Origin of the sequence: Terrisporobacter glycolicus ATCC 14880 = DSM 1288 (assembly GCF_036812735.1) — a bacterium.
Lineage (GTDB): Bacteria > Bacillota > Clostridia > Peptostreptococcales > Peptostreptococcaceae > Terrisporobacter > Terrisporobacter glycolicus.
The window spans coordinates 519,043-576,713 of record NZ_CP117523.1 but is presented as its reverse complement, the minus strand read 5'-3'; the positions used below and the strand labels follow the sequence as shown (position 1 = coordinate 576,713).

General features: G+C 27.7%; 59 protein-coding genes (2 of these 59 only partly in view). 17 read left to right on the top strand and 42 right to left on the bottom strand.

Translation table 11 applies throughout. From position 1 onward, the window contains the following. The 4 genes in view from TEGL_RS02995 to TEGL_RS02980 are tightly spaced (at most 11 nt apart) and all read left to right on the top strand, a layout consistent with a single transcriptional unit that may run on beyond the window. A protein-coding gene (locus tag TEGL_RS02995) for a DUF2334 domain-containing protein (RefSeq protein WP_018592380.1) crosses the window boundary here: on the top strand, positions 1 to 1,496 show its 3' portion. The gene continues 31 nt to the left of window position 1, outside the view; 1,496 of the gene's 1,527 nt are visible here — the last part of the coding sequence; its start codon lies off the left edge, out of view; its stop codon occupies positions 1,494 to 1,496. Positions 1,497 to 1,498: 2 nt separating this feature from the next. After that, on the top strand, positions 1,499 to 2,755 hold the full coding sequence (locus tag TEGL_RS02990; RefSeq protein WP_018592381.1) for a glycosyltransferase: 1,257 nt from the start codon (positions 1,499 to 1,501) through the stop codon (positions 2,753 to 2,755). Between the two features lie 11 nt (positions 2,756 to 2,766). After that, positions 2,767 to 4,827, top strand: coding sequence for a cellulose biosynthesis cyclic di-GMP-binding regulatory protein BcsB (locus TEGL_RS02985; protein WP_018592382.1), 2,061 nt, complete (start codon positions 2,767 to 2,769; stop codon positions 4,825 to 4,827). An 8-nt stretch (positions 4,828 to 4,835) separates the two neighbouring features. Continuing rightward, positions 4,836 to 5,873 (top strand): glycoside hydrolase family 113, encoded by a 1,038-nt coding sequence (locus TEGL_RS02980; protein WP_018592383.1) that lies wholly within the window; start codon positions 4,836 to 4,838, stop codon positions 5,871 to 5,873. A gap of 35 nt (positions 5,874 to 5,908) precedes the next feature. Here TEGL_RS02980 and TEGL_RS02975 read toward each other — a convergent pair whose 3' ends face one another. Beyond that, positions 5,909 to 6,061 carry a hypothetical protein gene (locus TEGL_RS02975; RefSeq protein WP_018592384.1) on the bottom strand — a complete coding sequence of 51 codons (153 nt, stop codon included), beginning with the start codon at positions 6,059 to 6,061 and terminating at the stop codon, positions 5,909 to 5,911. Between the two features lie 170 nt (positions 6,062 to 6,231). On the opposite strand from TEGL_RS02975, the gene TEGL_RS02970 reads away from it, so the two are divergent. Together TEGL_RS02970 and TEGL_RS02965 are read left to right on the top strand one after the other, a co-directional pair. Beyond that, the gene (locus TEGL_RS02970) at positions 6,232 to 7,020 is read left to right on the top strand and encodes a threonine/serine ThrE exporter family protein (protein ID WP_018592385.1); all 789 of its coding nucleotides are present in this window, start codon (positions 6,232 to 6,234) and stop codon (positions 7,018 to 7,020) included. Further along, entirely contained in the window at positions 7,020 to 7,475 is a 456-nt protein-coding gene (locus TEGL_RS02965; protein WP_018592386.1) for a threonine/serine exporter family protein, read from the top strand. Before TEGL_RS02970 ends, TEGL_RS02965 begins: the two co-directional genes overlap by 1 nt. A gap of 9 nt (positions 7,476 to 7,484) precedes the next feature. On the opposite strand, the gene TEGL_RS02960 is transcribed toward TEGL_RS02965, so the two are convergent. From TEGL_RS02960 to TEGL_RS02925, 8 genes are all read right to left on the bottom strand, one after another. Next, entirely contained in the window at positions 7,485 to 10,667 is a 3,183-nt protein-coding gene (locus TEGL_RS02960; RefSeq protein WP_018592387.1) for a ligand-binding sensor domain-containing protein, read from the bottom strand. A gap of 247 nt (positions 10,668 to 10,914) precedes the next feature. Further along, positions 10,915 to 12,270: a PFL family protein gene (locus TEGL_RS02955; protein WP_018592388.1), complete on the bottom strand. Its 1,356-nt coding sequence runs from the start codon at positions 12,268 to 12,270 to the stop codon at positions 10,915 to 10,917. Positions 12,271 to 12,279: 9 nt separating this feature from the next. After that, positions 12,280 to 12,549, bottom strand: coding sequence for an ACT domain-containing protein (locus TEGL_RS02950; protein WP_018592389.1), 270 nt, complete (start codon positions 12,547 to 12,549; stop codon positions 12,280 to 12,282). 139 nt (positions 12,550 to 12,688) lie between these two features. Further along, positions 12,689 to 13,771, bottom strand: coding sequence for a hypothetical protein (locus TEGL_RS02945; protein ID WP_018592390.1), 1,083 nt, complete (start codon positions 13,769 to 13,771; stop codon positions 12,689 to 12,691). A gap of 126 nt (positions 13,772 to 13,897) precedes the next feature. Further along, positions 13,898 to 14,794 carry an FUSC family protein gene (locus TEGL_RS02940; protein WP_018592391.1) on the bottom strand — a complete coding sequence of 299 codons (897 nt, stop codon included), beginning with the start codon at positions 14,792 to 14,794 and terminating at the stop codon, positions 13,898 to 13,900. Positions 14,795 to 14,864: 70 nt separating this feature from the next. Then, positions 14,865 to 15,320, bottom strand: coding sequence for a thioredoxin-dependent thiol peroxidase (gene bcp / locus TEGL_RS02935; RefSeq protein ID WP_018592392.1), 456 nt, complete (start codon positions 15,318 to 15,320; stop codon positions 14,865 to 14,867). A 12-nt stretch (positions 15,321 to 15,332) separates the two neighbouring features. Continuing rightward, complete coding sequence (gene wecB, locus TEGL_RS02930) at positions 15,333 to 16,436, bottom strand: non-hydrolyzing UDP-N-acetylglucosamine 2-epimerase (protein ID WP_018592393.1); 1,104 nt, start codon at positions 16,434 to 16,436, stop codon at positions 15,333 to 15,335. 102 nt (positions 16,437 to 16,538) lie between these two features. Next, complete coding sequence (locus TEGL_RS02925) at positions 16,539 to 17,363, bottom strand: Mrp/NBP35 family ATP-binding protein (RefSeq protein WP_018592394.1); 825 nt, start codon at positions 17,361 to 17,363, stop codon at positions 16,539 to 16,541. Positions 17,364 to 17,562: 199 nt separating this feature from the next. On the opposite strand from TEGL_RS02925, the gene TEGL_RS02920 reads away from it, so the two are divergent. Then, positions 17,563 to 18,084 (top strand): cob(I)yrinic acid a,c-diamide adenosyltransferase, encoded by a 522-nt coding sequence (locus TEGL_RS02920; protein ID WP_018592395.1) that lies wholly within the window; start codon positions 17,563 to 17,565, stop codon positions 18,082 to 18,084. Between the two features lie 40 nt (positions 18,085 to 18,124). Here TEGL_RS02920 and TEGL_RS02915 read toward each other — a convergent pair whose 3' ends face one another. Further along, the gene (locus TEGL_RS02915; protein WP_018592396.1) at positions 18,125 to 18,856 is read right to left on the bottom strand and encodes a MerR family transcriptional regulator; all 732 of its coding nucleotides are present in this window, start codon (positions 18,854 to 18,856) and stop codon (positions 18,125 to 18,127) included. A 218-nt stretch (positions 18,857 to 19,074) separates the two neighbouring features. Between TEGL_RS02915 and TEGL_RS02910 the strand changes: the two genes are divergently transcribed. Beyond that, entirely contained in the window at positions 19,075 to 20,850 is a 1,776-nt protein-coding gene (locus TEGL_RS02910; protein ID WP_018592397.1) for a MutS-related protein, read from the top strand. 72 nt (positions 20,851 to 20,922) lie between these two features. Here the strand turns inward: TEGL_RS02910 and TEGL_RS02905 are convergent, their stop codons facing one another. The 3 genes from TEGL_RS02905 to TEGL_RS02895 all read right to left on the bottom strand — a co-directional run bounded on the left by TEGL_RS02905 (position 20,923) and on the right by TEGL_RS02895 (position 22,585). Beyond that, on the bottom strand, positions 20,923 to 21,477 hold the full coding sequence (locus TEGL_RS02905; protein WP_018592398.1) for a permease: 555 nt from the start codon (positions 21,475 to 21,477) through the stop codon (positions 20,923 to 20,925). After that, positions 21,474 to 21,953 (bottom strand): hypothetical protein, encoded by a 480-nt coding sequence (locus TEGL_RS02900; protein ID WP_018592399.1) that lies wholly within the window; start codon positions 21,951 to 21,953, stop codon positions 21,474 to 21,476. Before TEGL_RS02900 ends, TEGL_RS02905 begins: the two co-directional genes overlap by 4 nt. A gap of 71 nt (positions 21,954 to 22,024) precedes the next feature. After that, positions 22,025 to 22,585, bottom strand: a complete 561-nt coding sequence (locus TEGL_RS02895; protein ID WP_018592400.1) for a CDP-alcohol phosphatidyltransferase family protein — start codon at positions 22,583 to 22,585, stop codon at positions 22,025 to 22,027. A 204-nt stretch (positions 22,586 to 22,789) separates the two neighbouring features. On the opposite strand from TEGL_RS02895, the gene TEGL_RS02890 reads away from it, so the two are divergent. The 3 genes from TEGL_RS02890 (at position 22,790) to TEGL_RS02880 (ending at position 25,084) form a co-directional block, all read left to right on the top strand. Beyond that, on the top strand, positions 22,790 to 23,272 hold the full coding sequence (locus TEGL_RS02890; protein WP_018592401.1) for a complex I 24 kDa subunit family protein: 483 nt from the start codon (positions 22,790 to 22,792) through the stop codon (positions 23,270 to 23,272). A gap of 77 nt (positions 23,273 to 23,349) precedes the next feature. After that, positions 23,350 to 24,582 carry an aminotransferase class I/II-fold pyridoxal phosphate-dependent enzyme gene (locus TEGL_RS02885; protein ID WP_018592402.1) on the top strand — a complete coding sequence of 411 codons (1,233 nt, stop codon included), beginning with the start codon at positions 23,350 to 23,352 and terminating at the stop codon, positions 24,580 to 24,582. A gap of 85 nt (positions 24,583 to 24,667) precedes the next feature. Further along, the gene (locus TEGL_RS02880) at positions 24,668 to 25,084 is read left to right on the top strand and encodes a DUF2871 domain-containing protein (protein WP_018592403.1); all 417 of its coding nucleotides are present in this window, start codon (positions 24,668 to 24,670) and stop codon (positions 25,082 to 25,084) included. A gap of 58 nt (positions 25,085 to 25,142) precedes the next feature. Here TEGL_RS02880 and TEGL_RS02875 read toward each other — a convergent pair whose 3' ends face one another. The 6 genes from TEGL_RS02875 to TEGL_RS02850 form a co-directional block, all read right to left on the bottom strand. After that, a complete protein-coding gene (locus tag TEGL_RS02875; protein WP_018592404.1) occupies positions 25,143 to 26,075 on the bottom strand; it encodes a hypothetical protein in 933 nt (310 codons plus the stop codon). Between the two features lie 148 nt (positions 26,076 to 26,223). Beyond that, positions 26,224 to 26,871, bottom strand: a complete 648-nt coding sequence (gene trhA, locus TEGL_RS02870; RefSeq protein ID WP_018592405.1) for a PAQR family membrane homeostasis protein TrhA — start codon at positions 26,869 to 26,871, stop codon at positions 26,224 to 26,226. 111 nt (positions 26,872 to 26,982) lie between these two features. Beyond that, on the bottom strand, positions 26,983 to 28,356 hold the full coding sequence (locus TEGL_RS02865; protein ID WP_018592406.1) for an MATE family efflux transporter: 1,374 nt from the start codon (positions 28,354 to 28,356) through the stop codon (positions 26,983 to 26,985). 177 nt (positions 28,357 to 28,533) lie between these two features. After that, positions 28,534 to 29,238: a LiaF transmembrane domain-containing protein gene (locus TEGL_RS02860; protein WP_018592407.1), complete on the bottom strand. Its 705-nt coding sequence runs from the start codon at positions 29,236 to 29,238 to the stop codon at positions 28,534 to 28,536. 1 nt (position 29,239) lies between these two features. Next, positions 29,240 to 29,695, bottom strand: a complete 456-nt coding sequence (locus TEGL_RS02855; RefSeq protein ID WP_018592408.1) for a LytTR family DNA-binding domain-containing protein — start codon at positions 29,693 to 29,695, stop codon at positions 29,240 to 29,242. 230 nt (positions 29,696 to 29,925) lie between these two features. Next, positions 29,926 to 30,477 (bottom strand): NADH peroxidase, encoded by a 552-nt coding sequence (locus TEGL_RS02850; RefSeq protein WP_018592409.1) that lies wholly within the window; start codon positions 30,475 to 30,477, stop codon positions 29,926 to 29,928. Positions 30,478 to 30,853: 376 nt separating this feature from the next. Between TEGL_RS02850 and TEGL_RS02845 the strand changes: the two genes are divergently transcribed. Then, positions 30,854 to 31,249 (top strand): RrF2 family transcriptional regulator, encoded by a 396-nt coding sequence (locus TEGL_RS02845; protein ID WP_018592410.1) that lies wholly within the window; start codon positions 30,854 to 30,856, stop codon positions 31,247 to 31,249. A gap of 194 nt (positions 31,250 to 31,443) precedes the next feature. Here TEGL_RS02845 and TEGL_RS02840 read toward each other — a convergent pair whose 3' ends face one another. From TEGL_RS02840 to TEGL_RS02805, 8 genes are all read right to left on the bottom strand, one after another. Further along, positions 31,444 to 31,875 (bottom strand): hypothetical protein, encoded by a 432-nt coding sequence (locus TEGL_RS02840; protein ID WP_018592411.1) that lies wholly within the window; start codon positions 31,873 to 31,875, stop codon positions 31,444 to 31,446. A gap of 29 nt (positions 31,876 to 31,904) precedes the next feature. Beyond that, positions 31,905 to 32,105 carry a helix-turn-helix transcriptional regulator gene (locus TEGL_RS02835; RefSeq protein WP_018592412.1) on the bottom strand — a complete coding sequence of 67 codons (201 nt, stop codon included), beginning with the start codon at positions 32,103 to 32,105 and terminating at the stop codon, positions 31,905 to 31,907. Positions 32,106 to 32,288: 183 nt separating this feature from the next. Next, on the bottom strand, positions 32,289 to 33,401 hold the full coding sequence (locus tag TEGL_RS02830) for a DHHW family protein (protein ID WP_018592413.1): 1,113 nt from the start codon (positions 33,399 to 33,401) through the stop codon (positions 32,289 to 32,291). A gap of 12 nt (positions 33,402 to 33,413) precedes the next feature. Then, positions 33,414 to 34,817: an MBOAT family O-acyltransferase gene (locus TEGL_RS02825; protein ID WP_018592414.1), complete on the bottom strand. Its 1,404-nt coding sequence runs from the start codon at positions 34,815 to 34,817 to the stop codon at positions 33,414 to 33,416. 75 nt (positions 34,818 to 34,892) lie between these two features. Then, positions 34,893 to 35,390 (bottom strand): hypothetical protein, encoded by a 498-nt coding sequence (locus TEGL_RS02820; protein WP_018592415.1) that lies wholly within the window; start codon positions 35,388 to 35,390, stop codon positions 34,893 to 34,895. A 96-nt stretch (positions 35,391 to 35,486) separates the two neighbouring features. Then, positions 35,487 to 36,164: an ATP-binding cassette domain-containing protein gene (locus TEGL_RS02815; protein ID WP_422397142.1), complete on the bottom strand. Its 678-nt coding sequence runs from the start codon at positions 36,162 to 36,164 to the stop codon at positions 35,487 to 35,489. Positions 36,165 to 36,231: 67 nt separating this feature from the next. Beyond that, entirely contained in the window at positions 36,232 to 37,149 is a 918-nt protein-coding gene (locus TEGL_RS02810) for a glycine betaine ABC transporter substrate-binding protein (RefSeq protein ID WP_018592417.1), read from the bottom strand. Positions 37,150 to 37,179: 30 nt separating this feature from the next. Continuing rightward, positions 37,180 to 37,830 carry an ABC transporter permease gene (locus TEGL_RS02805; protein WP_018592418.1) on the bottom strand — a complete coding sequence of 217 codons (651 nt, stop codon included), beginning with the start codon at positions 37,828 to 37,830 and terminating at the stop codon, positions 37,180 to 37,182. Between the two features lie 140 nt (positions 37,831 to 37,970). On the opposite strand from TEGL_RS02805, the gene TEGL_RS02800 reads away from it, so the two are divergent. Beyond that, positions 37,971 to 39,185, top strand: coding sequence for an MFS transporter (locus tag TEGL_RS02800; protein WP_018592419.1), 1,215 nt, complete (start codon positions 37,971 to 37,973; stop codon positions 39,183 to 39,185). A 60-nt stretch (positions 39,186 to 39,245) separates the two neighbouring features. Here the strand turns inward: TEGL_RS02800 and TEGL_RS02795 are convergent, their stop codons facing one another. The 3 genes from TEGL_RS02795 to TEGL_RS02785 are packed head-to-tail and all read right to left on the bottom strand — an operon-like array spanning position 39,246 to position 42,607. Beyond that, entirely contained in the window at positions 39,246 to 40,649 is a 1,404-nt protein-coding gene (locus TEGL_RS02795) for a VWA-like domain-containing protein (protein ID WP_018592420.1), read from the bottom strand. Between the two features lie 2 nt (positions 40,650 to 40,651). Then, positions 40,652 to 41,779 (bottom strand): ATP-binding protein, encoded by a 1,128-nt coding sequence (locus TEGL_RS02790; protein WP_018592421.1) that lies wholly within the window; start codon positions 41,777 to 41,779, stop codon positions 40,652 to 40,654. Between the two features lie 12 nt (positions 41,780 to 41,791). Next, a complete protein-coding gene (locus tag TEGL_RS02785; protein WP_018592422.1) occupies positions 41,792 to 42,607 on the bottom strand; it encodes a hypothetical protein in 816 nt (271 codons plus the stop codon). Positions 42,608 to 42,836: 229 nt separating this feature from the next. Here TEGL_RS02785 and TEGL_RS02780 point away from each other — a divergent pair, with 229 nt between their 5' ends. Together TEGL_RS02780 and TEGL_RS02775 are read left to right on the top strand one after the other, a co-directional pair. Further along, on the top strand, positions 42,837 to 43,454 hold the full coding sequence (locus tag TEGL_RS02780) for a GNAT family N-acetyltransferase (RefSeq protein ID WP_018592423.1): 618 nt from the start codon (positions 42,837 to 42,839) through the stop codon (positions 43,452 to 43,454). Between the two features lie 66 nt (positions 43,455 to 43,520). Continuing rightward, positions 43,521 to 44,207 carry a lysoplasmalogenase gene (locus TEGL_RS02775; RefSeq protein ID WP_018592424.1) on the top strand — a complete coding sequence of 229 codons (687 nt, stop codon included), beginning with the start codon at positions 43,521 to 43,523 and terminating at the stop codon, positions 44,205 to 44,207. Between the two features lie 78 nt (positions 44,208 to 44,285). On the opposite strand, the gene glyA is transcribed toward TEGL_RS02775, so the two are convergent. Beyond that, positions 44,286 to 45,527 carry a serine hydroxymethyltransferase gene (gene glyA, locus TEGL_RS02770; RefSeq protein WP_018592425.1) on the bottom strand — a complete coding sequence of 414 codons (1,242 nt, stop codon included), beginning with the start codon at positions 45,525 to 45,527 and terminating at the stop codon, positions 44,286 to 44,288. 283 nt (positions 45,528 to 45,810) lie between these two features. On the opposite strand from glyA, the gene TEGL_RS02765 reads away from it, so the two are divergent. Continuing rightward, the gene (locus TEGL_RS02765) at positions 45,811 to 47,385 is read left to right on the top strand and encodes a BCCT family transporter (protein WP_018592426.1); all 1,575 of its coding nucleotides are present in this window, start codon (positions 45,811 to 45,813) and stop codon (positions 47,383 to 47,385) included. A 117-nt stretch (positions 47,386 to 47,502) separates the two neighbouring features. On the opposite strand, the gene TEGL_RS02760 is transcribed toward TEGL_RS02765, so the two are convergent. The 4 genes from TEGL_RS02760 to TEGL_RS02745 form a co-directional block, all read right to left on the bottom strand. Then, positions 47,503 to 48,630, bottom strand: coding sequence for a DUF1648 domain-containing protein (locus tag TEGL_RS02760; RefSeq protein WP_018592427.1), 1,128 nt, complete (start codon positions 48,628 to 48,630; stop codon positions 47,503 to 47,505). Positions 48,631 to 48,810: 180 nt separating this feature from the next. Next, entirely contained in the window at positions 48,811 to 49,950 is a 1,140-nt protein-coding gene (locus TEGL_RS02755; protein WP_018592428.1) for a DUF362 domain-containing protein, read from the bottom strand. Positions 49,951 to 50,097: 147 nt separating this feature from the next. Continuing rightward, a complete protein-coding gene (locus TEGL_RS02750; protein ID WP_146053503.1) occupies positions 50,098 to 50,397 on the bottom strand; it encodes a hypothetical protein in 300 nt (99 codons plus the stop codon). 224 nt (positions 50,398 to 50,621) lie between these two features. Then, entirely contained in the window at positions 50,622 to 51,011 is a 390-nt protein-coding gene (locus TEGL_RS02745) for a DUF1284 domain-containing protein (RefSeq protein ID WP_338460394.1), read from the bottom strand. 205 nt (positions 51,012 to 51,216) lie between these two features. Here TEGL_RS02745 and TEGL_RS02740 point away from each other — a divergent pair, with 205 nt between their 5' ends. Beyond that, positions 51,217 to 52,272, top strand: a complete 1,056-nt coding sequence (locus tag TEGL_RS02740; RefSeq protein ID WP_018592431.1) for an NAD(P)H-dependent flavin oxidoreductase — start codon at positions 51,217 to 51,219, stop codon at positions 52,270 to 52,272. A 172-nt stretch (positions 52,273 to 52,444) separates the two neighbouring features. On the opposite strand, the gene TEGL_RS02735 is transcribed toward TEGL_RS02740, so the two are convergent. The 7 genes in view from TEGL_RS02735 to fabG are tightly spaced (at most 13 nt apart) and all read right to left on the bottom strand, a layout consistent with a single transcriptional unit that may run on beyond the window. Next, positions 52,445 to 53,245, bottom strand: a complete 801-nt coding sequence (locus TEGL_RS02735) for an acetyl-CoA carboxylase carboxyltransferase subunit alpha (protein WP_018592432.1) — start codon at positions 53,243 to 53,245, stop codon at positions 52,445 to 52,447. Beyond that, a complete protein-coding gene (gene accD, locus TEGL_RS02730; RefSeq protein ID WP_018592433.1) occupies positions 53,235 to 54,107 on the bottom strand; it encodes an acetyl-CoA carboxylase, carboxyltransferase subunit beta in 873 nt (290 codons plus the stop codon). The genes TEGL_RS02735 and accD overlap by 11 nt, the downstream gene beginning before the upstream one ends. Continuing rightward, a complete protein-coding gene (locus TEGL_RS02725) occupies positions 54,100 to 55,452 on the bottom strand; it encodes an acetyl-CoA carboxylase biotin carboxylase subunit (RefSeq protein WP_018592434.1) in 1,353 nt (450 codons plus the stop codon). Before TEGL_RS02725 ends, accD begins: the two co-directional genes overlap by 8 nt. An 8-nt stretch (positions 55,453 to 55,460) precedes the next feature. Then, positions 55,461 to 55,883: a 3-hydroxyacyl-ACP dehydratase FabZ gene (gene fabZ / locus TEGL_RS02720; RefSeq protein WP_018592435.1), complete on the bottom strand. Its 423-nt coding sequence runs from the start codon at positions 55,881 to 55,883 to the stop codon at positions 55,461 to 55,463. Then, the gene (gene accB / locus TEGL_RS02715; protein ID WP_018592436.1) at positions 55,884 to 56,384 is read right to left on the bottom strand and encodes an acetyl-CoA carboxylase biotin carboxyl carrier protein; all 501 of its coding nucleotides are present in this window, start codon (positions 56,382 to 56,384) and stop codon (positions 55,884 to 55,886) included. Between the two features lie 13 nt (positions 56,385 to 56,397). Then, positions 56,398 to 57,633, bottom strand: a complete 1,236-nt coding sequence (fabF, locus tag TEGL_RS02710; RefSeq protein WP_018592437.1) for a beta-ketoacyl-ACP synthase II — start codon at positions 57,631 to 57,633, stop codon at positions 56,398 to 56,400. Positions 57,634 to 57,642: 9 nt separating this feature from the next. Next, on the bottom strand, positions 57,643 to 57,671 hold the final stretch of the coding sequence (gene fabG / locus TEGL_RS02705) for a 3-oxoacyl-[acyl-carrier-protein] reductase (protein WP_018592438.1). It continues 712 nt past the right edge of the window; only the last 29 of its 741 coding nucleotides appear in the window; its start codon lies beyond the right edge, outside the window; the stop codon is at positions 57,643 to 57,645.

The following is a 57,671-nucleotide window of genomic DNA, read 5'->3' as shown; positions in this document are numbered from 1 at the left end:
TCTTAGCCCTGTTTTTCTTTTTATCTTCTTCATTGTCTTCTTATGCCATAGAAAACAAAACTTTAATTGTTTATGAAATGGAAAAAAATATAAATAGTAATGAAAATAAGGTAAATTATTTAAATGAACTCTTATATGCTTTTAATAAAAAAGTAGAAAAAATAAATATAAATCAATATAAATCTGGATACATGAATGATTTTGACTATGTATTTGTTTTAAATATAGAAAATGATATTAAAAGCGATTATTTTTTTAAAGATTTAAATAATTACAAAAACAAAATTTACTGGATAGAAAATAAAATTGAAGATTTTCTATCTTATAGCAATAAATACAGCATTTCATATGATAAGCAAAACACTAATATTACTAAGTTATTTTATAATAAAGATTCCATACTTATAGAACCCGGTTACTTATTTAATATAATTAAGCCTTCAAAAAAATCTATAACTCTATCTACTATGAGTGATAACTATAATACATACCCTCTTATAATAAATGAAGATAATTTATACTACATTTCAAGATGGGATTTAAATAATTCGTTTATTTTTGAGGATTCTTTAAATGATTTTTTTAATATAAAATATTATAGTGAAGAAAAAATATTTGTGAAAATTGAAGATGTTAGCCCTCTTAAAGATATAAAAAAACTAAAAGAATCGGCAGACTATCTTTATTCAAAAAACGTTCCATTTATAATTTCTTTAGCTTCAACTTATATAGATGCCAAAACAAAATCAACAATTACTCTAAATATGAAACCTGAGTTTATTGAAACAATCAAATATATGAAAAACAAAGGTGGAACAGTTGTATTACATGGTTATAAACATAAAAAAGATAGTTTTATAAGTGAATTAAGACATTGTTTAAAAAATGATATTTATCCATTAGCATTTGAGGCAGATGATCAGGATTTTAATATTGCTGATTATAAAGAAATGAAAAAATATTTTTCCACATATATAGGACAATATAATAGTAATAAAGAAATACTTGCTACTTATACCTCACCTTATATTATAAAAAATAGTGATGCTTTTAATATTTTAATACCTGAAAACTTAGGGTATATTAACGATGAAGATATATTCTCTGTTGATAAAATAAAAGAAAACTATAAAAAACTTTCTATGGTTAGAGGTTATAATGGTGGTTTTTCCTTTAATCCTGATTTAGACGTGGATTATTTGAAAGAAATAATTGAATTTTTAAGAGAAGAAGATGTTAAATTTCTAAATTTAAAAGAAGAAAATAATTATATAAAGATTGATGATATAAGTATTATCTCTGAAAATAATATAATTTCATCTTCATATGATAAATCAAAGCCATTATCTACAAATAAAGAAAAATCTAAATTTGAAATCTTGGTTAAAGATATAGACAAAGTCGTAATAAATTTTATAACAGTAATTTTAGTATTATTCATAATAATTTTTATCATATTCAGAAAAATAAATATTAATAAATTTAAAAGGAGATAATAATGGAAATTTTAAGTTTAGTAGATTATTTATTCTTATTCTCTCTAGTTTCCATTTGGACTATTTTACTTATAAATATTATCTTAGCTATTAGTGGATATACCTACTATTTAAAAAGTCTTAAATTTAAAGATGAAAAACTTGAAGAATATCCTTTTGTTTCTATACTAGTTCCAGCTCATAATGAAGGTAAAGTAATAGGAAAAACAGTACAATCACTTTTAGCCTTAGATTATCCTATAGACAAAATGGAACTTATAGTAATAAACGATAATTCATCTGATAATTCTAAAGATATACTACAAAGTATTAAAATCAAATACCCAAAGTATAACTTTACTATAATTAACACTGATAACATAACTGGCGGTAAAGGAAAATCCAATGCACTAAACATAGGCTACCAAATTGCCAAAGGTGATTTTATAGCAATATATGATGCTGACAATACACCTGAAAAAACAGCTCTTAGATATTTAATTCAAACTATTGTAAGAGATGACTCTTTAGGAGCTGTAATAGGTAAGTTTAGAACAAGAAATAAACATAAAAATCTGCTTACTAAATTTATCAATATTGAAACTCTAAGCTTTCAGTGGATAGCCCAAGCAGGAAGAAGACAGTTATTAGGTCTTTGTACAATTCCTGGTACAAACTTTGTTCTTAGGAGAAACACCATAGAAAAGCTAGGCGGATGGGATACAAAAGCAATAGCCGAAGATACAGAAATTAGCTTTAGAATTTATAAAATGGGCCAAAGAATAACCTATGTGCCTCAATCAGTTACTTGGGAACAAGAACCTGAAACTATAAATGTTTGGATAAAGCAAAGAACAAGATGGGTTAAGGGAAATATATATGTTTTAGTAAAATATATTACTAACTTATTTAAAGGAAAACAAAACCGTATTTTATTTGATATATTATACTTCTTCTCAGTATATTTCTTATTTTTAACATCTGTAGTAATTTCTGATATTATTTTTGTTTTAAGTTTGTTTAATTTAACAGAAATTAATATTCCATTTAATTTCCTAATTATTTGGATATTATCTTATATATTATTTATTGTCCAAGTAAGTATTACCCTTTCCATGGAAAAAGGAGAAGGTGATTTAAGCAATATTTTCCTTGTTGCTTTAATGTACTTTACTTACTCTCAAATGTGGTTAGTAGTTGCGTTAAAAGGTATGTTTAGTTATTTTTCTGATGCAATTCACAAAAGAGAAGCAAAATGGTATAAAACAGAAAGGTTTTAGGGAGAAAACATATGAGAATAATAGCGATAATAATGTCAACACTAATTAGTTTTATGAGTAGCGGTATATGTTTTGCTGAAAGTAATAACAATGTTAAAACTTATAAGTTTGATGACAATATCAAAATGAATGGTGTTATAAGTAGTAACGAAAAATTTTTTAATATCGGAAATAACTGGAATGTAAAAAAAGCAAAATTAAATCTAGTATTTACTAAAAGTGAATTATTAGATGTGGATTACTCTACTATTACTATATTAGTTAATGATACTCCAGTAGAATCACAAAAACTGGACGGAAAGAAAAAATATAAAAAAGAAACAGTTGTTAATATACCAACAGATTTACTTAAAACTGGGTATAATGATATAACTATAAAAGCTTACAAAACTATCTCTGATAAAGTATGTAAAGATGACTCTAATACTGCCAATTGGCTAGTATTGCACAAAGAATCTAATATAAATATTGAATATAGTTACAAGAAAAACTCAAATTTAATTAGTGACTATAAAAATACATTTATAAATATTGATAATGGAGTACAATTAAATACTACATTACTAGTGTCAGATAAATACTCTTCCAGCGAACTAAACGCGGCAATGACTGTTGCAGCTGATTTTGGAAAAAAACTAAAACTTGAAGATTTTAAGTTTGATTTAAAAACTTATTCTGATTCCAAAAATACGAATAATAATGTTATTTTTATTGGAAAAGAAGAAAATACACCTAAGAAGATATTAAACCTTTTGACAAAAAAAGAAAAAAACAATTTAGATAAAGGTTGCGTTATAAAGCAAGATGCATCACCTTTTAATAAGAATAAAAATATTTTAATTTTAATCTCTAATAATGATAAACTTCTAAAAAATGCTAGTAAACTTGTTACTAGCGATAAATTAATAGAAAATTTAAATTCAAATAGTATTACAGTTTATGATAATACAGATATTAATGATTTGATAAAAAAAGAAGATGGCAATAAGATTTATCTTAAAGACTTAGGATACGAAAATATTTTTGTTAAAGGCCCTTTTTCTCAAGAAGTTATTATGGACATTAACACTAGTAAAAGTCACTTAGTTACAAGTAATTCAAAATTAAATTTTAAAATGAGATACGCAGATAATTTAGATTTTGATAGATCACTAGTAACTATTTATGTTAACGATACTCCAATTGGAAGTAAGAAATTAACAAAAGAAAATAGTAATAATGATTCTATAGAGTTAAACTTACCAAAGGAAATATTAAATAAAAACTACTATCAAATAAAAGTAGTATTTAATTTAGAACTTCTTGATGTAGCCTGTGTAACAAGAGATACAGATAATCCTTGGGCATATATTTCAAATGAATCCTATGTTGATTTTGATTACAAAGAAAATGATGATTTAAATTTCCGTTCATATCCTTTCCCCTTTGTGAAGGATGAACAATTTAATGATTTAACTGTAATTATTCCCAACAATATAAATCCTAAAGATTTAAACAATTTAGCCAGAATAATTTCTTATTTAGGTAGAGATGTTGATTATAACAATGGTAATATTAATATAATTAAAGAAAGTGAAGTAAAAAATAGTGATAAAAATAAGAATCTAATTGTTGTTGGTACACCCACAAATAACCCTCTAGTAAAAGATTTAAATAACAATCTAAATATAAAATTTAATAGTAATTACAATGGATTTGAGTCTAATGATAAAATAAAATTTGTAGGAAATTTTTCATCTACACTTACCTCTGTTCAGTTTATTAAATCACCTTATAACAATAAAAAGTCTATTCTTGTTATAACTGGTGTAAATAACAACTTAAGTTTATGTAATACTTACTTAAATGACTTAACTATTACAAAATCACTTACAGGAGATACTCTTTTACTTGGTGCTGATGGATATATGAAAGATTTAAGTTTCAACACAAAAGAAGAAGCTAATGAAAAGGTAAAAGAAAATAAGACTTTAAGTAAACAATCAAAAACATTTATTATAGTAGCCTTTTTCTTATTCTTAGGAATAATTGTATCTATAATATTAGTAATAAGAAAATATAAATTAATGTAAGGTGAAGTATGAAAAAAAATATATTACTATCTTTAATATGTTTAGTTGTAATTTTAGGTGTGGGAATTAGTATATTTAAATCTAATTCTCACTCTATTGATAAAATAAAATCCATAAATCTATCTACAGATTATGAAATTGAACAAGTATTAAAAGACATTAAAATTACAGATGCTAACACCGTTAATATACCTATTGTAATCAAAATACCTAACTTATCATCTAATGAAATGATTATTGATGATTACAGTAAGAAAAAAGCTATACAATTGATTAAATTATTAAAAAAAAATAATATAAAAATTATTTTAGAAGCTTATCCTTGGATAAACAATGGTAGCGATTATGAAACAGAATATGATCCTAAAGATAAGGCGAAATTTTTTGAAGAATGGGAAAATATATTAGGTACTATTATTGAAGATATAGCTAATATATATAATATTGATGTCATGATTATAGGATCTAATTTTACAAAATTAGAAAAATATGAAGAAAACTGGTGTAATATTATAAACCTTACTAAAGAAAATTTTAAGAATCAAGTAACTTACAAAACCTCCTGGTGGTATACTGCTTACTGGGATGAAGAGAGTAAAAATAAATATAATGAAAAGCTAAATAATAAACTATTTAGTCAAGTAGATTTTATATCTATTGCAGCTTATTTCGAACTAAGCGACAAGGCTGAAAATACAGTAAATGAGTTGATAAATGCTTTAAGTTGCACAACTATTTACAATAGAAATCAAAATATTATTAAAGAAATAGAAAATTTTCATACTAAATACAAAAAAGAAATTTTCTTTGGCGAACTAGGATTTCCCAGAAAAGATCATGCTGCTTCTCATCCTTGGGATAGCCAAGTTTCAAATACTTATAACAATGCTGAACAAGGAAGATGCTTTGAAGCTTACAGAAATGTTTTTGAAAATAAAGATTATATAAAAGGATTTTCAATTTTTGCCTTAGGCCAAAAAGGCAATGATAAAAACTTTTATCCTTCTTTAGAAAGTATAGACGTTATCTCTAATTGGTATAAATAAATCAAACACTAAACTAAACAAAATTAAATTTTTGTTTAGTTTAGTGTTTTTTTATAAAATCTATCATTATTACTAATTAATTCCTCTATTGTACATGGTTCAAAATTATTAATTTCTACACATGCATTAAATAAATTTTTCTCTTTTTTAATAATATGAAATTCTTTTGTAAAGGAATCATCATGCATATGACCAAAAACATGATATGCTCCTTTATTCTTTCTATACCATAAAAGTATGGGATAATGTATTTTACTTTTTTATTATTAACTTTTCCATGTTTAGAATATTCCTCTTTTACATAATATAGATATAACTAACTTTATTATTTACCATGACATCTTAAGGAGGTAATTTCATGGAAAATGAGTTTAAACCTGACAACAAAAAAAATGTACTACGATTAGCACTATTTATTGGTGAACTTATGCTTACAAATGGTGCAGAAACGTATCGTGTAGAAGATACTATCATTAGAATATGTAAATCTAGAAACTATAATCATGTAAATGTATTTACCTCTCCAACTGCTATAATTATATCTGATTATAGATTTGATGGATATTCATTTATGAGAACAATAAAGTCTAGATCTATAGATTTAAATAAAATTTCTATGTTGAATAATTTTTCGAGAAAATACGTTACTAATATTGAGCTGACTGTACAAGATGCTATGAAAGAATTAAAAGAAATTATAAATACTACATCTTATACTCCATGGGTTTTAAGTTTTTCTACTGGAATAGGATCTGCCTTCTTTGCAACTTTATTACAAGGAAATAATATTCCTACTTTTATTTCAACTTTTATTACATCTATATTAGCAGTCATGATTTATAAAAAAACGATGAAAGTCAGTACTATACCTGCCTTTTCTTCACTTATATCATCAACTTTTATAGCCCTTGTTGGAGTTATTTTGTCTCAAATAGATATTCTTCCCACACCTGCTTTGTTGATAGTTGGTTCTATTATGCCTCTTCTTCCAGGAGTGTCTTTTATAAAAGGAATTAGGGATTTAATTGCCGGTGACTTAATTTCTGGAGTTGCACGTGCTTTTGATGCTGGTGTTACAGCTGTCAGTATAGCATGTGGTGTTGGTATTATTTTAGATATTTGGCTAAGACTAGGAGGAAGTTTATAATGACAGATATGCCTTTATATTTACATTTTATATATTCATTTTTTGCTACTGTCGGTTTTGCTATTTTTCTAAATGCTCCTAAATCTACACTTATATCTAGCGGATTTGTAGGTGGGCTTGGATGGTCTGTATTTTATTATTTGGTTAAGTTAAGTGGAAATGATATATTAGCAAACTTTATAGCTGCTTTGCTAGTTTCTTATATTAGCGAGATTTTAGCCAGAAAATTAAGACAACCAGCAATAATTTTTATAATACCTGGTATCATTCCTTTAGTTCCAGGTCTTGGCATGTATAATACTATGCTTTATTTAGTACAACATGATTATAACCAGGCAATTGCAAAAGGAGCCGATGTTTTATTTGTTGGTGGTGCCATTTCTTTGGGAATTCTAGTTGTAACATCTCTAGTTAAAACCTTACATATGTTATCTATAAAAAAAGCCGCTAAATAGCAGCTTTTTTTATTTTACAGGTAAAATTATTGTAAATTTTGTACCTTTATTTTTTTCACTTTCCACTTTTATTCTACCCTCATGTAAATCAATTATATGCTTTGTAATTGTAAGTCCTAATCCACTTCCGCCTTTATTCTCACCATGTTCATCTACAATTTGATTAAACCTATCAAAGATTATATTATGATATTTTTTTTCTATTCCAATTCCTGTATCTTCCACAGTAATCTTAACAAAATCTTTTAAATCTTCTATATTAACTCTTATACTTCCACCTTTTGGTGTAAATTTTTGAGCATTACTTACTAAGTTTACTATACATCTTTCTATATCATATTTATCACAGTTAATTATTTTTTCTTCAACTTCAGTATCAAATATTAGGTCTATACCGCTAGACTCTATACTTTCTTTTAAACTTAAAGTTGCTTCTTCCACAATAAAAACTATATCCTTTTTTTCTTTATTAAGCTTATATTTTCCATTTTCTATTTTAGATGTATCTATTATATTGTTTATTAAATTTAGTAATCTATCTGTATTACTTTTCATAATATCCATATAACTTTCTAATTTATCTTTTGTTAACTCTTTTTCTGAGTTACAAATACTTCTTATTAACTGTTCAATAGAGTTTATTACATTTAATGGTGTTCTAAGTTCATGTGATAAATTTATAAAATAATTATTTTTACTTCTTTCAGCTTGTATAACTTTTTCATATAAAATCTTATTTTTTTCCATCTCATCATTTAATTGACTTGTTTTTTTATTTACTAATTTATCAAGCTTTTTCATTTTATTTCTATTGTTATATAATAAAAACATAACAATAATAACGTATAAAATAATTGCTATATTACTTTTCCAAATAGGAGGCTTTATTGTAAAGCTAACACTATTTTCTTCACTCATCTCACCACTATTATTTCTACATTTTATTCTAAATTTATATTTTCCAGGCTTTAAGTCTCCAAATATAGCTTCATTATTTTTTACAAGAACCCAATCATCATTAGCCCCTTCTAACTTATAATAATATTGAATGTTATTATTTTTTCTGTAATCAGTAAGGAAATATTTAATTCTTATAAAATTTTCATCATATTTAAAAACTTTACCATCTATATTTTCATAGTCTTCACCTTCCACTTCAAAGCTATCAAAATTCACTCTTCCTTCATAGTTCGTTTGTAAGACTTCCTTTGGATTGAAAATATTTAATCCTTTGATTCCACCAAATACAAAATCTCCATTTTTACATTTGTATGCCGAATTTCCATTAAATTCGTTACTTTGAAGACCATCTGTACTTCTTAAGTTAGTAAATCTATTATTATTAATATCAAATTTTGAAATACCATTATTAGTACTCATCCAAAGGTTTTTATCTTCATCTACTAATATTTGATAAACTATATTATTAGCTAGACCATCCTTCTCAGTATAAGCTTCGAATGTTTTTTTGTCCTTGTTGAACTTTAATAATCCATCATTAGTTCCTATCCAAAGATTATTATTATCATCTTCTACTATATTTCTTATGGTATTCACAACGGCTTCATCACCATATTCTCTTTTATAGTTATTAAATGTTTCTATTGTATTTTTTCTTGGATCAAGTTTAATAAGACCTCCTGAAGTGTACCCTCCAATCCAAAAAATACCGTCTTTATCTTCATAAATTTCTTGAATATATGGATCTTGGATTCCAGCTTTTATTAATTTATCTGTCATTCCAAAAACTTCTTCAGATTCTATATTTAAAATATTAAGCCCTTTTGGTGTTCCTATCCATAAATTATTTTTACTATCTATAAATAAAGACTTAATATTATTGTCTATTAATCCATCCTCCGTGGTATATTTTTCAATAGTTTTATTTCGTTTATCTATTTTATTTACACCATTTCTAGTTCCTACCCAAATAATATTTCCTTTTCCCTTAATAACACTTATGGCATTTGTACTCAAATCATATTTAGTATTTCCTTCATAAATATGTGTAATATTATCATTTTCTCTATCAATTACGTTTAAACCTTTATCTCTAGTACCTATCCATAATAATCCTTCATCATCCTCATAAACTCCCATTACCACATTATTGCTTAGTGAATTCTCCTCTGTAGGATCATTTTTGTATATTTGTATTTTATTTCTTGAATCAAATATACTTACTCCTGTATACGTTCCTGCCCAAATTAATCCGCTGTCATCTTCCATAAGTGTGAACACAATATTATTAGCCAAAGTGCTATTATCATAATCTTTATTCTTATACGTAACAAATGTATCTCCTTTTATATGTTTACTTAGACCTTTTTCAGTTGCTATCCATATGTGTCCACTTCTATCTTGTAATATTTTTCTTATGGCATTAGACTGCAATTTATTTGAATTATTTTCATCCATATTAAAAGATTTAACTTTATTATTTTTTAAATCTATCTTTTTTAGTCCTTGTTCCGAAGTTCCTACCCATAAATTGTTCTCATTATCAAAAACTATAGATGATATCTTTCCCCACTGAGTAGTTTTTATCTTTCCAATAGTGTACTGTGATACTTTGTTTGTTTTAGCATCTATTTTATTTATTCCTTGACCAGTACCTATCCATAAATCACCTTGTGAATCCTTATTTATTGAGTAAATATTTTTATCACTAATATTATCCTTTAAACCTAGAATCTTATCGAAGCTATCTTCTTCTTCATCGTAAAGATATAATCCATTATTATTACCCATATATACCTTACCTTTATCATCTACATAAATTGTTAAAATAGCATAATAAGGCTTGTCTTTATTATTTTTATAGTATCGATAATTTTTTATAGAGTAATCAGATAAATTTATTTTACTCAAACCTTCATCTGTCCCTACCCACAGATTTCCATTCTTATCTTCCCCGAGAGCCGTTATATAATTACTTATAATACTATTTTCAATATCCTCCTCATACTTAAAAACTTTTATATCGGTTCCATTATATCTGTTCAACCCATCATTTGTACCTATCCATATATATCCTTTACTGTCCTGAATTATGGTTTCCGCTGTAGCTTGAGATAATCCATTTTCTATTGTTATATTTTCAAAATTCATCATTTTAGATGCATATATATCTTTAGGCAATATACATATTAAAATTGTTAAAAGAATTAATGTATATTTTAATCTATTCACTATAAGTCTCCTTTATTATCTAATTCGCATAATAAGTATAATGTATAAAACAAATTTTTTAATAGTATTTTTTATCATTATTTAAAAATTATTATTTATTGAAGCTTTACATCATACTTCATACTTATTGTACCTTTTTTCTCAACATAATAACAATGAATCAAAAAAATTACATGTTCAATTTTTTTTATATATCGTAAATTCAAATATTTTATCCATAATAAAAAACTAATAGGCTGATTGCCTATTAGTTTTTAAAAGAATGTATTGGAGCTGGAATTTTTCCTCCTCTATTTATAAAATCTGCTGAAGAGTTTTTATTAGCTTTCATAACTGGTGCTCTTCCAAGTAGCCCACCAAATTCAACCATATCTCCGGTTTCACACCCTGGTGCTGGAATTATTCTTACCGCAGTTGTTTTATTATTTATCATTCCTATGGCAGCTTCATCAGCTATCATAGCACTAATAGTTTCAGCTGTAGTCTCTCCTTCCACCGCTATCATGTCTAACCCTACTGAGCATACGGCAGTCATTGCTTCTAACTTTTCCAAATTTAAAGACCCTTTTATTACTCCATCAATCATTCCTGCATCTTCAGATACTGGTATAAATGCTCCACTAAGTCCACCAACTCTAGAACATGCCATTACTCCACCTTTTTTCACTGCATCATTTAAAAGAGCAAGTGCTGCTGTAGTACCGTGGGTTCCCACAGTTTCAAGTCCCATTTCTTCTAGAATGTTTGCCACTGAATCACCAATTGCAGGTGTTGGCGCTAAAGATAAATCCACTATACCAAAAGGTACGCCTAATCTTTTTGATGCTTCTTGCCCAACTAATTGACCCATTCTTGTTACTTTAAATGCAGTATTTTTTATAGTATCTGCCACCACATCAAAGGATTCACCTCTTACTTTTTCCAAAGCTCTTTGTACTACCCCTGGCCCGCTTACACCCACATTTATAACCACATCTGCTTCACCTATTCCATGATAAGCCCCAGCCATAAACGGGTTATCTCCTACTGAGTTGCAAAATACAACTAACTTGGCACATCCAAACCCCTTTACATCTTTTGTAAGTTTTGCTGTTTCTTTTATAATTTTTCCCATATCTTTTATTGCATTCATGTTTAATCCACATCTAGTTGAACCCACATTTACAGATGAACAAACTTTATTAGTACAAGCTAATGCCTTAGGAATAGATTTAATTAAAATTTCATCTCCCTTTGTACAACCCTTTTCAACTAATGCTGAAAATCCTCCTATAAAATCAATTCCCAAATTTTCTGCTGCTTTATCTAGAATTTTAGCAAATTCTACATAGTCTTCATCATTTGTAGCTCCTGCTATTATGGAAATTGGCGTTACTGATACTCTTTTATTTACAATAGGTATGCCAAACTCATTTTCAATTTCTTTTCCAACCTTTACTAAATCTTTTGCACAATTCATTATTTTATTATAAATATTATCTCTACACGTTTCTCCATCAGAGTCTATACAGTCTAGCAATGAGATACCCATAGTAATAGTTCTTATATCTAATTTTTCTTCTTCTATCATTCTTATGGTTTCTAATATGTTATTTATATTCATAGCAACCTCCTAAACTGTGTGCATTGAGTTAAATATTTCTTCTCTTTGAATTTTTACATCAACACCTAAACTTTTTCCTACTAATACTAAAGCTTTTTTTATTTCATCAAAAGACTGGTTTACTTTACTTAAATCAACCATCAATACCATAGTAAAAAACTCTTCCATTATAGTTTGATTAATATCAATAATATTTATATTGTGTTTTGCAAGCTCAGTAGTTAAACCAGCTACTATCCCCACTTTATCCTTCCCAATTACAGTTATTATAGCTCTCATATAATCACCCCTTTAATTCTAATTATTATTTTTCTAATTTTATATTAATAGAATTGTATACAATATGAGATGACTTCGCTATATTTTTTTGAAATAATAAAAAAACTGCTTTAAAAAATTAAAGCAGTTTTTTAATCTATTATAAATTATCAGCTAATCTTTGTAAGAAATCTTGAGCATTTGATATCATTGTTCTAACACTTAAACTTCCCCTATCTTTTAACTTGTTAACAGCAAATTCTGAAGTATCTACTGTATAGAAGTATGTTGGTCTCACTTCATCATTAACAACTCTAAATGATGGTGTCATATTTCCTGTAGCAATTGTGTGTAATTGAGTTGCCATACAAATTACAGTTGTAGCTTTTCTTACTTGATTTCTCATTTGCTCTTGAGCTTCATATACATCTGCTATAACTATAGGAAGTGGGCCATCATCTCTTATAGACCCTCCAAGTACAATAGGTACATTGTTTTTTACACAAGAATAAATTAATCCTGATGTTATATTTTCTCCTTCTATAAGTTTTTCTATAGAACCATATTTTCTTGCTTTATTTAATAAATCTAGGTGATGATAATGACCATCTTTTATAGAACATTGAGTATATATATCTTGTCCTAATGCTGTATTGTATACTCCTGCTTCTAAGTCATGGGTTGCAACTGCATTTCCCCCTAAGAAAGCATCTACATATCCATTATTTATTAATTTTGTTAATGAGTCTCTAGCTCCCTTAGAAAATACTGCTGCTGGTCCCATTACCCAAACTACATATCCATTTTCTTTTTCATGTTTTAGAAGTTCAATTAGTTGATCGTAGTCCATAGTTTGAGAAGTTTCTCTTGATCTACTTCCTCTAAAAGCAAAAGCTTCTTCTTCAATTTTTTCTTCTTCAAAACCTGTTGTGTGTAAATATATTCCCTCACTACCGTTTTCAGTTCTTCCAACGATAATTTTATCTCCAACTTTTAAATGTCTAAACTCTACTACCTCTATTTCTTTATCTTCTCTTAGTCTTGCAACACAATCCATTCTTGATTCTTTAGCTAGTTTCCATTCCCCCTCAACTTTAAAGTACTCTGGAAAAATAGACATTGCATGATAGTTGTCAGGTGCAACTCTATCTTTTTCTACTAATACATATTTTGCATCTGGTGCATTTTCAAATTTCTCTTGTTGAAAATTTGGATGAGTATATTTTGGCATTTCAAAATTCATAATTTCTTCCCCCTGTCTAAATATTAATTATGCTGACAAAGTAATTATAACACTAAAAAAAAAATATTATGAGTTATCTTTATTTTAAGCGTTTTTTTATTTTTTTTATATATATTAAACCCTTATCTATAAATCACTTTCATTATTATCGTTAATTTCTTCAATTTCATGTATTTCATTTATGTTGTCAATTATGGAGCTAATATGATAGTTATAAACAGTACTTGTATTATCTTTTATTTCAATACCTTTGGGTAAAGTATCATATATACTTTTAGATTTAATATAGTTTTCCTTATTTAGATAACATTTATCCTTCATTTGCTCTAAAACTTGAAGATGTAAGTAAATCTGTTTGCATCTCTTTATAGTATGGTTTATTTCTTGATCCTCAACTTCTTCATTGCTATACTCTAATTCGTCTAAAAAGTTTTTGTACAATCCTTCTAATCTTGTAATTTCATTTTTTAAAGATGAAATATCAGCATGTTCCCCTTTTTCTATTTCACTCTTTAGTAGCCTAATTGATGTTTCTTCAATTATTCTAATTTCTTTATATATGCTTTCTAAGTAATCTGGTCTATATATAAAATAGTTTACAGCTACTCCTACGATTACTCCTATAGAGGTATCTAAAGTTCTAGATAAAGAATATGCTATTGGGCTTGCATCACCTATATTTAATAGAATTGCACAATATACAACACAAGCAATAGTTATAGATTTATTTATTTTTAAAATATTACAAATATAAATAGTTGTGATTATTCCTAAACAAGATATTATTGGATCACCTGGATGAATAAGTACAAATAGAAATCCTATTAAACCACCAATAAATGTTCCCTTTAATCTGTTTATACCTACTGTTAACGAGCTTTTTACAGTTGTTTGCATAGAAACAATACAAGCTATTGCTGCATAAAAAGTACTATCTATTACATTCATTTTGCCAATTAGTACGCATATCATAACTCCTATACCTGTTTTTATATTTCTCATTCCTGGTTTTTGCAATTTCAAAATGTCTCACTCCTATCTTCTTCTTATAATACCATAAAAAAAGAACCAAATAAATTCGGTTCTTTTATATCTATCCTAAATACTCCAATATTTCTCCTGCATTCTTGTCAGTTTTGACCTTATTGTATACTTTTTCTATAATTCCATTTTCGTCTATAATATATGTTGTTCTTACCACACCCATACTAACTTTTCCATATAACTTCTTTTCCTGCCATACATCGTAAGCCTTTATTGCTTCAAGTTCAGGATCTGACAGTAATATAAATGGTAGTTCATGCTTTGCAGCAAAATTACTGTGTGATTTTACACTATCTTTACTTATTCCTATTACTACTACATCCTTTAATATGAATTGTTCATAACTATCCCTGAAAGCACATGCTTGCTTAGTACATCCAGCTGTATTGTCTCTTGGGTAAAAATACAAAACTACTTTTTTATTTTTAAAATCTGATAAACTTACTTCATTTCCTTCTTTATCTTGTAATTTAAATTCAGGCGCTTTTACTCCTACTTCTAACATTTTTTTCAACTCCTATTTAAATTTTTTTATTATTTCATCAACAATATATCTGCTGGCATTTCCATCACCATATGGATTTGAAGCCTTTGACATATTATTGTATATTTCCTTATTAGTTAATAATTCCTTTGTTAAAGCATAAATGGTTTCTTCATCTACACCAACTAACTTTAAAGTACCTGCAGCTATCCCCTCTGGTCTCTCTGTTGTATCTCTAAGTACTAATACAGGTTTTCCTAGAGAAGGTGCTTCTTCTTGAATTCCACCACTATCTGTCATTATTATATAAGATTTATTAAGAAAGTTATGAAAGTCTAATACTTCCAAAGGCTCTATCAAATGTATCCTATTGCAATCTCCAAATACTTCATTGGCAGTTTCTCTAACAAGAGGATTCAAATGTATAGGATAAACAACTTGAACATCTTCAAATTCATCAACTATTCTTTTTATTGCACTAAACATACTTTTCATATTTTGACCTAAATTTTCTCTTCTATGTGCTGTAAGAAGTATCATCCTGTCATTACCTATTTTTTTTATTATATTATGAGTATAATTTTCTCTTATTGTAGTTTTTAGTGCATCTATTGCCGTGTTTCCAGTAACGTATATAGATGATTCTTTTTTACCTTCCCTAGTCAAGTTTTCTTTTGATATTTCTGTTGGAGTGAAGTGAATATCAGCTATAACCCCTGTTACTTGCCTGTTTATCTCCTCTGGATAAGGAGAATATTTATTATAGGTTCTTAGACCGGCCTCCACATGACCAAGGGTTACTTTATTATAAAACGCTGCAAAACTAGCTGCCAAAGTTGTTGTTGTATCTCCATGAACTAATACAATATCTGGTTTAGCTTCTCTTATAACACAATCTAAATCTTGTAATGCCCTACTAGTTATATCTGCAAGGGTCTGACCTGGTTTCATAATATTTAAATCATAATCAGGTTTTATATTAAATGCATCTAACACTTGGTCTAACATTTGTCTGTGTTGAGCTGTTACACATACTATACTATCTATTTCTTCTCTAGATTCTAATTCCTTTACTAGGGGAGCCATTTTTATAGCCTCTGGTCTAGTACCAAATACAGTCATAACCTTTATTTTCATTTAAGTCTCCTTTTACTCTAGAAATAAATATATCACTAATTATAGTATTTTTAATAATTTTAACAAGTTCATTTTGATATAATTTTATATAATTCAGTTTTTTTATAATTTTTTATTTATTTTTTCTACTATATTACTTAAAATATTTTCTAATTCTTCACTTACCTCTTCTGATCCCTTATGAGTAATTTCCACAATTTCCCTAGTCATTGGTAATTCTCCTAAAAAATCCAAATTCATTTCTTTCAAGAATGTTTCTGTTTCTTCTCCATCAAATAACTTAATCTTTTTATTGCAGTCTGGACATTCAATATAACTCATATTTTCTACCACACCTAATATATTTATATTTAATGTTTTTGCCATATTTACACCTTTTGCAACTATCATGGATATCATATCTTGAGGGACAGATACCATAATCATTCCAGCTAAAGGTAAAGATTGCATAACCGTAAGGGCAACATCTCCTGTTCCAGGAGGCATATCTATTAATAAATAATCTAACTCTTCCCACATTACATCTTTGTAAAATTGTTTTATTGTATTACTTATTAAAGGCCCTTTAAACACTACTGGCTGACTTTCATCATTTACCATAAAGTTCACAGACATAGTTTTTATATTTTCTTTAGTTATTATAGGATAAATATCTTTTCCATTGTTTGAAAATGCTCTTTCATGTTGTACTCCCATAAGTCTTGGAATACTTGGTCCTGTTATATCTGCATCTAATATTCCTACTTTGTATCCTTCTTTATTAAGTTTTTTTGCTATTAATGATGTTATTGTAGATTTTCCTACTCCGCCTTTTCCACTCATAACACCTATTATATTTTTTATTTTATTATTCGGATTATTTTCTATTGTACAAGTATCTTGTTTATTACAATTATTTTTTGATGGACATGAATCACAATTTGCCATTTTATTTTCCTCCATAAATTATAATTTTTCGTATATATGTTTATTAATTTTTATATCATCAACAATTTTGATAAATTCGTTTTATAATTAGTATATACCCACAATTTCTTATTTTAATGTGCTATCTTTAATAAATATTTGAATATGTATTAATTATTCATGGGTATATTATTAATAAAAATATATAAGGAGGACAACTATGAAAATATATACTAAGACAGGGGATAAAGGTAAAACTTCTCTATATGACGGAATTAGAGTTGATAAAGATGATATAAGAGTGGAATCTTATGGAGCTTTAGATGAACTAAATTCTTACATAGGTCTTTGTACAAATTATGCTAAAGACGAAGATAAAGAAATTTTAAGAAGCATACAAATAAAGTTATTTGCTGTATCTGCTGAATTAGCAACTAAGGAAGAGGGAAAATATAAAGCACCTATAACTGACGATGATGTAAAGTCACTGGAAAAAATTATAGATTATTATATTTCAAAAATTGATAAAATAGATGCTTTTATAGTTCCTGGAACTAGTTTAATATCTGCTAACTTACATATAGCTAGAACAATTTGTAGAAAGGCTGAAAGAAGAATTATTTCTCTTAGTAAGGCTGACATTGTCAATCCACAGTTATTGAAATATGTAAATAGACTTTCCGATGTAATTTATGCTATTGCTAGATATAATGAGTCTGAATTAATATATATTAAATATTAAAAAGATCCTCTTAATTTTAACTTTATAAAATAATTTTTCTTTATTTAGAACAGTAAATTTCAATAGCTTTTGACATTATCTTAGCTGTCCCTTCCCCATTTTGATCAATATTTTTTTGAAATCGATCATCATTTATATACATTAAACCTAAGCCTGATAAAATTTCTTTTGTACAATTATAAAAATTAGACGAAATGTGATTTCTCCATTTTTCTACTAAACCTTGTACTTCTGCACTTCCTGGATCACAACCTATATGCTCTCCAAAAGCTTTTAAAATTTCACTACCTTCTTTATTAATAGAGCCCCATTGATTTTCACTGTAGCTATTTATTTTTTCCTCACATTCTTTGTATGCGTCTGTATTTCCCCAACGCTCTTTTACCTCTTTAGCATATTTCTTTTTACTTTCTTCTATATCTTTCATATCAAATTCTTTAAAACTCATATTATTATCTCCTTCAATAGTATTATCTATAAGGCCAATCAAATTATCTATTCGTTGGCGTTTTTTTACTAGCAATTCTTTTTGCTTATTCAAAGCTTCCGTTTTATTATAATTGGGATTTGTCATTATTTCTTTTATTTCATTTAAAGGAAAATCTAACTCTCTAAAAAACAATATTTGCTGCAAAGTTTCAAGAGAATCTTTACAATACAACCTATATCCTGATTCTGTAATTTCACTAGGCTTTAACAGTCCTATTTCATCATAATAATGCAAAGTCCTAACTGTTATACCTGTCAATTTTGCTACTTCACTTATCTTCATTTTTCAACCTCCTTTCTTCAATTCCCTATTACACTTATAACTATATTCTATAACGTAACGTCAGAGTCAATACAATTTTTAATATTTATTTTAATCATGAAAAGCAAGTAAATTACTAGTAAAAATTTAATTTAAACATTAAATAAAGCAAATTAGTTGGATTTTCTATAAATATTGGTTATCATAAAAGTTACAGGATAAATTTGGAGGTAAAACATATGGAATCAAAATTCAATGATGATATAGAAAAAAGAAAAGCAAGTATATTAGAACATAACAAAACTGCTAATATAATATCTGTATTTAAAATGGCATTGTTTATTTTAATATGCTACAACATATACAAAATATATGTAAATCACTATCCTTTAAAATTAATTTTATTTTTAATTGTAGAAATAGTTATCTTTATTATTGCATCTTTATTTCATAAAACTATTTATGAACAAATAGATAAAGCTGAAGGAATTATAAAAATTGATGAAGCTAATATAAAGAGACTTTCTGGTGAATGGTCTAACTTTACAGATATTGGCGAAGAATTTATAAATTATGATCACCCTTATGCAACGGACTTGGATATAGTAGGTAAAAATTCTTTATTCCAAATGATTAATGGTACTGGTACTTATTATGGAAGAAAAAGATTTGTAAAAGACTTGCTAAGCCCTAATTTTTCTGATAAAGAAATTGAAAATCGTCATAATGCTATTTCTGAGCTCAGCAAAAATTATGATTTTTCTGTTGAAGCAGAGTATGATTTTTCTCTTATAGGTGTAGATGAGGATTTTGCCAATTTAATTTCACAGCTCCAAGATAAAAAAAGATTTATTGAAAGTAAGTTTTTAAAATTATTATTTAAAGTATCTAGTATAGTAACTTGTATTGCTTTGCTTTATGCTCTAGCAACTAAAAATACTATTGGTTTTATTATTCTTAACTGTTTAATTATATTTCAACTATTACTATGGGTTATTGGTTATTTAAAAGCAAATAGTTATGTTGGAACACTTAAAAAATTAGCACCTAAAATTAATCGTTACTACGATGTTATTAATAATATTACAAAAGCAAAATTTACTTCTGATAAATTAAAAGAAATTGAAAACAATATAGAAAAAGCTAAAGTTGGAGTTAACAAACTATCAAAAATTGCTTCAAATATAAATCAGCGTAATAATGGCGTTATGTGCATTATTTTAAACTCACTATTGCTTTGGGACTACAAAAGCGCCATCGATTTAGATAATTGGAAGCAAGAATATTCTGATTCAGTAGAAAATTGGTTTTATACTTTAGGAGAATTGGAAAGTTTAATTAGCTTTGCCAATCTTCCTAGAATTTGTAACAATATGTGTCTTCCTAATTTTACTGAGAAAGACAACATCATTGAAGCTACAAATATGGGTCATCCTTTAATATCCAATAATAAACGTATTTGCAACGATTTTAATCTAGATAATAATATTTACATTATTTCTGGTTCTAATATGTCTGGTAAAACTACTTTTATGAGGACTGTTGGTATTAATATGGTTCTTGCTTGCTCTGGAAGTTATGTATGTGCCAATAGCATGTTATCATCTAAAATGAATATAATTACATCTATGCGTATAAGAGATGATTTAAACGAAGGGATCTCAACATTCTATGCAGAACTAAAAAGAATAAAAAAAGTAATTGACCAGTCTCATGTTAACTCTCATACATTATTTTTGATAGATGAGATTTTTAGGGGAACAAATTCCATTGATAGGCTTAAAGGTGCTGAAGGTGTCCTAAGAGAATTATGTAAATGTCATGTTTCAGGAATGATTACAACCCATGATTTAGATGTTTGTAATTTAGAATATGAAAATCCTAATATTATAAACTATAGCTTTAATGAACATTATAAAGATAATGAAATTTACTTTGATTACAAGCTAAAAAAAGAAAGATCCCTTACTACAAATGCTGAATTCTTATTGAGAAAAGTTGGTATCCTTTCTTAAATTAAATAATATATCAAAATTTAAGCAAAGCATGATTTATATAAATATATCTCATGCCTTGCATCTTTATTTTTAAATATTTTCTTTCATATAGCTACTTAAAACTTTATCTTCCTTACCTACTTTTATAACAAAATAATTAACTAAATATCCCATTGCAATAACTCCAATAAAATCGATTAATAATCTATAGAAAGTAAATTTGTATCCTAAGGAACTTATTTCAAATAGAAGAGTAGAAATCTTTATAACACACCAAGCATTCATAAAAATAATTACATTCGTAAATTTTACCCCTTTCTTAAGTAATACAGCTGTAAACGGAAATGCAGCATACATTGGCCCTGCCGCAAAAGTTGCAAAAGCTATGGCAATGGCGATTCCCATAATTCCAGAATCAACACCCATATACTTCATCATTGATTCTCTAGATACCCATTCGTCCATTAATCCGAGAAGAATCATAATAGGTGGTAGCACTGATAACATCTGTAGAAAACTATCTTTTGAACTATTAAATGCCTTTATACCAATATTTTTTTCAAATATAATAACTAAAACAAGAATAGTTAAAACAATAAGAAAAAGCTTATACCTATTTGCTAAGTAATGAATTTTGTTTTTCACCCTAAAATCACCCCCATAAAAAAGGCAACTACAAATGAAAATAGAAATGCAAATAAGTTCCTATAAAATGCGGCCTTTTTGCCAATATATTTAGATTCTAGGGTAAAAGTCATTATTCCTACAAAAGTTAAAGTTGATACTAATGCTGCTACTTGAGCATAGCCAGCACCACTATTTAATAAAGTATTTGCAGTTGAAAATGCTACAAAAGTTGGAACCATAACAATTGACCCTACAGTTGCAGAAAATAAAACTCCTAAAAAACCTGATTTATTCCCTATTAAATTTGAAATTGTGTCAGTATCAATAAAAGCTAGCATTAACCCTACAATTACTATTATGGATAAAAATTGAGGCATAATATTTTCCATAGATTTACAGACTTTGATTAAAGCATTTTTTGTTTTTTCCTTACTTTTAAAATATGATATAAAGCACATTCCAGCTGCCAATGTGTATAGAATATATGTTGTCATATAATCCCCCCTGATTTTATGCTTATATATAACTATATGAATAAAGGATATAATACTCTACAAAAAATATCTTATTTATTTGATTTATGCATCTTATAAAATACAGGCATATATAGTATAAAAGACATTAACATAAATAATCCACACACTAATATTAAGAAGTTCGCGTTATCATTATTCATTTTTTGGAATAACATTAACATAAACATTACTATGTACAATATTGCCGTACAAAGCTTTCCAAACCACTTGGCTCCATCTAGTTTTTTACCTTTTCTAAGCATTATAATTCCCATAATTGCCATAAATCCTTCTTTTACTATAAATAAGCCAACTAAGTACCACATTAATTTATATTTAAATGATAAAGCAAATACAAGAGCTGCTTGAGTTAACTTATCTGCCAAAGGATCTATAAACTTTCCCCATTCAGTAATCATATTAAACTTTCTAGCTATAAAACCATCTAAAAAGTCTGTTATTCCAGAAATGCATACTATACCTGCTACAACATAATAATCCTCCACTGATGTTGCATTATAATAAACATATAAAAATACAGGTATTAAAATTATCCTAAAATACCCCATTATATTAGGTATTGAAAATGCTTCTTTTTTTGAAATTTTCATCCTTAACACCTTCTTTCATTTATTTTCAAATATATTATAAATAATAACACATATTAATGTAATACTTGTCTTACATTTGCTTTATATAAATAAGTTTGTATTATTAATGATTACGGTATATCATTTAGTCCTTAGAAAGTTTATACTCATTAACTGAAGGGTATAAAAAGAAAGTTCATATTTAAACATCTAAAGGAGATTAATATGTGTGATTTTATTTCTCAAAATAAAGAATTATTTAATGCGTTAGATATATTTATAAATTCAATCCATGATAATGAAAAAACACTGATGAATACTTTACATCATGCTCAAAGTATATTCGGATACCTACCGAAAGATGTGCAGACTCACATTGCAGATAAGTTAAATCTTCCTTTTAGCGATGTGGAAAGTGTTGTTAATTTTTATAGCTACTTTGTCACTGAACCTAAAGGTAAATACAAGATAAAAATTTGCTTTGGTAGTGCTTGTAGCAATGATAATAGTTCTAGTATTATTCATGAATTCGAAAAATTAATTGGAATCAAATCTGGAGAAACTACTAAAGACATGAAGTTTAGTTTGGAATCTGGTGGATGTGTAGGAGTTTGCCGTAAAACGCCTATCGTAACTGTCAACGGACGAGTTTATGAAAGTGTAACAGTTGAAGATATTCCTTCAATCTTAGAAAATTGCAATAAATAATAAAAAAGAATAAAGTCGTCCCATTTTTAGTAATTTTTCATAATATAAAGTATCTTGACACTTTTGGAGGATTAAAAATGGATTTTATAGACAGCATGATTTCAGAAAGACTGGGCGATTTATCTTTCTTTAATACATCTACGCGATTATACAAATTTGAAAAATTAAAAAAAATGACTAATGATGCTAAAATAAATAATCCTGACACACCACTTATTAATATGGGAGTTGGTGAGCCTGATAAAATTGCCGACTCTTCAATTGTTGATGTTTTGTGTAGAGAATCACATAAGAATGAAAATAGATTTTATGCAGACAATGGCATATTTGAGTTTCAAGAAGCAGCTTGTAGATTTATGAAAAACGTATATCATATAGACAATTTAACTTGCGAAAATGTTATGCATGGTATAGGCTCAAAATCTATTTTAGCCATGATTCCTATAGGCTTTATAAATCCAGGTGATATTTGCTTAATGACTGTGCCTGGCTATCCGATTATGGGTACTTATACTAAATTTCTAGGTGGAGAAGTCTACAATTTACCCCTTTGTGAAGAAAACAACTTTTTCCCTGACTTAGAAAATATTCCTAAAAATATTTTAAAAAGATCTAAACTTCTTTATATTAATTATCCAAACAATCCAACTGGACAAATTGCCACTAAAGAGTATTATGAATATTTAGTTGATTTTTGCAGAAAAAATAAGATTTTCATAATCTCTGATATGGCATATGGTGCTTTAACTTATGATGGTCATAAACCCTTAAGTATTTTAAGCGTCGATGGAGCTATGGATCTTTGTTTAGAAATTCACTCTTTATCTAAAAGCTTTAATATGACTGGCTTTAGAATGGCTTTTGTAGTAGGATCTCCTAAGACTATTAAACTTTATTCAACTATTAAAGGTCACACTGACTCTGGACAATTTATTCCTATACAAAAAGCAGCTTCATTTGCTCTTGATCACTATGAAAAGTTCATTTCAGAAAATATAGAAAGATATTCTAGACGTTTCGATTTACTGATTGATGTTCTAAGAAAAATTGGATTTAGGGTGGAAAAGCCTAAAGGTGGATTTTACCTTTATGTCCCTATTCCTAAAGGTGCTGGTGATGTAGTATTCAATAGTGCAGAAGATGCTTTCGCTTATATTTTAAATAACGCCATGTTATCCACTGTTCCTTGGGATGATTGTGATGCTTATTTAAGACTTTCCGTTACTTATGAGGCTTATAACAAAGAAGATGAAATTAGCCTTATGAAGGAAATTTATAATAGACTCACAGCTCTTGATTTAAAATTTTAAATAAATTAATCCTACTTCACTTTGTTTCAACTCGAACCTTTTTAGGTATATATATTATTATTAATTATTTTGCGGGAGGTAGGATATGCAAAAATATTTTAAGATTTCAACATTTTATTTGATTTTAGGGTTGGTATTAGGAGTTTTTTATAGAGAGTTTACAAAAATAAATAATTTCACTGGAGTGACATCTTTAAGTGTAACTCATACACATACATTAATGCTTGGATTCATATTTTTTATAATTGTATTACTACTAGAAAAGAACTTTAACATTTCTAAAATAAAAGGTTTTAAATCATGGATTATAACTTACAATATAGGTCTTCTATATTTAATTTCTACATTAGTTTATAGGGGTATATTACAAGTTAGTAATAGTGATTTTGCTGGTCTTAGCCACATATCAGGTCTTGGCCATGCTATTTTAGGTATAGCTTTAGTATGGTTTGTTGTTATAGTTAATAAAGGAATAAAAAATTATGACGACAAAATTTCCTAAAAGTTAAGGTATTAATAGATGTAAGTTTTTAATTTTCATCTATTAATACCTTTTTAGATTAAATACTATTTATAAATTTATCATATTCATCTTTCTTGTCATCTATAACTTCATGTAAGCTTACTTTGCTATCTTTTAATTTTTTTAGAATAATATCAACTTCTCTTTGTAATTTACAAATATCTTCATAAGAATTATTTATCTGACTGTTTACAGATATATCTGTAAATATATTATCAAAAAATATATCAAAAGTTTTCATGGTATTAGAAAAATTTAAGCTATCTATATTAATATCTTTTAATTCTTTATTAAAATTACATAACAAATTTGAAATTCTTATAAACTGATTTTGAGCTTGGTCAACTTTTTCATGCTTTGCTATGGAAGAAATAAAGTCTCCACCAAGTAAATCAATAGTTCCCCAGTTTTTTGCAGACTGTAATATTTCTTTTGTATATGCAATTTCTTCATATAAAATATTCCCAGATTCTATAGATTCTTCCATTTCCTTAAGCCCTTTAAGGCAATTGTCTAGTTCTTTTTCCATGTTTATAATTCTATTTTTCTCATTTGCATCTCCATATATATTTATTAGGGATAATTTTGTATCTAATAACTCAGCATACCTATTTTCACAATTCTCTAATGAGCTTAATCTATCCTCTATTCTTAACTTGCTGTTTTTAGATGAAGTAATTCTAGAAAAGCAGTCACCATGTTTAAGTTTTGCTATTAAATATTCCTTTTCTTCTTTTTCAATCTTTTCATCTTTATTTCTTATAATTGTGCATATAATACTTGATAAAGATACCTTCTTTAGTTTTTCTACATCGTGTAGTTCCTTATTTAAAATTTCTTCTAAATCTCTCAATTCACACTCATACATAGAAATTTCTTTATCCAGATTATTAAGCTTTTCTTCTAATACTTTTTTCTCTGCAACCTGATCCTTTATTCGGTTTATTTTTACATTTATATCCTTTAACATAATATCCCCCTTATTACATATTGACTATATTATATACGATTTTTAGCCATATGGTCTTTCTATTATTTTTATGTTTTATTCATATTTAGTTACAAATTATTAAAACAAAAATCACCCATTCTAATAATTAGAGTGGGTGATTTTTGTTTTATATTACATATTCAAACACTGAGATAAAGTGACATAAACTTCCTAAAAGGATAAATATATGAAATATCTCATGAAATCCTAAATTTTTAAATTTAAGTGCAGATGGCTTAAGCCCATATATTACTGCTCCTATGGTATAAAATATTCCTCCCATAAGTAATAAAAATATCCCTCCAAATGGTATAGAGCTATAAAGTGGTTTTATCATAAATACTGATATCCATCCCATACCTATATATATACAAGTAGATATCCATCTAGGACAATTAAACCAAATCATTTTGAATAGAACGCCGCAAACTGCTATTGTAGCAACAACTGTAAATAAAATCCAACCTTTGTGCTCTTCTAATGCAATTAAACAAAATGGAGTATATGATCCTGCTATAAGTATAAAAATCATAGAATGATCTAATTTTCTTAAAAATGCAATTACCTTATCTGATGCCATTACTAAATGATATGTAGCTGATGCTGCATAAAGCAAAATCATGCTTATTCCAAATATGATTACTGCAGTTAAGTCTATAGCAGATGCACTTGTTAATGTAGTTTTTATTACTAATGCTAAGAGACCTGCAAAAGAAAGAATTGCTCCACCTAAATGAGTAAATCCATTAATAGGTTCCCTAATATATGTTCCCATGAAATACCTCCTTATCCCTTGTCGGTCAGTTGACCGATAATAGTTTGATTGTAACTCTAATATCAAAAAAAGTCAACTTAGTAAACAAGTTTTAACATTCTGTTAACCATTTTATATGTCTTTTACAATATTGTTTGCCCATTTCTTAGACAAAGCTCTTGGTACACCAAATATAAATTTTGCAATTTCCTCTGTATAAGTTAAAGCAACTAAAATATAAATAGGAACACCTTTGTAAGCAGCAAGGAATGTTAAAGGCAATGATACAAACCACATGCATCCCATTTCTAGAGTTAAAGCATATTTAGTATCTCCACCACTTCTAAGTACTCCTATTATTATAAAAGTATTAAATGTCTTTAGTGCCATTAATACTCCCATTACAATAAATATCTTTCTTATATCTGGTGCAAGACCTGGGCTTACACTAAAAACTTTTAGAAGTGCTGGAATTGATAAAATTAGTAATCCACCAAAAACTACCCCTGCTAAACATACTAGTATGGCGAACTTCTTAGAATAGCTAACTGCCTTTTCTATATGATCCGCACCTAATTCATTTCCTATCATAATAGATGAGCCAATAGCTATACATACTGATGTCATTATAAAGAAATTTCCTGTACTTGATGCAATTTGGCTGGCTGCAATAGCTGATGTTCCCGCTTTAGAATAAGCCACTGCATACAATACGGTTCCAAATGCCCATAAAGTATCATTAAAAAATACAGGTATTGTTTTAGATATAAACGCCTTAAATAAATCTCTATTGATTAATTTTATATCTTTAAAAGTAAATCTTAATTCATAATCACTTTTAATAAAATAAACATAACTAACTAACAATATTAACTCAACTATTCTCGATATAACTGTTGCCAAGGCTGCACCGCTAGCACCTAAAGCCGGCATTCCAAATTTTCCAAATATAAATATATAGTTTAGAATTATATTTAATACTAATGATATAGAACTACAAATCATTCCAAGCTTTGGATTTCTAATACTTCTCGATCCCATACTAAATACATTACTAATTGCAATTATAGGATAACAAAATCCTATTATTAAAAAGTAATTTACGGCAATTTCAACTACACTTTCATCAAGAGAAAAGAAATGAATTATAAACTTTGGAGAAAAAATTGCCATAGTGGCAAATATTATTCCTAAAGCTAGAGCAGATAATGATCCTAAAGCTGTAATTTTTCTTATATTTTCTTTATCATTCTTTCCAAAAAATTGAGCAATAAATAAACCTGCTCCTCCTATAATTCCTGATAAAGCCATGTTGTATAAAAAGAAGTATTGATTAGCTATACCAATTGCTGCCACTGATACCTCTCCCAGCCCTCCAACCATAATTGTATCAACCATATTTATTAAAGTTGATAATAAGTTCTGAATTATTATTGGAATACATAAGGTAAGCAATGTTTTATAAAATATTTTGTTTTCTTTGTCTAATTTAAATATGTATTGCAAAGTTTCACCTCATCTTTCTTTATTACTTAGTACTCTTATATTTTTACATATACCTCTTAATAATATCACATTTTTTAAATATTTTGACCACATAAAAAACACCCCCATCGTTAGAATTTTGGTCCAACAATTGGGGCGTGTTACATTATTGAAATACCCTTAGTTTATTTATAATATTTATACATATACTATTTCTACACCTGAAAAACTAGCACTTCCTATTATGGTTAAAATATTATCTGAATTTCCAATATTTCTGTTTTTCTCATCTATACCTGCAAAAGATGTATTAACCCTATTCTCCACAGTCCAAGTCTTAGGTATATATAACTCTACTCCAGAAAATGATGCACCTATTCTAACTACTCCACGTCCATTATACAACTTGGTATTATCAAAATATACCTTCATTGAACCAAAGCTACAATCTAAATCTGCTTGCTCAAATTTATCTGAGTTAATATATTTGATACTTCCACCGAAGCTAGTACCTAATTTTATATGACCTTCATCTTCAATATTAATAGTTTCATACTCATCATATTTACAATCATATTTATGTTTATAGTGATGCCATCTAGGTCCTTTATAAAAAATCATGGAAAGACCAAAACTACCAAGAGTTGCGGCTATTAATACTGTCCATGGTGTAATTGCTGTAATACCTAGTTGATTATCAAATATAATGCAAATAAATGCTAATGGGAATAATATTCCTGGAAAGCTTCTTCTAAGTGTACTTTTTATCATAATTCCCAAGAGAAAAACTGTTAATAATACACTAAATACATTTATATTAGCAAAGTAGCCAAGTTTATTAACTATTAAAGCAACACTTCCTAATACAAGCAAAAGGCCCCAAAAAATTCTTTCTTTTTTCATTTTATCTCCTCTTTTCTAATAACTTAATTTTTAGTGGTTTATAATAATGTCTTGAAACATACACTTGTTTATGTGTATTTTGGAATTCAACGATACTTGATGATGTTAGGTTTCGTGTTATGGAGTAAATGTGATTTATATTTAATATAGTAGATTTTGATATCCTCATAAAATTATCTGGTAAAATCTCTTCAAGTTCATAAAGCTTGTACTTAACCTGATAAATATCGTCACCTGTGTGGGCACTAATATTAGCATATTCTGTCTCAAAGAATAATATTTCTGCCAATGATATATAGTACTCCACATTATCTTTATAAAAAGTAATTTGCGTTTTCTGTGAGATTATTTCAGTTATGGCTTTTTGAATATTACTCACTTCTTCATTTAATTGGCTGCACCTAACTATTACTTCATCTTCTTCAATTCTTTCATCAACTTCAATTCGTATTTTCATATCTTCACTCTCCACATTATCAATTATAGTCATTAGAATTTCTTTGTAAACGAATTTAGAGTAAGTGGTTAATTTATCTTTGTAAGAGGTAGTTTTTTAATTATTAGTTACAAACATTTTATTTAAAGGGTTATATTTTTCATATTCTAAATGTTTTTTTAAATAAAAAGCTGTATTACACCTTTTATTAAGTGTAATACAGCTTTTGTAAATTATTATTTTTATGTTAATTAAGCTTGTTTACCAAAGTATCTTTCTAATAATCCTAAGAATGCTTTACCATGTCTAGCTTCATCTTTACACATTTCATGAACTGTATCATGTATAGCATCTAATCCTAATTCTTTAGCTCTCTTAGCTATTTTTAATTTTCCTTCAGTTGCTCCGTACTCAGCGTCAACTCTAACTCTTAAGTTTTCTTTAGTATCAGCAACAACTACTTCTCCTAATAATTCAGCAAATTTAGCAGCATGTTCTGCTTCTTCGAAAGCTATTCTCTTGTAAGCTTCTGCAACTTCTGGATGTCCTTCTCTATCAGCTTGTCTTGACATAGCTAAGTACATTCCTACTTCTGTACATTCTCCAACGAAGTTAGCTCTTAATCCTTCAACTATCTCTTCGTCAACTCCTTGGGCTACACCTATTCTATGCTCATCAGCCCAATTCATTTCACCTTTCATTTCTTCGAACTTTTCAGCTCCTACTTTACATACTGGACATACTTCTGGAGCAGCTTCTCCTTCATATATATAACCACATACTGTACAAACAAATTTTTTCATCTTATATTCCTCCCTAATTTTTATATAAACTAAATATTATATACTGTTTAGTTTTAATTTTTTATTATGCTATATTAATACCACGTATTATTAACCTTAAACAGTTTTTTCAAAATTTTTTTATTATTTTTACCCTTCTATAATTTTAACATAAAATTTTCTATTTCGTGAACTATCGAATTCATAAAATAAACATCTTACCAACACCACAGTATAATATTTCCTTCAAAATATTTGTAATTATTATCCTAAGCTAAATATACTTTTTATATTAATTTAAACTTCAAATCTAAAAATTTATTATTTATCTTGTGTTTAATACTTAGGAATTTATATAATAATACATATATAAACTATCTTATCAAAGGAGATTATAATGTATTTATCAAAATTTACAGATTATAGCTTTCGAATACTAATGTATTTAGGTAATCATCCAGATAATCTTTCTACTGTTGATGAACTATCATCCATTTTAGGTTTATCAACTCATCATATAAAGAAAATAGTATATAAATTATCTAAAAATAATTATATCTCATCATCTAAAGGAAGAAATGGTGGTATAAAATTGGGTATGGATCCTAAAGATATAAACTTAGGCAAACTTCTTGAAACAACTGAGGATAACTTAAATATTCTTGAATGTTTTTCTCTTGAGAATAATACTTGCTCTATAAATGATTGTTGTAAACTAAAACCTATTATAAATGATGCTCTGAATTCATTTAAACTCACTTTAAGTGAATATACTTTAGAAGACATACTTTAAAAGGATGGATTACCTATTGGCTATCCATCCTTTTTCTGCATACATATCTTTTTCTACATCAATAAATACTTGTGCTATAACTTGATAAGCTTCACCTCATGCGTTTAGAACATCATCCGTTACTGCATCTCTTAAAACTTCCTTATATTATTTATATTGAAAAATACTACTATATATTTTCTATTGTTTCTTATTTACATTTCTTTGTCATATTTAAATCTGTAAAATATACCATAAAATACTACAAATAAATAAGAAAAAACTAGTAATAGTATAATCGCCATATCTACTCCCATAAGAGCAAGAGAAAGGATTAGTGCTCCAAATACATAAATCATCATTTCATAGGCCTTGGCTTTTGCAGCATTGCCAATTGCAATATTTCTTTCATCATTTTGTTCTATTTCTAATTGTTTTTTTATCTCAGGATTATTTTTCATAGCCCTTTCACCTAATATATTACCCATGCCATGACCAAAAACCCCACACCCTAACCCAACACAAATATATGGTAGTGTTTGCATAATCCCTTGTGGATTTGATATGGATTTTATAAGAAATAAACCTAACCCAAGTAATAGTATACCTAATATAGTAAAACTATAATCTACCAAACTCTTTTTCATTATCTATACCTCCCTACTAGATATAAAAATTATTTTTCTTCTTCATAAATAAATATTTCTTCTATCTGCATATTAAAATATCGTGCAATTTTAAAAGCAAGAATAATAGAAGGATTATATCTTCCCTTTTCCAAAGAACTAATAGTTTGTCTAGAAACCTTCAGTGCTGCTGCTAGCTCTTCTTGTGTTATTTCTCTTTGTTTTCTAATTTCTTCTAATCTATTGTTCATAAATAGTGCACTCCTTATCAGTTTATGTAAAGCACACTTTACACACTTTAATAATAGCAGATTATAATTTTATGTCAAGTTAACTTTACATTTTTTTATAATTATACCTACAAAAAATGTAGCTACCAGTTTCCAATTCTTAGTAACTACATTTTAATAAATTTTTAATATCTACTAAATAAATCATAAGCTAAAAAACTTAGTTATTATACCACTATTATTTAAAACTAATGTATTATACATAAATAGCACGTCACTATTTTCTTCAGTTTGAATATATTTTTCAAATTTAGTAGAGTTTATATATCTTAAATCTATTAAAATTATTTTTGAGTATTCACTTATAAGTAATGGTGCTAAACTGCTCCCAAAGGAATCTCTAAATATATAAAGCTCTTTTCCACTTGTGTTATTTGGATTTTCTATACTTAAAAGAGGTTTAGGTCCTCCTAAATATACATCGTAAGAATCAACATTCTTAAAATTTTCATCATTATAAACTTTTATATACTCCTGATTTTCAAAATCATATACCTTACAACCCTCAATTATCTTATTATTTAAATAAATAAGTTTATCGGGGTTAATATTAGTTGCAGCTTGTCTATAATATGATCCATAAAAATAGTCAAACTTTTTTTCTTCATACTTGTTACTACTACCTTTATTTTCCATTGTTTTAAGTAAATTTTCTGCCACAGTAAGCAAATTTTCTTGTTTCCAATGTAAGTCTGTATTGTAATAATCTTTTATTTCTAAATCTTTTATAATATCAACATACTTCATATTTTTAGTGTCATTGTTCATTATATTTATTAATTTCTTATAATCTAAACTTAAATATCCTTTGTCTTTTGACACAAAATAATTCTTATCAGGTACAATAGTATAGTATATATTTGAATTTTTAAAATATGTAGAAGCTATTTTATTATACAAATCTGTACTATTATAAATAGATTTCTCGTTTAGGGGATATTCCATTTTATAAATACTATTATCTATTATATAAATATCATTGTTATCTTTTTCTTTAAAAATTTCAGTATTAATAAAAGCTTTAAGTTTTCTAAAATTATCTCTTAGTGAAAACTGGTCTAAAAAATAATCTTCCATATCTTTGAAATACTCACCTTCTATAAGCTCTTCTACTGTAAACTTAGGTAATTGTGATAATTTCCTTCTTTCTTCATAAGATATTTCTTTATCTTTTGAAAAAATATTGATAAACATAAATCCAAGTAACATGATAATAAAGCTTATACTAATTATTTTATTTTTTGATTTCATATCCATGTTAATCCCTCCTTAAAATCTGAAATATAAAAATGGATTAAAAGAGCCGTCTATTAAATACGAAGTGACTATTATTAGTAAAATCATATTAAATAAGGGATTTATTAGAAAAATAGTTCTTTCTCCTGCAGAGCTTTTTCTTATTTTCTCAATTATATTTTTTAATAAAGGTGTGCTTCCTATTATACTTATGATTAAAATCACTGTATAACTTTTTAAATAATAAGCAGAGAATTCATTGTACATAATCAATCCATTAAAATTAAACATATTATATAGGCTATTAAATACTTCTTTTATATTTTCATTATAAAAAATCACAAAACTTATTATAATAAAAAACTTAGCATAAACATGTTGAATAAATCTTGGTAATTTTTTTATTATATCTTTTAATAATAACTTTTCAATTACTAGCAATGTGCCAAAATAAAGTCCCCATAATACAAAGTTCCAGCTGCCTCCATGCCAAAGTCCTGTGAGAAACCATACAACAAATATATTAAAAATCCACCTTAGATTACTTACTCTATTACCACCTAAAGGAATATATACGTAATCTCTAAAAAAGCTTGAAAGTGATATATGCCATCTTCTCCAAAATTCAGTAATACTTTTTGAAATATAAGGATAGTTGAAGTTTTCTAAGAAATGAAAACCAAACATTCTTCCAAGTCCTATAGCCATATCACTATAACCAGAAAAATCATAATAAATTTGTAATGGGAAAACAATAGCTACTATCCAGTATGACAAAATACTTTTTTCCATATTATTGTTCATCAAATATACAAGCATTCCTAGATTATTTGCCAAGATTACTTTTTTACTAAGGCCTACAATAAATCTATTTACACCATAGGCAAAGTTTTCAAAAGAATGAGTTCTACTATTCAACTCTTCTTGTATTGTTGTATATCTTACTATTGGTCCTGCAATAAGTTGCGGAAATAAACATACATATGTGGCGAAATCAATAAAACCTTTACATACCTTTGCTTTTCCTCTATACACATCCACAACATAACTTAGAATTTGAAATGTATAAAAACTAATTCCAATTGGCAGTGCTAGATTTAATAGTTTTGTATTTGCACATAATATATAATTAATGTTTCTTATTATAAAATCTCCATATTTAAAAGTAATCAAAATCCCTAAACTTATAATCACACTACTTATTAAGAATAACTTTGAATACTTTTTATTTCTATATTTATCTATTAACATTCCATGAATATATCCACTAAAAGCAGAAATTAACATTAATAAAGTATAACTCGGTTCTCCATAAAAATAAAAAAACAAGCTTACTAAAAACAATATTAAATTTTTATATTTATTTTTACATGTAAAGTAAATCATTATTGTTAATGGCAAAAAATAATATAAAAAACTTATACTTGAAAATAACAATTCCTACCTCCTTAAAATTTCATTATGCAAAAATAGCCTGAAAATTGTATCTCCAGGCCTTTTATATATTATTTACTATTTAACTTTTGATAAACTCATAAAAGCATCTTTTATTGGACTTGCTTCAGTTTTATTTGCCATTAAAAATAGCACTGTATTATCTATACTCTCTACTATTACTTCTTCTGCCTCAACACATACCCATTTTCTTGGATTTGCGTTTTCTTTTATTGTTGCTTTAACCTTATCTACATCAGCATTATCATCTAACTTAAGTAATACTAACTCATAAGGTATAGAACTCATCATAGGTGCTGAGCATATTCCCTCTGCAAATTTAAAGTCTATGTCCCCTATATATCCTTGTATATTTTCTTTATTTAATTCTACAGTTTCATAATGTTTTAAAGATGCTCTAAATTCTTCATCTAAATCTGCTCTTTCATAAATCTTATCTAATACCTTTGTTAAACTTTCTGATAAAACCGGATCTCTATCAACTTTATCTGAGCTACATCCAACTAATGAAAATATTATTAATGTAGTGATAAAAATAGTAATTATTTTTTTCATAGGTTTATCTCCTTATTTATTGTTAATTTAAATCTACCATATAGTATATATTTGCTTCAAGTTACAAGAAGTTATATTAATATATCTATATAAAAACTAATAACCTCTTACCAAATCTCTGACAAAATCGCTTTGTGGTTTTTCCTTAATATGACAAGGAGATGAATATTGAATTATTTTGCCTTCATTCATAACTGCCACTTTTGTTCCAAGTTTTAAGGCTTCTTTTATGTCATGAGTAATAAAAATTATAGTAACACCTAAATTTTTATAAATGTCAATTATTGCCTCTTGTAATATCCTTCTAGTAATCTCGTCTACTGAACAAAAAGGTTCATCCATTAGCAAAATTTTGGGACTTGAAACTAGAGCTCTAGCTATACCTACTCTTTGTTTTTGCCCTCCTGATAATTCACTTGGGTATCGTTTTAATATATCATAATCCATACCAACTAATTTTATTATTGCATTTACCTTCTCTTTAATTAATTTTTTATTTTTTATTTTTGATAAATTCAATACATACGATATATTTTTTTCTACAGTCATATGAGGAAAAAGTCCTATATCTTGAATTACATATCCAATATTTCTTCTTAGGTAAATCTTATTAGTCTGCAAAATGTCATCACCATTGACAATTACCTTTCCTTTTTCAGCATATATAAGCCCATTTATTAATTTAAGTACTGTAGTTTTTCCACACCCTGAACTACCTATTATTGTTAAAAACTCCCCTTTTTTTATATTTAAATTAAAGTTTTCTAGTACAATTTTATCTTTATATCTTTTACTTACATTTTGAAATTTTATAATATTATCTTCTATGACACTTCACCACCTATTCTATAAGTCCTTTTTCTTGTAAGAACTCCTTGGCTACTTCTTTTTCATCTCTATTTTTTCCTTCTACTTCATAATTTAATTTAGCCATTTCTCTTTCACCAATAATATTATCCATTTTCATCAACACTTTTTCTAATCCCGGATATTTTTCTAGAGTTTCTTCTCTTACAACAGTAGAACAATAATAAGTATTGTAAAAGTGTTTATCATCATCTAAAACTGTCACATCTGAAACGGATAGTTGACCATCTGTAGTGAACATATTCATTACATCTATTTCTTTGGCATTTATTGCATCATATTTTAATCCTATATCTATATCTTTGACATCTTTAAATTTTAATCCGTAGGTTTCACATAATGCATCATATCCATCGTCTCTTTCATAGAAATCATACTCAGCGCCAAAGGTAAGTTTTGAGGCATATTTAGCTAAATCTGAGTAAGTTTTAATATTATATTTTTCTGATAAATCTTTTCTTATTACTAATCCAAAAGTATTATTAAATCCATATAAACCAATCCACTTAAAATTATATTTTTCATTGTATTTTTTTTTCAACTCTTTAAATAAAACCTCATCATCTGGAATTTCATTTTCTTTAAGTACAAAGCTCCATCCTGTTCCAGTATACTCTGGATACAAATCAAATTCTCCCTTTTCCATAGCTGGCTGAATATTACTCGTTCCTCCTCCAATACCTTTAGTAATTTCCACTTTTAAGTCTGTATTTTCTTCTATTAACAGACCTATCATCTCACTTAAAATAAACTGCTCTGTCATAGGCTTAGTAGCTATTTTTATAGTTCCTTCTGATTTCTCTTTTTTTGAGCAGGATATACCTGTCGTAATGCTTATAGTCAAAATCATTAATACCATAGAAATTCTTTTGAAACATTCCTTAATTTTCATTTTTCCCTCCCAAATTAAATTTATCTCTTTTTAATTTAATTTCCATTTTCTTTTTATAAATTTTTCTATTAGTCCAATAATTAAATCGACTACCAGCGCTAGTACTGCAATTAATAAACTTCCTGATACTGTTAATGCTGCATTATTTGTTGTAATTCCTCTATATATGGCTACTCCTAATCCTCCTGCACCAATAAATGATGCAATCCCTCCTAGTGCAATTGTCATAACAACCATATTTCTAAGGCCAGACAGTATAACTGTTGTAGCTAAAGGAAGCTTTATCTTGTATAAAATTTGATAATCTGTACTTCCCATTCCCTTTGCTGATTCTATTATGGCAGAATCTATAGTTTCAATCCCTGTATATGTGCTTCTAACCATAGGAAGTAATGCATATATTGTCAAAGCTATAATAGCCGTTTTATCACCTATACCTGATATTGGTATAAAAAATCCTAGTAAGGCTATGGATGGGATTGTATAAATAAAATTTACTAAAGAAAGAACTGGAGAAGTAGTTGTTTTGAATTCACTAATAATTATTCCAAGTAAAATTCCTATAATTGAGGCTATTACAATAGCTATTCCACAAATCATCATATGTTGCAAAAGAATTTCTAAAAAAAAATCACTTCTATCTATATATAGCTGAAATACTTCTTTTAATATTTTTATCACCACCAACTTTAGTATTTAACATCTTCTCATACATAATCTTATGAGTTTTTTCATATAGATATGATGAATAGACTTGAGATTTAGTTGAAAAACTATGTATAATGATAATTTGTACTTATTATTTTTTATAGGAGAAACTTATGATATTTGATAAAAGTGTTCTTTTTACTAAAAAAGAATTGAGATTTTTTTGTACATATAGACTATTATTTGGAATATTTTACTCTGTTATGATTCCCATTATCCCACTTTACTTAAATTCATTCGGAATTGCTACTGTTATGGTAGGAACTGTTCTGTCTCTTTATGGAGTAGCAAAAACATTAATTCAAATGCCTTTTGGTATAATTTCTGATAAATTTGGAGACAAATCCACCTTGATATTAGCTATTCTTTTAATGGCTGTAATACCTCTATCTTACACACTCTTTAAAACTGGACAGGCTGCAAGCTACCTTTATATAATTCAAGGAGGCGTACTTGGAATGGCAGCACCTGCTACTTATTCCATATTATCTCGCTCTCTAGACGAGAAAAAAAGAGGTGAGTGTACAGGTCTAGCATCTGCTGTTTTTACATTAGGAGGAGGTATTGGTAGTGCTATTGGCGGTTTCATCGTTACTAAATTTAATAATTACAATCTAGCTTTTTACTTATCTTCTGCTGGAATATTTTTAACTGCTATTTATATAATTTTTAAAATTAAAAGTGATAATCAAAAATGTTTTAAGAGTAAAAACAAAAATACTACAAATAAGGTAAAGTTTAAAGACATTCTTTATGAAATAAAAAAATATAAACTTGTCTACAAAATTTTAGTTCTAGGTAGCATAGCTTTTTTAGGTGATTATATTTATGGTTGTGTTGTAGCATTAATTCATTTTTATACAAAAAGTGTACTTAATACGTCCATAGCTTACTCTTCTGCTATTATTTCCATCTACTTAATAGTTTTTGGTATTGGTGCACCAATAGCTGGTTCTATTGCAGATAAAATAGGAAATAATAAACAAATTATATTATCATTTTTTGTTATGAATATAACTTTATTAGGACTTAGTTTTACTCGAAATGTCTCTATTTTCACTGTAATAATTATTTTATATTTTTTAGGTGCTACTTTTTTAAATGCAGCTCTTCAAAGCTCCTTAAGTGAATTTGGCAATTCTCCTAAAATCAAAGGGATTGTTTTTGGCTTTGTTGGAGGATGTGAATCTTTAGGATATGCCGTTGGACCTTTAGTATCTGCATTTATTTATAATATAAATAACTATTTCCTATTTTTAAGTTTACTAATAGTATCACTTATGGTTTCTCTAATATATTTTATCTTTCATAAAAAGGCAAATTTTTAAAAGTTTCAATAAAAATAGGATGTTTTAAAACCATTAAGTATTTTAAAACATCCTATTTATTTATAGCATTGGTTGTTGATTATTCATAGAATAACCATCACTTCTAATATCAATCATATCTATAATTTCTTCTTTTACTTCAACTTTACTTAATTTTTTTACAGCTCCATAAGGTTTAAGTACTGAAAGATTATCTCCTCTTCCAGATATAACCCATAAAATATTATACCCTCTTGGCACTACTTTAAGTCTTTCTTCGCCTTTTCCGTCAGTAAAGTATACTAATAAGTTTAACTTTTTATTGTTAGCATATTGAAAAACTGGTGAAAATTCTGTCCCTCTACCTGTAGCAATTCTGTCTTTCACATCTTTCACTGATTTTACTTTATATGTTCTTCTAATTTCATTGTCACATTCTATTACGGTAATTTCTTGGTTGTAATTTTTAACAATGCTAAGGACTTCTTTAATTGCTTGTTTGAATTCTTCATCGCTTATACTTCCACTTATATCAATAGCTACAGCAATTTCTGACCTATGACCTCTAAGTTCCCCTCTAAGATCTAGTCTATTAGGTTGTCTTCTATTCCTTCTTGTTATAGTCTTCTTTTTATTAGCTTCCACAGTTCCCATTAGTTTTTTTAAGTACAAATTCCAAGGAAGTTCTCCTTTGCTACTTTTTAAAGATTTTATCATTCCTTCCAGGTAATTCGGAATACTTCCTTTTTGTGAATTATCAGCTATTTTTTCTGTAAATTCTTTTAAAGTTTTTTCATCTATTTCATCAGACTCATCCCAAGAATCATGAGTTTTTTCTATATCAAACTCTACAGCCACATTTTCATTACTATCTATTTCTTCACCTTCATCACTTTCTTTTTGTAAATCTAGTTCTGTTTGAATTTTTTCCAAATAATACTCAAAAGTTTTATAAGACTCCAGCTTTAAGTTATATTTCACATTTATATACTCTAATGTAATTGCATAGGGTGGTAAATAATTCAAATATTGATTTACAACCACATCCATTGCCATATTAATTGCTAAAGTAGTGTATTTATCTTTTAAATCCTTCCCTCTAACTAAATGTTGAGATACTATATGAAGAATTTCATGCTTTATAGTAGTCTCCATTTGCTTTATATTAAGTTCCAAGAAAATAATTGGATTAAAGTAGATTACATATTTTGCACCTTTGAAACTAACAGAAGTTGCACTTGTCATATCAAATCTTATGACTTTTTCCATTTGAAATAAAAAGTAACCATAAAAATTATCTTTATCTTCCATTAAACTTAAATTTACCTTGTCAACAAGATCAAAAAATTCCCTATTATATTCTTCTTCCATTATTACTTCATATTTTTCACCCTTACGATATGCTTTCAACATTTCACCTGCATTAACTACTTCCATAGCTTTTTCATAAAGGTATTTTCTTTCTTTTTCAAAATAAGTTTCCATAATTAGCTCCTTATTGAATTATAAGCTTGAAAGTACACATCCACAAAATTTTCATTTTCTATAGCTTTTTTGTATACCTCATTATAACTAATTTTCATATCCTTCATAATTCCAACCATTAAATCTATTGGATATAGTCTTAAAAATTCAACAAATCTATTTATAAGGAATGTATTATTTTCATCTTCTCTTATTTTATTTTCCAGTGCTTTTAGTATGTTCATAGCACTTATATAAAGTCTTGTGTGACTTTCATTTTTTATCCCTTCTATTACATTTTCATCTAAATTTTCTTTAGAAAAAACATCATCAAATGATATTAATGTACTGCGATTAGACTCCACAAAACTTACAAATTCTTCTGCAATGATTTTTCCCACATTACCTTTTATAACATTTACAAATACAGATCTTGGTATAGTGTCTTGTTGTTCTTTGTACATTTTATAAGTTTTAGATACTCTTTCATAACTTCTTGGAGTTGCTCTAACGTCCTCATCATTTATTTTGTGTAAATACTCTGGGAATGTGGAAATAAACTCTATAACCTTAGTCTCTAATCCTGAACCTATTGCCCATTTTATCCATCCATTATAATCTGGCTCCATATTCAACCAAACAAATCTATTTTCTTGTGCAGCATCCATATCCACAACCTGATAATCAAAATCTGAACCATATTTGCTTGATGGATTCATTGCTGCTAGTATCTTCACATTTTGAGGTAATTTATATCCATTTATTTCTCTATTTAAAATTAAGTTCATAAGTTCTTGTTGAACTGTATGTTCACAACGATTTATTTCATCTATAAATAAAAGTACACTTCTTCCTTTATTTATTTCTTCATCAATTTCCCTTAATTTATTGTGAACAGCATAAATAGTAGTTTTCTTTTCAATTCTATTTCCATTAACATCTCTACTTTCATAAGATTCAACTGTTGGAAGTCCTCCTATTTCACCTTCTTTAAGAAGGTTCCCATCAATAGTAACTAATGTCCAGTCATTATCCTTGGCAAGCTTTTTAGCTAATGCTGTTTTTCCTATTCCACTTTCACCTACTACTAAAGGAACTTCTTCAGTAGATAATACTAACTCTACACTCTTTAATGTATCTATAAAATTCATAATCTCTCTCTCCTACATTATCTTTAACTTTTCATCTACAGCTATTTTCTTTGCTTTTTTACTTCCATATTTATAAATAAACAAAATCTTGTCCATTGCAAAAGTCTCACTATTTCTATCTATAGCAGTACAGTTTAGAAAATCTCGCACATATTTTTCTTCCACATTTTCACTACTTAATACTTCTTTTAGTATTTCTTGTAAATCTCCTAAATTTATTTGTTTTTGTATATCCCTGGGTATATGTTTAATCACTAAAATATTTATTTTTAAAAATTCAATAGCATTTTCTTTATTTATATCATGCATAAGTCTCACCGCTGACTCATTACTTTTCACAGCTAATAATTTAGTATTAAAACTTGGCGATTTAATATATCTTAATGCATCATAACTAATTTTCACAGATTCTTCTTGCACTTTTTCAGTTGGATTTTGTATATATTTTATTGAATCATAATTTTTTCTTACTGCAAGTAGTTGTAATTCCTCACTAGGATTTTTTATATACTGAATTGCCCATCCTGACTTATCTATAGCTAGTCTTATTACTTTGTCTGTTGGATTCTTTATATAATCTAAAATACTCCATCCTTCATTTACAGCTTTTATCATCATTTTCTCACTTGGATCATCTATATATTGAATTGCTCTTACATTATTTTCTAAAGCAAGTTCTTTCATTTTGTCTGTTGGATTTTTTATATTTTTTAATAAAAGCCCATTTCTTCCTAAGGCTAATAATTTCATTTCATCTGTTGGATTATTTATAGTTGTTATAATAGAAGGATTTCTTTTTATCATTTCAATAAATCTTGATTCTTCCATATGGTACCTCCCTATCTATTATCATTTTTTTAGTTTTTTATATTTATAATTACTTTTCATTATAATTTATATACTTTTTGTGTCAATTTAAACAGTATAATTTTGGAAATAAATAGAAAAAATAGTTGATTCTAAATTTTAATTTTTATAATTATAAACTTTGTGAATTTAACATATTTATACCAAAATTCATAATCTATAGTAAATCTAAAATCAAGAGGTTAAAATTATGAATAATATATTTGGTTATAAAGTTTCAAATTCTCAATACCCACAGATGAAAATTATTGAAACACCTAGATTTATACTTAGACCAGCAACATTACAGGACGTACCTGATATTTATGAATATCTTAGCCAAGAAAAAGTAGTACAATATCTACCTTTTAATGCACATAAAACTATTAATGATACTAAAAAATTCGTTCAGGTATTTTTTATTAATAATTACAAACAGGGTAAGGTAGGTAATTATGCTATCTATCATAAAAATGATAAAAAAGTAATTGGAAATATAGGGATTAACAATATAAGAACTAAATCAAAAGAAGGCGAAGTAGGAATTTGTATAAATCCTAAATATTGGGGTAATGATTATTCTACAGAATTGACAGTAATAACTCTTATTACTGGCTTTGAACTTTTAGATTTAGATAAATTGGTAGCATTAACATATTCAGAAAATAAATATACACCAAAATCTCTAAATAACTTAGGATTTAAATATGTTAAGACATACAAACCTAAAAGAAATCTCCAAGTATCTCATAGATTCGAACTAACAAAATCAGATTATTTACAATTGAAGAAAGAATATTTACCTAAATTAGTAAAAGGATTTTATTAATACAATTAAAAAAGTATTTATCATAGCAAATCATATTATAATAATATTAAAGGGGGAATAAGTATCATGTTAGCTTATTATATAAATTTAATATTATTTTTCATATCATTATTAACACTAATTTACTTCAAATATAAGCCAAAAAAGAATTACGCATTTATTTTCAAAACTATTACTAGTATTTTATTTATCTCTACAGGGATAATATGTCATATGAAATCACCAGGAGATAATTATTATTTTTTATTAATAATTATCGGTCTGATTTTTTCTTTATTTGGAGATATGTTCCTTGCACTTAAAATAAATCATAAGAATGGCTCTTTAAATAAATACTTTCTCTATGGAGTTGTTAGTTTTTCACTAACTCATGTAATGTATATTTGGGCTTTTGTTCATTTAGGTTCCTTTAATATTATTGACTTACTAGTAGCTGTGGTTTCAGCCTTTGTTGCTATTTCAATATTGAAATCCAATAAAAATATAGATTTTAAAGATATGTTACTACCGACAAGTATTTACTCTTTTATCATTTGCTTAATGACTTTTGAGTCTATAAAACTAGTATTTTTATTAAAATTTGACATGGGAACATATTTACTTTTAGTTGGTGCCTTACTATTCATATTCTCAGATATAGTCTTATCTTTTATATTATTTGATAAACATCATAAAAAGTTTTTGTCTGCAGTAAACTTGATTACTTATTATACTGGTCAATTTCTAATTGCTTCAACTTTATTGTTCTTTTAAATCTTGAACATAATAAGGGACATATCTTTATTGATATGCCCCTTCAATATTATAATTTACTATATTATCTTAAAATTATTAGTCCATCAAATTATATTCCTCATATAAAGGATATTTTTCTGTAAGTCCAATAACTAGATTTCTAGCCTTATCTTCTAAATCATCAGTTAAACATAAGTCTATAGCCTCTGCTATAACTGCCATGTCCTCTTCTTTCATTCCTCTTGTTGTAACTGCTGCAGTACCTACTCTTATTCCACTAGTTACATTTGCTCCATTTGGATCAAAAGGAATTGCATTTTTATTTGTAGTAATGTAAGCTTCGTCTAATCTCTTTTCAGCTTCTTTTCCTGTTATTTTTTTATTAGTCAAATCAAGTAATATTAAATGATTATCTGTTCCTCCAGTTAATAATTTAAAATCTCTTTTCATTAGTTCTTCAGCTAATTTCTTGCAATTTTTCACAACTTGACCTTGATATTCTTTGAACTCATCACTTAAAGCTTCTTTAAAGCAAACAGCCTTGGAGGCAATTATGTGTTCTAATGGACCTCCTTGAGTTCCTGGGAATATAGCTTTATCTACAGCTTTTGCATATTTTTCTTTACAAAGAATTATTCCTCCACGAGGCCCTCTTAAAGTTTTATGAGTTGTACTTGTTACAAAATCTGCCACTTCACAAGGATTTTGATGAAGCCCTGCCGCTACTAAACCTGCAATATGAGCCATATCTACCATTAACAATGCTCCAACTTCGTCAGCTATTTCTCTGAACTTTTTAAAATCAATTGCTCTAGGATAAGCACTTGCCCCTGCCACTATTAACTTAGGTTTCACTTCATTAGCAACTTTTCTCACATTATCATAATCAATAAATCCATCTTTAGTCACTCCATATTCATGGAATTCAAAATATTGTCCAGATATATTTGCTGGAGAACCATGAGTTAAATGCCCTCCTTGAGATAAATTCATTCCCATTACTTTATCTCCTGGTTTTAATATAGCAAAGTAAACTGCTATATTTGCATTTGCCCCAGAGTGAGGTTGTACATTGGCATGTTCTGCACCAAAAATTTTCTTCACTCTTTCTATTGCCAAAGTCTCAACTTCGTCAATATGTACACATCCTCCATAATATCTCTTTCCAGAGTATCCCTCTGCATATTTGTTAGTCAAATGACTACCCATAGTTTCCATGACTGGCATTGATACTATGTTTTCTGATGCTATCAACTCTATATTTCTCTGTTGTCTAAGTAGTTCTCTTTTCATACTGTTATAAACTTCCATGTCAGCTTGTTTTAAATTTTCAAACATTCTCTTCATCCTTTCATTTATAACCTACTGTTGACAAATCATAAATCTGCAAGTTCACCTACTATAAATATAGCATTTTTTTAATATATATAATATATAAATTTTGTGAGTTATAAAAATACTTCCTCCGTGAAACTTCACAATTATTTATCATACATAGTTTATATACAAATTCATGAATTTGCAAAAGTAACAACGTCATGTTATAATGAGGTTGTTATAAAACAACTTTATTTTTTTTGCAAGTTGTTTATATATTAAAACTTAATTAGGAGGATATATTATGAATATAAAAAATAAAAATAGTGTCTTTATAATCTCTATAATATTCACTAGTTTTATAATTGGGTTTGGCTTAATAGCTCCAAACTTATTTAAGCAGATTTCTAAAAATTTATATAATATAGTAATTATTAATTTCAACTGGCTTTACTTAGTAGTAATGTTTTTACTAGTGCTTTTTACATTGTTCTTAATTTTTAGTAAATATGGTGATATAAGACTTGGTAAAGATGATGATAGACCTGAATTTAATAATTTATCTTGGTTTTCCATGTTATTTGGAGCAGGAATGGGTATAGGTTTAATATTTTTTAGTGCAGTTGAGCCTATGAAACATTTTGTAAATCCCATTAATTCACCGCCAGGAAGTACCGAAGCAATAAATTTTGCAATGCAACAATCTTTTATGCATTGGGGTATAACACCTTGGTCAGCATATTCAATCATGGGACTTGCTCTTGCATATTTTCAGTTTAGAAAAGGTGCACCAGGATTAATAAGTAGTATATTTTTGCCTATCATAGGAGAAGATGGTGTAAAAGGACCTATAGGTAAATTTATTGATATTTTAGCAGTGTTTACAACAGTCACTGGTATTGCTACATCTTTAGGTATGGGCACTATGCAAATAGCTGGTGGATTAGAATACTTATTTAATATTAAAAATACTATTTTTATACAAATACTTATAATTACTGTGGCTACGTTCTTATATATAAAAAGTTCTACAAGTGGTTTAGATAAGGGAATTAAATTATTATCAAATATTAACTTAATTTTATCATTTCTATTTTTAGGTGGAGCAGTACTAATTGGTTCTCAATCTAATATGATGAGAAACTTTTTAAATGGAACTGGATTATATCTAGAAACATTTGTATCTCAGAGTTTATTTATAGACAAAAATGGATCATGGATAGCTAATTGGAGAGTCTTTTATTGGGCACTATGGATAGCATGGATTCCTTTTGTTGGTATATTTATAGCAAGAATATCAAAAGGTAGAACAATCAGAGAATTTATAATTGGTGTAACAATAGTCCCTGCATTAGCCTGTATGATTTGGTTTGCAGTATTTGGAACATTAGGTATGGATTTAGGTATTGATTTTGCTAGAAATTCAATTACAGTTACTGAAACAGCATTATTTAAAGTCTTGGCAAATTATAATCTGGGAGGAGTATTATCTGTAATAGCTATGATACTTTTATGCACTTTCTTTATTTCATCTGCCGATTCTGCTACCTATGTATTAGGAATGTTTACATCTAATGGAGATTTAAACCCTAGTAACAAAAACAAAATTGCATGGGGAATAATTCAAGCCTTATTAGCAATAACTTTAATTATATCAGGCGGATTAGAAACATTACAAATGGTATCTATAGTATCCGCATTCCCTTTTGCAATAGTAATGCTTATTAGTATTGTATCTATAAAAAAAGCCTTACACGCAGAATTTAGCAATAAAAAATCTATTAATAATAAAAAAACTTCAAATAATACTATAGATACAAAAGAAATATATTTGAATAATTTAAAATCAGATAATAATAAGTTTAAAGAAATATGCTAATGAAATTGCCTATTTAGCATATTCATTAATTTTAAGTATATTATTGTAAAAAGTAGTTACTAGGCCTAAATAACTAGTAGCTACTTTTTTATTTTATTAAAACATTGTTCTCTTCTTCTATATAAAACATATTAATAAACTTCCAACTGTTATTAACACTAGGATAATTGTAATGGCTTTTCCTAAAATATGAGCCATATTCATGCCCCACCCCATACCTAGTCTTTTTTCCACCATAAGCTTTGGATCTTCTTTGTTGTAATAAATAAAACCATAAATCCACTTTTCATCATCATTTTCAACAGTATATATATTTCTACTCTTAGGTTTTATATTACTTAACATAAGATAAAAATAAATTACAGGCACTACCACAAAAATCATCACTATACATGATCCTAAAGTTAGCCACATCGGCATATCTTTTTCCTGTACCATAAATATTGGTATCGTAGATGTAATAGATTGAATACTAAGAGTTAGAGCAAGAAAAGAATATCCTATACCGTTTAAATATTTTAGAGCTTTCTTTCTATTTACTTCTAAATTTTTATCATCTATATAAGTATTTGCACATATACTTCCTATGCCTATTAGAGCAAATAATATTACCATAGATACATCTATAAAACTAGTAAAGAATACATTTAGTATGTTTTTTTCAGAGTATCCATCCGGTTTTCCATACGCTCCCCAGTGTGTTATTATAGTGTCTGGCATATTTTTATAGCTTAATAAAACATATACAAATGATGTAAGAGATAATACTATACATATTCCAAATAGTATCTTAAATTTCTTGATTAATTTTTTCTTTTCTTCTGCAAGAATTTCATCTTCTTTTATCATTACTCTTACAGATACTTGTTCTTTATTTTCAGTATTACAAGATTGTAAATTAGCTAAATAAGTATCTTTAATATATTTAACTTTTTTATATTCTATTGTTAAAATTAAAAAGAATAAAGTAAGATATATAGTAGTACAAATTATAATATTAGCAACTATATTTAAATCAAATATACTTTTTAATATTAAATAGATCATAATACTTAAAAGTAGTGATATATTTAATATTCTTTTAAAATCTTTATTTATCTTAATTTTTAAATCTTCTTCTATAATTATCTCGTTTATGTATACTCCAAAGAAGTATTTCCTGCTACTTAATGATTGTGTGCTTAAAGCTATTAAATGTGTAAATAAAATTGTCAGTATAAATACTATATAGTTTAGAAAAAACATAAGATCCCCCCTCCGCATTTATGCTAATTATAATTTACCGTTCCTCAAATTTGTATATAAATAGAATATGAAGATTTTAACTTTCTATTTATATGTTTTATATTATATGAACTTAAAATAAAATATCAATCACTTTTCCTGAGGTATGGTTTTTTATGCGTAAGTTACATTTAAGTCTTCTTATAAAAATCTAAAAATAAAAGGCCTTTTCAAATCTACAGCCTTTTTAGGGCATAATTCATGACAGCAAAAACATCTTATACAATTGTCTAAATTTATATTAGGACCATTTTCATTCATATCTATAACTTTAGGTGGGCAGACTCTACTACATACTCCACACTTTACACATTCTTTATAATTTATTACTGGTTTCCCTGCCAGTTTTTTATTTATAAAAATCTCAATATTTCTAGGTACTTTCCCTCTTAGAAAACTAATACTTTTATTTGAAGGTATTTTAAAATCCTTAATCACTTTATCTTCTAATTTTTCCCCTAATAAACAAATATCCAAAAAATCTTTTTCTATTAAGTTTCTTTCAACACACCTTTGTACTGTTGGAACCTTAAGTGGATCTAAATTTATAAGTTTACAAGCAATAACATCTATAGCATAAGGACTCGTAGATGCTAGTAATACACCTATTTTTCTAGGTACACCTGCAGTTGGCCCTTCACCTTCCATACCTACTACACCATCCATAATAGTAAGGGTTGGTGATACAAAAGCACATATATCAACTAATGCCTCTGTAAAATCCTTAACTTCAGGCATTTTAAAATGATACTCAGCCTTTTTCACTCCAGGTATTACTCCAAATAAATTTTTTACCCCTCCTGTAAAAGTTGCCATGGCATGAGTTTTTAATTTACAAATATTTATAACATGATCTACTTCAACTATAGGATTTATTACTGTCATATATTTTAGTATTTTTCCATGGGTATTTTCTACTTTTATTTCTGAAGTGTCGTAATTTAGTTCAATATTAAGCTCTTCACATACTTTTTCTATTCCACAAGCTTTGTATACACCTTTTAAAGATGATTTTGTGTAAGGTCCTCCTGGACTATCACCAACTATTATCCTGCATTGAAGCTCCAAAAGTTCTTCCGCCATAATTTTCAAAATCATCGGATGAGTGGTTGCCATTTCTTCCGGTAATTTTTTTGAAACAAGATTAAGCTTTATAAATACTGTACTGTTTTTCTTTACATACTTTTCAAGTCCACCTAAATCTTGTAACAACTTTTTAAATTTGGATTTTACTTCTTCATATTTATAACTATCACAACTTCTTAGTGACACTTCTTTCATTTTATATCTCCTTTTTATAATATTCCATTTTTAATTACTTAATTAATTATATCATTTCATAATAAAAGATTAGAAAATAAAAAACTTCTGAGAAATAGAAGCCTTTTTATTTCTCAGAAGTTTTTATAATATCTAATTTAATATATTTTAATTTTTAAAAGCAGGATAACTTTTCATTATGCCTTCCCATAATGCATTTATGTAAATCTCAAAAGTATCATAATCATACTTAAATAATGCATCTGGTAAAGTAACTTGTACAGATTTAGCAATAACTAAAATTCTATTATAAAAATCATGATACTGATCATATTTAATCATTTCCAGTAATCTTAATATTTCTAATTCATGTAACTCAGCTTTTTCCCCAATATCATACCCTACATTACTTATCATCTTTATTTCTTCCATAGGCACACCAACTTCCATAATATTATAGTTTTTCAATAAAATTATAAAAATAAAAGCTTAAAAGATTAGTCCCAACTAAACAAAAAACATGAAGCTACATTAATTAATTATTTTAATTAATATAAACCTTCATGATTTATATACATTTCTATTAGATTTTATTATTTTTACATTTTTCGATTTAGCATTAAATACATTATATGTGATTTTAATAGCACAGACAATCTATTTTAAACGACATTTTCTACGTATTTTCAACACTATTTAATAATTATATAATCTTTACAATTGGTAACTCCATACCACTCACATTCTTTACAAATATCATCAAATATGATTTCTTTTATATTGTTATATACTAATGCTTCTAATTCACTATAATTGTAAAATCCCTCTTTTAAATTAAAATGACTTGCTACTTTTAAATCAAGCAATTCCACTTTATCTTGAGATGAGCAAAGATTTTCATCTAATTTATTAGGACATTTTTCACAAATACTATCCGTATAAAAAACTAACTCTACCTCATTCATTTCTTTTTTCAAATTATCTACTTGAAGAAATTTATTATAAGCTTTAATTTTATTTATAATATTTTCCATTTTAGCTTTAAATTCTTCACTGTACCCATTTCCACTATATGCCCTCATACAAAGTATATGATGCGGTCTTATTCTTAACATAAACTTATTTTTAAGCCTCCTTTCAAAATTCAAATTTATATATTAAAAACCTTGGATTTTCCATATATTCATAAGATTATTATAGTATGAAAACACTGTATTTTATAGTATAATATTAAGTAATCTTAGTTAGTTTTAATTTTAGATTTCCCCATTATATAGGAGGAAATTTATGAAAGAATTAGTAATAGGAAATTTAATTGTAAAAGTACCTGTAATACAAGGTGGTATGGGCATAGGTGTATCTAGATCGTCTTTAGCATCTGCTGTTAGTAATGCTGGTGGAATTGGGATTATATCTGGTGTTAACATTGGATATGATGAATATGATTTTGAAAATAACACTTTGGAAGCAAATTTAAGAGCTTTAAAAAAACATCTTAAAATAGCTAAAGAAAAATCTAATAATGGCATAATTGGTGTTAATTTAATGGTGGCCATGAATTATTATGAAGAACATGTAAAAACAGCAATAGAATCTGGCTGTGACTTAATAATCTCTGGAGCTGGGCTACCTTTGCATTTGCCTAAATTAATAAAAAATAGTACAACTAAAATAGCTCCTATTGTATCATCATCTAAGGCAGCACAGGTTATCCTAAAAATGTGGGATAAAAAGGACAAGACAACAGCTGATTTAATAATTGTGGAAGGTCCTAAAGCTGGTGGTCATTTAGGCTTTAATAATGATGAGTTAGATCATATAGAATCAATTAATTATGATGATGAATTTATTAAAATTCTAGACATCACAAAAACATACGAAGAAAAATACAATAAAAAAATACCAGTAATTGCTGCTGGCGGAATATCATCTGGACTTGATGTGAAAAAGTATTTAGATTTAGGTGCTAGCGGTGTTCAAGTAGGTACTAGATTTGTTGCTACTCATGAGTGTGATGCACATGATAACTTTAAACAAACTTATGTTAATGCCAAGGAAGAAGATATTAAAATAGTTAAAAGTCCTGTTGGACTTCCTGGAAGGGCAATAAAAAATAAATTTATTGATAAGGTGTCCTGTTCAAGACCTAAAATTACAAAGTGCTATAATTGCTTAGTTCCTTGTAATCCTAAAGACACACCTTATTGTATTTCAACTGCTTTGATAAATGCAGTAAAAGGTAATGTGGATGATGCTCTATTATTCTGTGGAGCAGATGCATACAAAATAAATGAATTAAAATCAGTAAAAGAAGTTATGGATGAATTAACTTGTGAAATATAATATATAATTAAGGAAGCTGGCTAACTCCATTGGAATTAGCCAGCTTTTATTGTTTATTTAATAATTGTAATATAATATAGGTTTCTTTTCCATATCTTAAAATTAATAGTTTTAAAACAATAAAAAATGAAGGATCTACTTATTGTATCGTGTACCCTCCATTTCTGTTATTTTAATTTCCCATTTTTCTAAATTTGTCATATCTATTATTTAATAGTTCATGAGAATCTGTATTGATTAAATCCTCTAAATCCTTCAATATATATTCTTTTATATTTTCGCTTGCTTGAAGTGGGTTTGTCTGAGCACCATTTTCTGGCTCCATAATAATGTCATCTATTATGCCAAAATCTTTTAAATCATGAGCAGTTATCTTCATTGCTAAAGCCGCCTTTTTCGCCTTGCTTACATCTTTCCATAGTATAGATGCAAATCCTTCCGGAGATAAAATAGAATAAATTGAGTTTTCCATCATATATACTTTATCACCTAAAGCAAGAGCTAATGCTCCACCACTACCTCCTTCTCCTATGATTATAGATATTACGGGAGTTTTCAAACTACTCATTTCTAGTAAGTTTTGAGCTATAGCATGACCTTGGCCTCTTTCTTCCGCTCCTATACCACAAAATGCCCCAGGAGTATCTATAAAACAAACTATAGGTCTTTTAAATTTTTCTGCTTGCTTCATTAACCTTAAAGCTTTTTTATACCCTTCTGGATGAACCATACCAAAGTTCATATCTATATTTTCTTTTGTGGTTTTTCCTTTATTAATTCCAATAACTGTTACATTTATATTATTTATACTACCAATTCCACCAATTATAGCTTTATCGTCCCTAAAAGATCTATCACCATGAAGTTCAATAAATTCATCAAATATGTTTTCTATATAAAATTTAGCATTTGGTCTATCTTTATGTCTTGCAAGATTAACCTTATCCCATATTATATTTTCATTATTTTGCATTTTTCATCACCCCATGTAATCTTAAAACTTTGTATAAATAGTTTCTTAAATCCCTTCTTTTAACAATAGAATCTATAAATCCTTTTTCCAAAGCAAACTCTGCACTTTGGAAATCTTCTGGTAGCTTTTCATTTATGGTATTTTCTATTACTCTTCTTCCTGCAAATCCGATTACTGAGTTTGGCTCACTTATAATTATATCACCTTCCATGGCAAAGCTAGCTGTAACACCACCTGTTGTAGGATGAGTTATTACACTAATATATAGAAGTCCTGCATCATCATGTCTTGATATTGCTAGAGAAGTTTTAGCCATTTGCATAAGTGAAAATATACCTTCTTGCATTCTGGCTCCACCAGATGCTGTAAAAATAATAAGAGGGAGTCTATTCTTTGTAGCATACTCCACAATACGTGTTATTTTTTCACCTACAGCACATCCCATGCTTCCCATCATAAAGTTACTATCCATAATTGCACTTGCTACCTTAAGAGAATTAATTTCTCCAGTCCCTGTTATGACAGCTTCCTTTAAACCAGATTTAACTTGATTTAACTCTAATTTATCTTCATATCCCTCAAAATTCAAAGGATTTTTAGTTTCTACCTCTTTAAATAGTTCCACAAATGTATTTTTATCAAATATTTGGTCTACTCTATTCCTTGCAGAAATACTAAAATGATGTCCACATCCTATACATACCTTGTAATTTCTCTCTAAATCTTCTTTATAAAGTATGTTTTTACATTTAGGACAATTAGTCCATTTTCCATTAGGTATATTGGGAGTATGTGAGCTATCCTCTAAATTTCTAGTGCTTACTGTCACATATTCTCTTTTTCTAAATAAATTTTTAAGCATTATTATTCACCAACTTATTCTCTATAAAAGAAGTATTATAATTCCCATTTATAAAATCTTCATGTTCCAGTATTTCATATTGAAAATCTATATTTGTTGTAACTCCACCTATAGCAAATTCGTCTAAGGCTCTTTTCATTTTAATTATGGCGTTTTCTCTGTCATCTCCAAAAGTTATAAGCTTTCCTATCATAGAATCATAATATGGTGGAATTTCATAACCACAATAAATAGCACTATCAACCCTAACTCCTAAACCTGATGGAGTATATAATTCTGTTATTACTCCTGGACATGGTCTAAAATTATTTTTGGGATCTTCCGCATTTATTCTGCACTCTATAGCATGACCAGATATTTTAATATCTTCTTGGTTAATTTCCATCTTAATACCTGAAGCTATCTTTAACTGTTCTTTTACTATATCTATATTAGTAACCATTTCTGTAATAGGATGCTCAACTTGAATTCTTGTATTCATTTCCATAAAGTAAAACTCACCACTATCATCCACTAAAAATTCTATAGTCCCTGCATTTTTATAATCAACAGCCTCTGCTGCTTTAACTGCAACTTTCCCCATTTTTTCTCTTAAATTATCATTTAGAAAAACAGATGGAGCTTCTTCTAACACTTTTTGGTTATTTCTTTGCATTGAACATTCTCTTTCACCTAAATGAACTACCTTGTTATATTCATCAGCCAATATTTGAAATTCTATATGTCTTGGATCTTCTATAAATTTTTCAATATAAACCTTATCTTCACCAAAACAAGCTTTTGCTTCTAATTTGGCAGCTTCAAAATTATGTTTGAATTCCTTAATGTTTCTTACTATTCTTATTCCCTTGCCTCCACCACCGGCAGCTGCTTTTATCATCATTGGAAATCCTATATTTTTAGCTAAATCTAAAGCATGATCATATGAAAGTATTTCACCTTCATATCCTGGTACAACAGGAACATTTGCTTTTTTCATTATTTCTCTAGCTCTTGCTTTGTCTCCCATTAGCTCAATAGTTTCATAATCTGGTCCAATAAATTTTATATTGCATTCTTTGCACATTTTTGCAAACTTAGGATTTTCTGATAAAAATCCAAAGCCGGGATGTATACCTTCACACCCGGTTAAAACACACGCACTTAAAATATTTGTCATATTTAAATAACTATCTTTACTAAGCGGTCCTCCTACACAAACAGATTCATCTGCCATTTGTGTATGAAGGGCATCTTTATCCTGCTCAGAATAAATAGCTACAGTTCTTATATTAAGCTCTCTACAAGCCCTAATTATTCTTACTGCAATTTCACCTCTGTTAGCTATAAGAATTTTCTTTAACATAATATCACCTACCCAATAGCAAACATTATTTCGCCTTCACAAACTAAATTTCCATCCACAGTAGCTTTACCTTTTCCCACACCAATATTACCTCTTAGTTTCACTATTTCTATTTCTAGATTTAATTTATCTCCTGGCATTACTTGCTTTTTCCATCTTACTTTATCTGCCCCAACTAAAAATCCTATTTTTCCTTTGAATTCATCCTTTGACAGTATGCATATTGCGCCCATTTGAGCCAATGCTTCTAAAATTAATACTCCTGGCATTACAGGATATTCTGGAAAATGTCCATTGAAAAATTTCTCATTTATAGTTACATTTTTATATCCTTTTGCACTTTTTCCTTCTATTACTTCTTCAACTCTATCTATCATTAAAAATGGATATCTATGAGGTAAAATATCTTTTATTTCTTTAACTGTTAACATTTATACTCTCCTTACTTTGAATAATGGCTCTCCGTATTGAACCATTTTTCCATTTTCACTCAATACACTAACTATTTTACAATCAAATTCTGCACTTATTTCATTCATAAGTTTCATAGCTTCAACAATACAAACTACTTCACCTTTGCTTATTTTTTGACCTACACTTACAAAAGGATCATCATCTGGTGACATAGCTTCATAAAATGTTCCCACTATTGGTGAAGCTATTACTTCCATATCAGCATCATCATTATTTTGAGAAACATTACTTTCTTCAACATCTTTTTTAACTTCTGTTTTTATATCAACATCATTATTTAAATCACTTATGTCTAATTTCTTTGAATTATTGTCGCATAAATCATTATTATTAGATGAATAATTTCTCGTAATTGATTTATCCATTTTTATAAACTCTTTTTCATCTCTCATTTCAAAATAAGATAAATTGGAGTTGTTAATAAGTTCAATAAGTTCTTTTACTTCATCAAATCTCATATTTACCTCCTATTTAGTCCCACTTTTTGAATAAAAGTGTGGCATTGTGACCACCAAATCCTAGTGAGTTACTTAAAGCATATTTAAGTTCTTTTTCTCGTCCCACATTAGGTACATAGTCTAAATCTAATTCCTCTTCACCTTCACTATAACCTATAGTTGGATGTATAAATCCTTCTTGTAGGGACTTTATGCATGCTATGGATTCTATTGCTCCAGCTGCTCCTAACAGGTGACCTGTCATAGATTTAGTTGAAGAAATAGGAATGTTTTTTGCATCTTTTTCAAATACTTTTTTAATTGCTCTAGTTTCAAATAAATCATTATACGGTGTTGATGTACCATGAGCATTTATATAAGAAACTTCACTTGGGCTTATACCCGCTTCGTCAATTGCATCTTTCATTGCTTTTGATGCACTTATACCATCTGGATCTGGAGAAGTTATATGATAGGCATCACAAGTTGACCCATATCCTACTATTTCACATAGTATATTTGCTCCTCTTTTTAGTGCATGGTCCAAACTTTCCATAACTAATATTCCTGCGCCTTCACCCATAACAAATCCACTTCTGTCTTTGTCAAATGGTATAGATGCTCTTTCAGGTGTATTTTTAGAATTCAAAGCTTTCATATTACTAAACCCAGCTATGGCTATGGTTGTAATAGATGCTTCGCATCCTCCACTTATCATTACATCTGCATATCCATGTTTTATATGTCTAAATGCATCTCCTATATTATTAGTTCCTGTAGCACAAGCTGTTACAGCTGATGTACAAGTTCCTCTCGCACCATATTTAATGGCAATATTAGCAGCACCTGCATTAATTATAGTCATAGGTATATACATTGGGGATATTCTTTTAGGTCCTTTTTTGTATAAATTTCCAAATTCATTTTCATGAGTATGGAAACCTCCTATACCTGAACCAACCATTACACCAACTCTATTTTTATCTATTTCATCCATATTAATACCTGACTGTTTTATGGCTTCTTCACTAGCTATAAGTGCATATTGTGTAAATTTATCAAGTCTTCTACATTCTTTTTTATCTAAATAATCTTCTATTTTTAAATCTTTGACTTCTCCAGCTATTTTTACATCTAGATTTTCAACGTCCATTGACTTAATAAAGTCGATTCCTAATTTTCCATTTTTAGCATTAGTCCAAAATTCTTCAGCGCTATTTCCAATTGGAGTAACAGCACCTATTCCTGTTATAACTACTCTTTTATTCATAAAAACCTCCTACATTGCCATGCCGCCATCCACATGGA

What these genes read in the sequence shown, in the direction of transcription:
- TEGL_RS02920 (WP_018592395.1), top strand. Translation starts at nt 17,563, where the DNA reads ATGAAAATATATACTAAGACAGGGGATAAAGGTAAAACTTCTCTATAT.
- TEGL_RS02735 (WP_018592432.1), bottom strand. Translation starts at nt 53,245, where the DNA reads ATGCAAAATAATGAAAATATAATATGGGATAAGGTTAATCTTGCAAGA.
- TEGL_RS02760 (WP_018592427.1), bottom strand. Translation starts at nt 48,630, where the DNA reads ATGTTTTTTCTAAACTATATAGTATTTATACTGACAATTTTATTTACA.
- TEGL_RS02980 (WP_018592383.1), top strand. Translation starts at nt 4,836, where the DNA reads ATGAAAAAAAATATATTACTATCTTTAATATGTTTAGTTGTAATTTTA.
- TEGL_RS02885 (WP_018592402.1), top strand. Translation starts at nt 23,350, where the DNA reads ATGGATTTTATAGACAGCATGATTTCAGAAAGACTGGGCGATTTATCT.
- TEGL_RS02835 (WP_018592412.1), bottom strand. Translation starts at nt 32,105, where the DNA reads ATGAACAATAGATTAGAAGAAATTAGAAAACAAAGAGAAATAACACAA.
- TEGL_RS02780 (WP_018592423.1), top strand. Translation starts at nt 42,837, where the DNA reads ATGAATAATATATTTGGTTATAAAGTTTCAAATTCTCAATACCCACAG.
- bcp (WP_018592392.1), bottom strand. Translation starts at nt 15,320, where the DNA reads ATGTTAGAAGTAGGAGTAAAAGCGCCTGAATTTAAATTACAAGATAAA.
- wecB (WP_018592393.1), bottom strand. Translation starts at nt 16,436, where the DNA reads ATGAAAATAAAGGTTATGACTGTATTTGGTACTAGACCAGAGGCTATA.
- TEGL_RS02950 (WP_018592389.1), bottom strand. Translation starts at nt 12,549, where the DNA reads ATGAGAGCTATAATAACTGTAATTGGGAAGGATAAAGTGGGGATAGTA.
- TEGL_RS02955 (WP_018592388.1), bottom strand. Translation starts at nt 12,270, where the DNA reads ATGAATATAAATAACATATTAGAAACCATAAGAATGATAGAAGAAGAA.
- TEGL_RS02820 (WP_018592415.1), bottom strand. Translation starts at nt 35,390, where the DNA reads ATGAAAAAAATAATTACTATTTTTATCACTACATTAATAATATTTTCA.
- TEGL_RS02975 (WP_018592384.1), bottom strand. Translation starts at nt 6,061, where the DNA reads ATGCATGATGATTCCTTTACAAAAGAATTTCATATTATTAAAAAAGAG.
- TEGL_RS02840 (WP_018592411.1), bottom strand. Translation starts at nt 31,875, where the DNA reads ATGAAAAAGAGTTTGGTAGATTATAGTTTTACTATATTAGGTATACTA.
- TEGL_RS02775 (WP_018592424.1), top strand. Translation starts at nt 43,521, where the DNA reads ATGTTAGCTTATTATATAAATTTAATATTATTTTTCATATCATTATTA.
- TEGL_RS02945 (WP_018592390.1), bottom strand. Translation starts at nt 13,771, where the DNA reads ATGAATTTTGAAATGCCAAAATATACTCATCCAAATTTTCAACAAGAG.
- TEGL_RS02790 (WP_018592421.1), bottom strand. Translation starts at nt 41,779, where the DNA reads ATGAATTTTATAGATACATTAAAGAGTGTAGAGTTAGTATTATCTACT.
- TEGL_RS02860 (WP_018592407.1), bottom strand. Translation starts at nt 29,238, where the DNA reads ATGAAAAAAGAAAGAATTTTTTGGGGCCTTTTGCTTGTATTAGGAAGT.
- TEGL_RS02880 (WP_018592403.1), top strand. Translation starts at nt 24,668, where the DNA reads ATGCAAAAATATTTTAAGATTTCAACATTTTATTTGATTTTAGGGTTG.
- TEGL_RS02765 (WP_018592426.1), top strand. Translation starts at nt 45,811, where the DNA reads ATGAATATAAAAAATAAAAATAGTGTCTTTATAATCTCTATAATATTC.
- TEGL_RS02895 (WP_018592400.1), bottom strand. Translation starts at nt 22,585, where the DNA reads ATGAAAATTTCAAAAAAAGAAGCATTTTCAATACCTAATATAATGGGG.
- glyA (WP_018592425.1), bottom strand. Translation starts at nt 45,527, where the DNA reads ATGTTTGAAAATTTAAAACAAGCTGACATGGAAGTTTATAACAGTATG.
- accB (WP_018592436.1), bottom strand. Translation starts at nt 56,384, where the DNA reads ATGAGATTTGATGAAGTAAAAGAACTTATTGAACTTATTAACAACTCC.
- TEGL_RS02925 (WP_018592394.1), bottom strand. Translation starts at nt 17,363, where the DNA reads ATGGCAAATTGTGATTCATGTCCATCAAAAAATAATTGTAATAAACAA.
- trhA (WP_018592405.1), bottom strand. Translation starts at nt 26,871, where the DNA reads ATGGGAACATATATTAGGGAACCTATTAATGGATTTACTCATTTAGGT.
- TEGL_RS02900 (WP_018592399.1), bottom strand. Translation starts at nt 21,953, where the DNA reads ATGACAACATATATTCTATACACATTGGCAGCTGGAATGTGCTTTATA.
- TEGL_RS02725 (WP_018592434.1), bottom strand. Translation starts at nt 55,452, where the DNA reads ATGTTAAAGAAAATTCTTATAGCTAACAGAGGTGAAATTGCAGTAAGA.
- TEGL_RS02800 (WP_018592419.1), top strand. Translation starts at nt 37,971, where the DNA reads ATGATATTTGATAAAAGTGTTCTTTTTACTAAAAAAGAATTGAGATTT.
- TEGL_RS02910 (WP_018592397.1), top strand. Translation starts at nt 19,075, where the DNA reads ATGGAATCAAAATTCAATGATGATATAGAAAAAAGAAAAGCAAGTATA.
- accD (WP_018592433.1), bottom strand. Translation starts at nt 54,107, where the DNA reads ATGCTTAAAAATTTATTTAGAAAAAGAGAATATGTGACAGTAAGCACT.
- TEGL_RS02915 (WP_018592396.1), bottom strand. Translation starts at nt 18,856, where the DNA reads ATGAAGATAAGTGAAGTAGCAAAATTGACAGGTATAACAGTTAGGACT.
- TEGL_RS02745 (WP_338460394.1), bottom strand. Translation starts at nt 51,011, where the DNA reads ATGAGGGCATATAGTGGAAATGGGTACAGTGAAGAATTTAAAGCTAAA.
- TEGL_RS02990 (WP_018592381.1), top strand. Translation starts at nt 1,499, where the DNA reads ATGGAAATTTTAAGTTTAGTAGATTATTTATTCTTATTCTCTCTAGTT.
- TEGL_RS02795 (WP_018592420.1), bottom strand. Translation starts at nt 40,649, where the DNA reads ATGGAAACTTATTTTGAAAAAGAAAGAAAATACCTTTATGAAAAAGCT.
- TEGL_RS02850 (WP_018592409.1), bottom strand. Translation starts at nt 30,477, where the DNA reads ATGAAAAAATTTGTTTGTACAGTATGTGGTTATATATATGAAGGAGAA.
- TEGL_RS02965 (WP_018592386.1), top strand. Translation starts at nt 7,020, where the DNA reads ATGACAGATATGCCTTTATATTTACATTTTATATATTCATTTTTTGCT.
- TEGL_RS02755 (WP_018592428.1), bottom strand. Translation starts at nt 49,950, where the DNA reads ATGAAAGAAGTGTCACTAAGAAGTTGTGATAGTTATAAATATGAAGAA.
- TEGL_RS02785 (WP_018592422.1), bottom strand. Translation starts at nt 42,607, where the DNA reads ATGGAAGAATCAAGATTTATTGAAATGATAAAAAGAAATCCTTCTATT.
- fabZ (WP_018592435.1), bottom strand. Translation starts at nt 55,883, where the DNA reads ATGTTAACAGTTAAAGAAATAAAAGATATTTTACCTCATAGATATCCA.
- TEGL_RS02875 (WP_018592404.1), bottom strand. Translation starts at nt 26,075, where the DNA reads ATGTTAAAGGATATAAATGTAAAAATAAACCGAATAAAGGATCAGGTT.
- fabF (WP_018592437.1), bottom strand. Translation starts at nt 57,633, where the DNA reads ATGAATAAAAGAGTAGTTATAACAGGAATAGGTGCTGTTACTCCAATT.
- TEGL_RS02740 (WP_018592431.1), top strand. Translation starts at nt 51,217, where the DNA reads ATGAAAGAATTAGTAATAGGAAATTTAATTGTAAAAGTACCTGTAATA.
- TEGL_RS02970 (WP_018592385.1), top strand. Translation starts at nt 6,232, where the DNA reads ATGGAAAATGAGTTTAAACCTGACAACAAAAAAAATGTACTACGATTA.
- TEGL_RS02855 (WP_018592408.1), bottom strand. Translation starts at nt 29,695, where the DNA reads ATGAAAATACGAATTGAAGTTGATGAAAGAATTGAAGAAGATGAAGTA.
- TEGL_RS02985 (WP_018592382.1), top strand. Translation starts at nt 2,767, where the DNA reads ATGAGAATAATAGCGATAATAATGTCAACACTAATTAGTTTTATGAGT.
- TEGL_RS02890 (WP_018592401.1), top strand. Translation starts at nt 22,790, where the DNA reads ATGTGTGATTTTATTTCTCAAAATAAAGAATTATTTAATGCGTTAGAT.
- TEGL_RS02830 (WP_018592413.1), bottom strand. Translation starts at nt 33,401, where the DNA reads ATGGATATGAAATCAAAAAATAAAATAATTAGTATAAGCTTTATTATC.
- TEGL_RS02810 (WP_018592417.1), bottom strand. Translation starts at nt 37,149, where the DNA reads ATGAAAATTAAGGAATGTTTCAAAAGAATTTCTATGGTATTAATGATT.
- TEGL_RS02845 (WP_018592410.1), top strand. Translation starts at nt 30,854, where the DNA reads ATGTATTTATCAAAATTTACAGATTATAGCTTTCGAATACTAATGTAT.